The sequence below is a fragment of the Haliea sp. genome (assembly GCF_040222615.1).
In the GTDB taxonomy this organism is placed as follows: Bacteria; Pseudomonadota; Gammaproteobacteria; order Pseudomonadales; family Halieaceae; genus Haliea.
Window position 1 is genome coordinate 1 of the sequence record NZ_JAVKCQ010000223.1, and the last position, 42,436, is coordinate 42,436.

At 63.6% G+C, this 42,436-nt stretch carries 41 protein-coding genes; 30 read left to right on the forward strand and 11 right to left on the reverse strand.

Annotated elements, in window-relative coordinates:
• From RJQ10_RS17675 to RJQ10_RS17705, 7 genes are all read right to left on the reverse strand, one after another.
• Positions 1-570, reverse strand: a 570-nt coding sequence (locus tag RJQ10_RS17675) for a cbb3-type cytochrome c oxidase subunit I (RefSeq protein WP_350148703.1), incomplete at its 3' end; no start/stop codon positions are given.
• Positions 571-622: 52 nt separating this feature from the next.
• Positions 623-1,225: a Yip1 family protein gene (locus RJQ10_RS17680; RefSeq protein ID WP_350148704.1), complete on the reverse strand. Its 603-nt coding sequence runs from the start codon at positions 1,223-1,225 to the stop codon at positions 623-625.
• A 110-nt stretch (positions 1,226-1,335) separates the two neighbouring features.
• Positions 1,336-2,094: a fumarate/nitrate reduction transcriptional regulator Fnr gene (fnr, locus tag RJQ10_RS17685; RefSeq protein ID WP_350148705.1), complete on the reverse strand. Its 759-nt coding sequence runs from the start codon at positions 2,092-2,094 to the stop codon at positions 1,336-1,338.
• Positions 2,095-2,194: 100 nt separating this feature from the next.
• Positions 2,195-3,391, reverse strand: a complete 1,197-nt coding sequence (locus RJQ10_RS17690) for a helix-turn-helix transcriptional regulator (RefSeq protein WP_350148706.1) — start codon at positions 3,389-3,391, stop codon at positions 2,195-2,197.
• Positions 3,391-6,852: a DUF1631 family protein gene (locus RJQ10_RS17695; protein WP_350148707.1), complete on the reverse strand. Its 3,462-nt coding sequence runs from the start codon at positions 6,850-6,852 to the stop codon at positions 3,391-3,393. The genes RJQ10_RS17690 and RJQ10_RS17695 overlap by 1 nt, the downstream gene beginning before the upstream one ends.
• An 81-nt stretch (positions 6,853-6,933) precedes the next feature.
• A complete protein-coding gene (locus RJQ10_RS17700) occupies positions 6,934-8,928 on the reverse strand; it encodes a pyrroloquinoline quinone-dependent dehydrogenase (protein ID WP_350148708.1) in 1,995 nt (664 codons plus the stop codon).
• The gene (locus RJQ10_RS17705; protein ID WP_350148709.1) at positions 8,925-9,707 is read right to left on the reverse strand and encodes an SDR family oxidoreductase; all 783 of its coding nucleotides are present in this window, start codon (positions 9,705-9,707) and stop codon (positions 8,925-8,927) included. The genes RJQ10_RS17700 and RJQ10_RS17705 overlap by 4 nt, the downstream gene beginning before the upstream one ends.
• A 203-nt stretch (positions 9,708-9,910) precedes the next feature.
• Here RJQ10_RS17705 and npdG point away from each other — a divergent pair, with 203 nt between their 5' ends.
• The 5 genes from npdG to ung are packed head-to-tail and all read left to right on the forward strand — an operon-like array spanning position 9,911 to position 16,170.
• Positions 9,911-10,597: an NADPH-dependent F420 reductase gene (npdG, locus tag RJQ10_RS17710; protein ID WP_350148710.1), complete on the forward strand. Its 687-nt coding sequence runs from the start codon at positions 9,911-9,913 to the stop codon at positions 10,595-10,597.
• A complete protein-coding gene (cofE, locus tag RJQ10_RS17715) occupies positions 10,594-11,361 on the forward strand; it encodes a coenzyme F420-0:L-glutamate ligase (RefSeq protein ID WP_350148711.1) in 768 nt (255 codons plus the stop codon). The genes npdG and cofE overlap by 4 nt, the downstream gene beginning before the upstream one ends.
• The gene (gene cofD / locus RJQ10_RS17720; protein ID WP_350148712.1) at positions 11,358-12,320 is read left to right on the forward strand and encodes a 2-phospho-L-lactate transferase; all 963 of its coding nucleotides are present in this window, start codon (positions 11,358-11,360) and stop codon (positions 12,318-12,320) included. The genes cofE and cofD overlap by 4 nt, the downstream gene beginning before the upstream one ends.
• A complete protein-coding gene (cofH, locus tag RJQ10_RS17725) occupies positions 12,311-15,478 on the forward strand; it encodes a 5-amino-6-(D-ribitylamino)uracil--L-tyrosine 4-hydroxyphenyl transferase CofH (protein WP_350148713.1) in 3,168 nt (1,055 codons plus the stop codon). The genes cofD and cofH overlap by 10 nt, the downstream gene beginning before the upstream one ends.
• Before the next feature lie 2 nt (positions 15,479-15,480).
• The gene (gene ung / locus RJQ10_RS17730) at positions 15,481-16,170 is read left to right on the forward strand and encodes a uracil-DNA glycosylase (protein WP_350148714.1); all 690 of its coding nucleotides are present in this window, start codon (positions 15,481-15,483) and stop codon (positions 16,168-16,170) included.
• Between the two features lie 4 nt (positions 16,171-16,174).
• On the opposite strand, the gene ygfZ is transcribed toward ung, so the two are convergent.
• Positions 16,175-17,152, reverse strand: coding sequence for a CAF17-like 4Fe-4S cluster assembly/insertion protein YgfZ (ygfZ, locus tag RJQ10_RS17735; RefSeq protein WP_350148715.1), 978 nt, complete (start codon positions 17,150-17,152; stop codon positions 16,175-16,177).
• 111 nt (positions 17,153-17,263) lie between these two features.
• Here ygfZ and RJQ10_RS17740 point away from each other — a divergent pair, with 111 nt between their 5' ends.
• The 4 genes from RJQ10_RS17740 to RJQ10_RS17755 all read left to right on the forward strand — a co-directional run bounded on the left by RJQ10_RS17740 (position 17,264) and on the right by RJQ10_RS17755 (position 19,726).
• Complete coding sequence (locus RJQ10_RS17740; RefSeq protein WP_350148716.1) at positions 17,264-17,524, forward strand: FAD assembly factor SdhE; 261 nt, start codon at positions 17,264-17,266, stop codon at positions 17,522-17,524.
• Positions 17,481-17,918 carry a protein YgfX gene (locus RJQ10_RS17745; RefSeq protein WP_350148717.1) on the forward strand — a complete coding sequence of 146 codons (438 nt, stop codon included), beginning with the start codon at positions 17,481-17,483 and terminating at the stop codon, positions 17,916-17,918. The genes RJQ10_RS17740 and RJQ10_RS17745 overlap by 44 nt, the downstream gene beginning before the upstream one ends.
• Positions 17,919-17,931: 13 nt before the next feature.
• Positions 17,932-18,372: a YqaA family protein gene (locus tag RJQ10_RS17750; RefSeq protein WP_350148718.1), complete on the forward strand. Its 441-nt coding sequence runs from the start codon at positions 17,932-17,934 to the stop codon at positions 18,370-18,372.
• Between the two features lie 118 nt (positions 18,373-18,490).
• Positions 18,491-19,726 carry a cytochrome P450 gene (locus RJQ10_RS17755; protein WP_350148719.1) on the forward strand — a complete coding sequence of 412 codons (1,236 nt, stop codon included), beginning with the start codon at positions 18,491-18,493 and terminating at the stop codon, positions 19,724-19,726.
• 72 nt (positions 19,727-19,798) lie between these two features.
• On the opposite strand, the gene RJQ10_RS17760 is transcribed toward RJQ10_RS17755, so the two are convergent.
• Together RJQ10_RS17760 and nadB are read right to left on the reverse strand one after the other, a co-directional pair.
• Entirely contained in the window at positions 19,799-20,251 is a 453-nt protein-coding gene (locus RJQ10_RS17760; RefSeq protein WP_350148720.1) for a nitroreductase family deazaflavin-dependent oxidoreductase, read from the reverse strand.
• 69 nt (positions 20,252-20,320) lie between these two features.
• Complete coding sequence (gene nadB, locus RJQ10_RS17765) at positions 20,321-21,901, reverse strand: L-aspartate oxidase (protein ID WP_350148721.1); 1,581 nt, start codon at positions 21,899-21,901, stop codon at positions 20,321-20,323.
• Between the two features lie 261 nt (positions 21,902-22,162).
• Between nadB and rpoE the strand changes: the two genes are divergently transcribed.
• The 17 genes from rpoE (at position 22,163) to RJQ10_RS17850 (ending at position 38,132) form a co-directional block, all read left to right on the forward strand.
• Positions 22,163-22,744: an RNA polymerase sigma factor RpoE gene (gene rpoE / locus RJQ10_RS17770; protein ID WP_350148722.1), complete on the forward strand. Its 582-nt coding sequence runs from the start codon at positions 22,163-22,165 to the stop codon at positions 22,742-22,744.
• A 108-nt stretch (positions 22,745-22,852) separates the two neighbouring features.
• Entirely contained in the window at positions 22,853-23,449 is a 597-nt protein-coding gene (locus RJQ10_RS17775) for a sigma-E factor negative regulatory protein (RefSeq protein ID WP_350148723.1), read from the forward strand.
• A gap of 7 nt (positions 23,450-23,456) precedes the next feature.
• On the forward strand, positions 23,457-24,416 hold the full coding sequence (locus RJQ10_RS17780) for a MucB/RseB C-terminal domain-containing protein (protein ID WP_350148724.1): 960 nt from the start codon (positions 23,457-23,459) through the stop codon (positions 24,414-24,416).
• Positions 24,416-24,901 carry a SoxR reducing system RseC family protein gene (locus RJQ10_RS17785; RefSeq protein WP_350148725.1) on the forward strand — a complete coding sequence of 162 codons (486 nt, stop codon included), beginning with the start codon at positions 24,416-24,418 and terminating at the stop codon, positions 24,899-24,901. Before RJQ10_RS17780 ends, RJQ10_RS17785 begins: the two co-directional genes overlap by 1 nt.
• Positions 24,902-24,937: 36 nt before the next feature.
• The gene (locus tag RJQ10_RS17790) at positions 24,938-26,344 is read left to right on the forward strand and encodes a DegQ family serine endoprotease (RefSeq protein ID WP_350148726.1); all 1,407 of its coding nucleotides are present in this window, start codon (positions 24,938-24,940) and stop codon (positions 26,342-26,344) included.
• A 117-nt stretch (positions 26,345-26,461) separates the two neighbouring features.
• The gene (gene lepA / locus RJQ10_RS17795) at positions 26,462-28,261 is read left to right on the forward strand and encodes a translation elongation factor 4 (RefSeq protein WP_350148727.1); all 1,800 of its coding nucleotides are present in this window, start codon (positions 26,462-26,464) and stop codon (positions 28,259-28,261) included.
• 6 nt (positions 28,262-28,267) lie between these two features.
• Complete coding sequence (gene lepB / locus RJQ10_RS17800) at positions 28,268-29,107, forward strand: signal peptidase I (protein WP_350148728.1); 840 nt, start codon at positions 28,268-28,270, stop codon at positions 29,105-29,107.
• 56 nt (positions 29,108-29,163) lie between these two features.
• Positions 29,164-29,523, forward strand: a complete 360-nt coding sequence (locus tag RJQ10_RS17805; protein WP_350148729.1) for a DUF4845 domain-containing protein — start codon at positions 29,164-29,166, stop codon at positions 29,521-29,523.
• A gap of 6 nt (positions 29,524-29,529) precedes the next feature.
• Positions 29,530-30,207, forward strand: coding sequence for a ribonuclease III (gene rnc / locus RJQ10_RS17810; RefSeq protein ID WP_350148730.1), 678 nt, complete (start codon positions 29,530-29,532; stop codon positions 30,205-30,207).
• On the forward strand, positions 30,197-31,105 hold the full coding sequence (gene era, locus RJQ10_RS17815) for a GTPase Era (RefSeq protein ID WP_350148731.1): 909 nt from the start codon (positions 30,197-30,199) through the stop codon (positions 31,103-31,105). Before rnc ends, era begins: the two co-directional genes overlap by 11 nt.
• 17 nt (positions 31,106-31,122) lie before the next feature.
• Positions 31,123-31,851, forward strand: a complete 729-nt coding sequence (gene recO, locus RJQ10_RS17820; RefSeq protein ID WP_350148732.1) for a DNA repair protein RecO — start codon at positions 31,123-31,125, stop codon at positions 31,849-31,851.
• The gene (acpS, locus tag RJQ10_RS17825; RefSeq protein WP_350148733.1) at positions 31,848-32,219 is read left to right on the forward strand and encodes a holo-ACP synthase; all 372 of its coding nucleotides are present in this window, start codon (positions 31,848-31,850) and stop codon (positions 32,217-32,219) included. Before recO ends, acpS begins: the two co-directional genes overlap by 4 nt.
• A 64-nt stretch (positions 32,220-32,283) precedes the next feature.
• Complete coding sequence (gene cysM / locus RJQ10_RS17830) at positions 32,284-33,180, forward strand: cysteine synthase CysM (protein ID WP_350148734.1); 897 nt, start codon at positions 32,284-32,286, stop codon at positions 33,178-33,180.
• Positions 33,181-33,193: 13 nt separating this feature from the next.
• Positions 33,194-35,425, forward strand: a complete 2,232-nt coding sequence (relA, locus tag RJQ10_RS17835) for a GTP diphosphokinase (protein WP_350148735.1) — start codon at positions 33,194-33,196, stop codon at positions 35,423-35,425.
• A 10-nt stretch (positions 35,426-35,435) separates the two neighbouring features.
• Positions 35,436-36,248 carry a nucleoside triphosphate pyrophosphohydrolase gene (gene mazG / locus RJQ10_RS17840; RefSeq protein ID WP_350148736.1) on the forward strand — a complete coding sequence of 271 codons (813 nt, stop codon included), beginning with the start codon at positions 35,436-35,438 and terminating at the stop codon, positions 36,246-36,248.
• Positions 36,249-36,399: 151 nt separating this feature from the next.
• The gene (gene adk, locus RJQ10_RS17845; RefSeq protein WP_350148737.1) at positions 36,400-37,047 is read left to right on the forward strand and encodes an adenylate kinase; all 648 of its coding nucleotides are present in this window, start codon (positions 36,400-36,402) and stop codon (positions 37,045-37,047) included.
• A gap of 203 nt (positions 37,048-37,250) precedes the next feature.
• Complete coding sequence (locus RJQ10_RS17850) at positions 37,251-38,132, forward strand: hypothetical protein (protein ID WP_350148738.1); 882 nt, start codon at positions 37,251-37,253, stop codon at positions 38,130-38,132.
• Between the two features lie 67 nt (positions 38,133-38,199).
• Here RJQ10_RS17850 and mobA read toward each other — a convergent pair whose 3' ends face one another.
• Complete coding sequence (gene mobA / locus RJQ10_RS17855) at positions 38,200-38,772, reverse strand: molybdenum cofactor guanylyltransferase MobA (RefSeq protein ID WP_350148739.1); 573 nt, start codon at positions 38,770-38,772, stop codon at positions 38,200-38,202.
• A gap of 135 nt (positions 38,773-38,907) precedes the next feature.
• Between mobA and tsaB the strand changes: the two genes are divergently transcribed.
• From tsaB to trpS, 4 genes are all read left to right on the forward strand, one after another.
• Positions 38,908-39,606 (forward strand): tRNA (adenosine(37)-N6)-threonylcarbamoyltransferase complex dimerization subunit type 1 TsaB, encoded by a 699-nt coding sequence (gene tsaB, locus RJQ10_RS17860; protein WP_350148740.1) that lies wholly within the window; start codon positions 38,908-38,910, stop codon positions 39,604-39,606.
• Complete coding sequence (locus RJQ10_RS17865; RefSeq protein ID WP_350148741.1) at positions 39,603-40,406, forward strand: undecaprenyl-diphosphate phosphatase; 804 nt, start codon at positions 39,603-39,605, stop codon at positions 40,404-40,406. The genes tsaB and RJQ10_RS17865 overlap by 4 nt, the downstream gene beginning before the upstream one ends.
• Before the next feature lie 49 nt (positions 40,407-40,455).
• Complete coding sequence (locus RJQ10_RS17870) at positions 40,456-41,763, forward strand: M18 family aminopeptidase (protein WP_350148742.1); 1,308 nt, start codon at positions 40,456-40,458, stop codon at positions 41,761-41,763.
• An 81-nt stretch (positions 41,764-41,844) separates the two neighbouring features.
• The coding region (gene trpS, locus RJQ10_RS17875; protein ID WP_350148743.1) for a tryptophan--tRNA ligase at positions 41,845-42,436 on the forward strand (592 nt) is incomplete at its 3' end.

A 42,436-nucleotide genomic window follows, 5' to 3' on the forward strand; every position in this document is an offset into this window, starting at 1 on the left:
GGAGCCAACTGGTTTTTCGGCGGCTTTATCATCACTGTCGCCGTGCTGCATATCATCAACAGTGCGGCAATACCCGTTGGCTACATAGATGTGGCTGACCTTGCGCTTGACGATGGTGCCGAAAAACACGACGGCGTAGGAAACCCAGACTATGGCAATGAGAATGTCTATCGGCCACTCCAACTCGGCATATTCCTTGGTGGAGTTCATACCCAGCGGCAGGGTCACCGCCGCTGCCACGATCACTGCCTGCCAGCCCCAGAAGGTGAAGGCGGCCAGCTTGTCGGAAATCAGGCGCGCCTGGGTGGTACGCTGCACGACATAGTAGGAGGTCGCAAACAGGGCACTGCCGCCAAAGGCGAAAATGACCGCATTGGTGTGCAGCGGCCGCAGCCGCCCGAAGCTGGTCCACGGCAGGTCGAAATTAAGCACCGGCCAAGCCAGCTGGGCGGCAATCAGCACGCCGACCAGCATGCCTACGATACCCCACACCACCGTCATGATGGCAAATTGGCGCACGACCTTGTAATTGTAGATCGGATGCTCCAGTGCAGCGTTGAGTTCACTCATGGTTTGGTTCCACTGTCATTGAAGGCGGGCCAGAGGCCCGGGCCAGGATGTTTCAGACGTCGGTGAAGGCAGGCCCCGCGCCGAGATCCCAGAGGATAACGGTGGTTACCATCAGGGAAACGAGAATGACCAGCGCCACTCCTACCACCGCGGTTGAGAACAGGAAGCCCCGCTCCTCGGGAATGTTCATCATGATGGGGATCCCGAGGTACAGCAGGTACACCGACCAGCTGACGGCAACCACCCCCAGCAGCATGTCCACCCACAGCAAGGGATAGAAACCGGCGAGACCGAACATGAACAGGGGCGTGACGGTCAGGCCTGCGACCACGATCCCCCGGGCGAAGCTTGTGGAGGCGCCGTAGGTGCCCGCCATCCAGTGGATGAAGTAACCCACTGCCACCACGCAGCCCACCATCGCGAAATAGAACAGGATGCACAGTTGCAGCGCGCTGTCGGCTGTCAGCCTGATGGCGGCGCCGTCCCCGACTGTCCAGCCTACCCGGCTGGTGCCGAAGTACCAGGCCACCGCGGGAAGCAATGCCAGCACACAGGGGTAGAGGACCAGGATGTTGAGCGACCTGGCGGGCAGTTCTGCCACGCTGCGCCACTGCGTGTCGGGTTTAACCAATAGACCTAGAGTGTGCTGGATCATGTTGTCTTACTCTCTCCAAGAAGTCTGGGTGCACGGCACCGGCGCATTCTAACCAGCTCTGCGGCCAGTACCATGATGCAGATCAAGAGAGGCTGGGGTGTTCCCCGCAGTTACGCCGCGATGTTCGCCGCCAGCTGTAGAGCCTCCTGATCCAGGATTTCTATTTCCTTGTTGTCCACGCGCAGCACCCCGCCTTTCTGCAGCCGGCTGAATACCCGGCTGATGGTCTCGACGGTAAGCCCGAGATAGTTTCCGATATCCACCCGGGACATCGGGAGACGGAACTGGCTGGCGCTCAGCTGGCGGCGGGCGTTGCGACGGGAAATACTGAGCAGCAGAGTGGCGACCCGTTCATCGGCCGTGTTCTTGCTCAGCAGCGTGATCAGCAGCTGGTCCTCGGTAATCTCCCGGCTCATAAGCTGGAACAAATGCCTTTGCAGGCCCGGCATGGCGGCGCTGAGCTTTTCCAGTGAGTCGAAGGGAATCGCACACACAGCTGCGGTCTCCAGGGCACGGGCAGAGGAGGCGTGGGCATTTTCGCTAATCCCGTCCATGCCGAGTATTTCCCCGGGGAGGTAGAAGCCGGTGACCTGCTCGCGCCCGTCGGATGTGGTCCGGTAGCCCTTGAGGGCGCCCGAACGCACGGCGTAAATAGACTGGAAAGGAGTTCCCTCATGGTACAGGAGCTCATTTTTCTGCAGGGGCCTGCCGCGCTGGATGATGGTTTCCAGCTGCTCCAGGTCGCTGCTGTTCAGCGCCAGAGGCAGGCAGATGCGGCTGAGCCGGCAGGTCTCGCAGCTGACCTTGTAGTCGTGGTTACAGGAACGGAATGGCCCGGCTTCACTGACGTTCTGCAGGTGCACAGACATGATGTCCTCCTGGACAATATTGCAGAACGGATTATAGAGCATTTACCTTGTGTCCTGCACCCCGCCGCGTTCAACCCCGACCCCGACCCCGACTCCAACCTCAGCCCAGCGAGGCGACGCTCTTCAGCACCAGACGCACCAGCTCGGCCTGACGGGACACCCCGGTCTTGGCAAAGATGGACTTCAGCTGGGCACGGGCAGTATGCGGTGACACATTCTGGGCCTCAGACACTTCGGTCAGGCTCAGCCCCCGGGACAGCAGCAGGGCCAGGTTGGCCTCGGCCGGCGTTAGATCGAAAAGCTGCCCCAGGGTGCCCTGGGAGGCGCTTTCGTTGAGCTCCGGGTCGGAGATGAAGACTGCTACGCAGGGGCTGGACTGGCCCTCGCCCCACTCGGAGACAGGCACCGGCCGCAGCACCAGCCCAAGCTGGGAGTGGCCGCCGGTTCGCGGTACCCGCAGGGCGCGCACCACCGAGGTTTCGCCGCGGTGCTGGGCCTTGATGATGGTGTCCAGTGCCGCCTGCAGTTCCCTGTTCTTGTCGCGGCCCTCGATGACCAATTGCTGTCCGCGCGCGCTGAGGCCATTGCTCTCGTCGAGCAGCGCCCGGGCGATGGTGTTGGTGCTGAGAATCCGCCCCTGTTCATCCAGGACGATGGTCGCCACCGCCAGCTGCTCCACCGCTCCGGCGTACAGGTTGCGTTCAGAAACCGTGCGGCTGAGTGTGGCGTAGAGCTGGATGGAGAGCCGCAGATGCGGTGCGATCCGCGCCAGCAGATTGCGCTCGTCGGCACTGAACCGGGGTTCATTGCGGCGCCGGGAGAAGCGCAGCCTTGCCAGCATGCCACCAGGCTCAACCGTATCGAGGCCGAGAATCCTGAACAGACCCGCAGACTTCAGGTAGTGTTCATAATAGTCCGAGGCGACCAGTTCCTCGTCGCTCAGAATGTCCTCCAGCGCTACCACCCGGTCCGGCGGCAGGTTGACGAAGGGGTCCAGCGAAAAAAACTGCTCGCGGTAGGCGGTTACCTCCCAGTCTGCGGGGTCCGATAGCCCTGTGCTGCCAGCACCTTGCTCAGCGGGGCGCACGCTGTTGAGGATCACCCCCCGGTCGTCCTCCGCGGGGGGGCGCAGCACCAGGGAAACCACGTGACAGTCGATCAACTGGCGCAGTGCCGGCAGGGCCGTTGCCCACGGCTGGCTTTCCAGGGGGCCGCGGTACAGCGCTGCCACCAGGTCGTCGTAGGCTGCGGGAATCGCGGCCAGCGCGGCGGGCGCCAAGCCCCGGTTGTCTGTCATCAGGTTTCCAGGCTCAGGAGGTCCAGTGCGACTTCCGCCAGGGGCTTGGGTCGACCGATGCCCCAGCCCTGCAGATAATCCACGCCAATCTCTTGCAACTTGGCGATGATGGCCTCGTTTTCGACCGACTCGGCGATGGTTTCCTGGCCCAGGAAGTGGGCCAAATCATTGATGGAGTGCACCATCGCGTAGTCGTTGCGGTTTTCGTGAATATTGGTGATGAAGCTGCCATCGATCTTCACGTAGTCGACCGGGAGTTCGCGCAGGTAGTTGTGGCTGGCAAGGCCAGTGCCGAAGTCGTCGATAGAGAACTTGCAGCCAATGTTGCGGAAGGCGCGGACAAAATCCGCGGCCTTGACCAGGTTGGAGATGGTGCCGGTCTCGGTAATTTCAAAACACAGCCGGTTGGTGCCGACACCGAATTCGGAAATCTGCTCGAACAGGTAGTCAAGGAAAGCATCGTCGGTGACGCTGGCGCCGGACAAGTTGATGGACAGGTTGGGAACCACTTTCTGCGCGTCCATCAGTGAACTGATCCAGCGAAAGGCTTCGCGGACAACCCAGCGATCCACCAGTGTCATGAACCCGTAGCGCTCGGCAGAGCCGATGAAGGTCGCTGGAGAGGCCAGCTTGCCGTTCTTGTCGCGTATCGCAAGCAGCAGTTCATAGTGGCGGGTGACGGGCAGGTGCCCGGACACCGCGGTCTTGGCGATCGGTTGCGCCCGCAGGACAAACCGCTCGCTCTCCAGCGCCTCCTCCAGCGCCTCGCGCGACTGGCGCTGTTCGCGCCGGTAGCTTTTCACGGCATCCTCACTGTCGCGATACTGTTCAACCCGATTGCGGCCCAGCTGCTTGGCCTGCTGCATGGCGCTGTGGGCGTTGGCCATGATCTGATCTACGTTGGGGCTATAGTCGCGAATCGGGGCGATACCGATGGAGACAGTGAAAGAGACTTTCTCGCCGTCGATCTCGACGCTGCTGTCGGCGATGTCGGCGCGTATCTTTTCGGCAATGGCCTGCGCCTGATCCAGGTCGCGGTCCACCAGCAGGACTGCAAATTCGTCCGCGTCCAGGCGTGCGGAAGAGGTCTTCTTGCCGTGCAGTTGCGCCAGCAGACGCGAGAATTCCAGTAGCACCTGGTCGCCGCTGATACGATCGTAAACATCGTTGACCAGCTTGAACTGGTCGATATTCAACCACAGCATCGCGTGCTGCGAGCGGTGCTGCTGGGCGTGGCGCAGGGTGCGTGCCAGTTGCTCCAGGAAGGTCTCGCGATTGATCAGGCGGGTCAGGGCGTCGTGATTGCGGGCGAAACTCAGGGTCCGCTGTACGTGCTCCAGAGTGCCGTACATGCTCTGGTCGACTACTGAGAGCTTGTCCGCGGGCGCCGGCGGCTGAGCGCCGCGGCTGAGTTCGCGGGCCAGTTGAACCTTGCCCATTTCAGCGACTTTCTGCCCGCGATCATTGACGAAGAGGAAGCGCGCACCGTCATCGCTGATCCAGGCCAGCTGCATGCGATGCCGCAGGCCCGTCTTGTCATGGTAGTTCAGCCAGTTGCCGGTGTTCAGCTCTTCCACCCGCTTCAACCAGCGCCGCAAGCGCGGGGTCTTGTCGATATCTTTGTGACGGAGGTGATCGGCGGCCCGGCTGTCGGCGGCCCGGTTCCCGATCGGCACCTCCAGAATCGAGGTTTCCCCCGCCAGAATGGACCGCAGTTCATCCAGCACAGCCTGAATGGACACGTTGCCAGGCAGGGCGGCGTTGACCTGCAATTCCAGCAGGTCAATGAAGGGCTCTGCCTCCAGGCTGCGCTCGACCACGAGATCTTCGGCAGTATCTTCCTGTTGTTGCTGCGCCAGCCAGGACGCAAGCAGGTCCAGGGCCCGCAGTTGCTCCTGCCATTCCTGGCTGTCGGGCCCCTGCTTGACATGAGTGAGGATCATCAAGTCGCGCCAACCGTTCTCAATCAGGTCAACGAGAACTTTGGGCGCCACCGGCCCCGGCAGGGTTTCCTGCACAGCGGCCTCGACGGCAGCGCGGGCGCGGTGCAGCCGCTCCTTGCCCTCCTGGGTCTTCACCACCCGTTCCACGTTGCGGGCATGGGCGTGGGCCTGCTGCTGCACCAGCTTTTCGACCCCGATGAGCGCGCGTTCGAAGACTGCAGTATCGGTATCGTAGTCGGTCACGATAGAGTCGACGATGCCTTCTACCCTGGATTCCAGCATTCGGTTGGGGAAATTTGCCGAGCTTGCCAGTCCGGCCAGTTTGTCTACCAGACTGCGAGCGGGGTGGTCCGGGTCGAGGAAGAACTGTGGTTCAAGCAACGAAAGTCGCGCCAGTGGAATCAGCAGATTGTCCAGAGCCGGCTTCAGTTCACTGCTGACATCGAGCTGGGAGCGTATGGTTCGGAACAGGCTGTCAACCATCTCCAGCTGGTTGCGATTCTCGGTACTGAGTCCGCCACCTTGTTTCAGGCCCTTCGAGCCACTGGCCTCGCTCATGAGGAAGTCGGCGATTGACCCGGCAAGCTGGATTTGCTGCAGGGCCTTGGCGCTGTTCTGGAGCTGTCCCAGCGTGCTCGCCAGGGTCTGGGCATCTGCCACCGGTCCGGAGCTGGTTGCCAGATTTCCGCTTTCGGTTTCGCGCTTGAAATTCAGGGCATTGATGACGGAACTGTAGAGTTGCTGTGGCCGCGAGAAGGACGCCGCCCCGGGTGAGCTTGCCGTGTTCCCGTCAGGTCTTGCGATGGGGCTTGCTGCCGGCCGCTCCTTGCCGGGAGTGGAGGGTGCCCGGCGATGTGCTGGTTCCGGCTTTTTCAGCAGGGAGCCGGCGGCGTGAATCTCGGCTTCCAGTTCCGGCCGGATGCCTCCCTGTGCGAGGTGAGCGTTGAGCGCTGCAAAGAAGTTGCCCAGCTGGCGGATAAAATGGGTGACGAAATAGTCGTAGATCCTCGGCGTTAGCCTGTGCGGCACATGGAATTCTTCCAGCAGCAGTTGCAGGGCACGGCTCAGCTGCGCAGTGTGTTCGGGCAGGCGCAATTGCAGGGGGGCGACACCCACCAGCTCGGCAACGCGGATCTGCAGCGCCTCAAGCGGCACCCGGTATAAATCCTCGCCGATGGCTACGATGCGCTCGATGGCGAGGAAGTCCTCGAAGTCGTTCAGATCCACCAGGTCCAGTGTGCCGCCCTCGTCGATCAGGTCCGACCACTGGTTCTCGGAGGCGGGTGGCGTCAGGTTGCCGTGAAACTGGCGCAGGTGATCCAGATAGCCGGCCACCATGCGCTTGTGCTGCAGCTGCAGAATGCTGACGCCTTCCGCCACTGTGCTGCGGCTGGCTTGCCCGGGTTGCCACCCCGGATTCATACTCAACAGGTGATCGCTGAGATCCTCCAGGAACTCGGTGAATCTGTCCTGGAGCTCGCGCTCGCTGAGTGCCCGGTAACTGTCCAGCAGACTCAAGCGGCTTCCTCCGGTGAAAAAATTCAGTATACCGTCATGGGCGGCGGGCACAAACAGGTCCGGGTGCCTTCTCGCCGGGGGTCAGGGCTGTCGCACCATTCCCCCCGCCGCCGGCAGGCTGAAAGCCAGCAGTGCATCGCCGGCCTCGGACCAGCCGTGCCCGCCGGACGCTATCACGATGAACTGGCGTCCCTGCGGCTGCGTGCGGTAGCTGAGCGGGGTCGCGTTGCCGGTAAACGGCAAGTCATACTCCCACAGCAGCTCGCCGCTGGCGCTGGCGAAAGCACGGAAACGGGAGTCCGTGGTGGCGGCAATAAAAACAAGGCCGGAAGCCGTGGTCAGGGGGCCGCCGGCGTTGGGGCTGCCGGCATCGAACCAGAATGGCCAGGGGGCCTGGCCGCGGGTGTTGCCCAGGCTGCGGGTCCATACGGTCTTGCCGGAGCGCAAATCCACGGCGGTGAGGCTGCCCCAGGGACGTGGATTACAAGGCGCCCCCAGGGGTGACATCAGGGGAAATCGGCGCACCCCATAGGGGCTGCCCGCCATCGCGTAATGTTCCAGCGGGTAGCCCGGCGCGGGGTTCAGCGCATCGTATTCTGCGCGCGGGATCAGCTGGACTACCGAAGCCAGGTGCATCTGGTTGACGACAAGCAGGCCCCGCTGTGGATCGATGCTGATTCCGCCCCAGTTGATGCCGCCGGTAGTGCTGGGGTAGAGAACGCTGCCCTCAAGGCTGGGCGGGGTAAACATGCCCTCGTTGCGATACCTGGCCAGCTCCCGCCGACAGGCCAGTTTGTCCAGCCCGACAAACCCGTCCATGTGTTCCGGGCCCAGGCGTGCGGGCTGGTGCAACGGCGGAGGGTGGGTCGGGAAAGGCTGAGTGGGGGACAGGGTCTCACCGGGCACGCCATTGCCGGGTACCGGGCGCTCCTCCACCGGGTACAGGGGCTCGCCGGTCTCCCGGTCGAGCAGGAACACATGGCCCATCTTGGTGGCCTGGGCTAGCCCGGGGCGGCCTGCACCGACGCCGGGAATCCGGAACAGGGTTGGCTGGGAGGCCACGTCGTAGTCCCAGACATCGTGGTGCACGGTCTGGAAATACCAGCGCAGTTCACCGCTGCGGTCGTCCAGGGCAACCACCGAAGAGCCGTAGGTATCGATGCCGTCACGTTCGCCGGCGAACAGATCCGGCGCCGGGTTGCCCGTGGGCACGTAGACCAGGCCCCGGGCGGGGTCGCCGGCGATAGGGGCCCAGACATTGGGGCTGCCCTGGTGATAGCGGGCGTTGCCGAGACTGTCCCGGTGCCGTTCCCGGTATTCCGCGGGAACCGGCTCCCAGGCCCAGACCAGCTTGCCGCTGCGCACATCAAACGCGCGAACCACGCCGGATGGCACATCCTTGCGTTCATTGTCCGGCACCAGGGCACCGATGACGGCGACATCGTTCTGCACCCAGGGTGGCGAGGTCGGGTAGTAGACCAGCGGCTCCCCGCCGGTAATATCTTCGCGCAGGGAGACCCTGCCGTTGTCGCCGAAGTCCCTGCAGGGCTCGCCGGTAGCTGCATCCAGGGCGATCAATTCCGCGTCTCGGGTGCCGTACAGGATCCGTCGCCCGCAGCTGTGCGCGACTTCCTCCGGGTCAGTGGCCTGCCAGAGGGATACTCCCCGACAGACTGCCGGGTACACGCCGCTGCGGCGGTTTTGCACCTCGGGGTCGAACTGCCAGCGCTCGCTACCGGTGTTTGCGTCGAGAGCGAAGACGCGGCCAAAGGGCGTGCAATAGTAGAGGGTATCGCCGTCGACCAGGGGGGTGACCTGGAAAGAGGTCAGGCCCCAGTCGCCGCTGCCGTCGCTGAAATCACCTGAGCGGTGCTCCCAGGCCAGCTCCAGTTGTGTCACGTTGCCCGGGCCTATCTCCGTCAGCGGACTGAACTGGCTGGCGTCGCGGCCGCCGTAGTTTGGCCATCCCGCGACCGGGGCTTCGCCGCGGGGTGTCGCGGGCAGCGTATCCTGGGCGCCGTGACAGCCCGCCGCCAGGACCAGCGCCAGCGTGGCCAGGCTGCGTCGCTGGGTCACGGGCCGGCGCCCGCGTTGGCCGCCTGCAGGAAGGCCGGTTTTTCGCCGCCACCGTGCACCGCGATGCTGCTGCCGCTGATATAGGAGGCGAGCGGGGAGGCGAGAAACAGGCAGGCATCGCCGATGTCCCCCGGCACCGCCATTCGCCCCAGCGGGATGGTCCGGCCTACCGCTGCCAGACCCTCGGCATCACCGTAGTGCAGGTGCGACTGCTCGGTCTCTACCAGGCCCGCAATGATGGCGTTGATACGTACTTTGGGGCCCCACTCCACGGCGAGGGAATGCCCCAGATTGACCAGGCCGGCCTTGGCGGCGCCGTAGGCCGCGGTGCCCGGCGAGGGGCGGATGGTGCTGACGCTGGCGATGTTTATGATGCTGCCACCGTCCTCCTGCTGCTGCATGACCCTGTTGGCCAGCTGGGCGGCGTGCAGGGCCGATGTCAGGTTGAGGGCGATGATGGATTCGTGAAAGCGCGGTGACGCGGTGGCGGCGTCGGCGTGGGGCGCGCCACCGGCGTTGTTGACCAGTACATCCAGGCGCCCGCAGCGTTCAACAATGGCAGAGATCAGGGCTTCCAGCTGCTCGTGGCGGCGCACATCGCAGGCTATGAAAAAGGCCTCCCGGCCGTCCACCGCCGGCAGTGTCTCGGGAGGATTGCGGCCGCAGATGGCCACGTCGGCACCGGCTGCCAGGAAGCGCTCACTGATGCCCTTGCCGACACCCTTGCCGCCCCCGGTTACCAATACCGTACGGCCGCTGAAATCCATGGGATTGTGCATGTCACTGCTCCTTGCTGCTGTCGAGTGGCAACTTGTGATCGGCAGGTGAATTGCCTAAGATGCCCCGGCCCTGTGCATCCTACCCCCTTCCCCGGAATCGGGAAATGCCGCCGGGGCCACGATCATTTTCCGGGCAGAGAGAGGCGGTCACGGTAGACTTAGCTGAACCACCAGTCCCTTCACCAAGCAAGCAGGAAAAAACTATGGCAACTGAATCATTACCGGTCCTCGCCATTCTCGGCGGCACCGGGGATCTGGGAACGGGTCTGGCAAGGCGCTGGGCCCAGGCAGGCTACCGCGTCATCATCGGCTCGCGTACCCAGGACAAGGCCGAAGCCGCCGCCAGTGACCTGCGCGACGTCATGGCCTCGCGCGGCACTTCCGCGGTCAATGTGGAGGCGATGGAAAACCTGGCTGCCGCCGAGGCCGCCGACATCGTGGCCCTCACTGTGCCCTTCAGTCACCAGAAATCCACCCTGGAGCTGGTGGCCCCGGCCCTGCAGGGCAAAATCCTGATCGATGTCACCGTGCCACTGGTGCCGCCGCGCGTGGCGCGGGTGCAGCTGCCGCCGGAAGGCAGTGCGGGACAGATCGCCCAGGATTTGCTCGGTGAGGGCGTAGCCGTGGTGTCTGCATTCCAGAATGTCGCCGCGGCGCACCTGCAGGATACCGGAGCCGTGGACTGCGACGTGCTGGTCTGCGGCGACAAGAAAGATGCCCGGGCGGAGGTCATCAAGCTGGTCGAGGCCGCCGGTCTGCGCGGCTTTCACGCTGGCATGATCGCCAATGCCGCTGCGGCCGAGGCCCTGACCTCGGTGCTGATCACGATCAACAAGCAGTACAGCTGCCACGCCGGTATCCGCATCTCCGGCCTGGACAGCCATGAATGAGTGCACGCCTCGAGCTGATTCCGCTGGAGAATTTTCCCGAGGTTGTGCCGGGCGATGATCTGGCGGGTTTGATTGCCTCCAGCCTGGAGGCCAACGGGCTCGCCTTGTGCGACGGTGACGTACTGGTGCTGGCGCAGAAGATCGTGTCCAAAGCCGAGGGGCGTTACCGTCGTCTGGCGGAGGTGGAGCCTGGTCCCCGGGCGCTGGAGCTGGCCCGGGAAGCCGACAAGGATCCCCGCCTCGTTGAGCTAATCCTGCAGGAGTCACGGGAAGTGCTGCGGGTGCGCCCCGGTGTGATTATCGTTGAACACCGGCGCGGCTACGTGCACGCCAATGCAGGCATTGATCGCTCGAATATACGCAATAATCCCGAAGACCCGCAGGTGCTGCTGCTACCGGAGGATTGTGACGCTTCCGCGGCGGCTCTGCGAGAGGCGCTGGCGACCCGCTGTGGCACGGCGCCGCAAATCATTATCAACGACAGCGCCGGTCGCGCCTGGCGTATAGGGACCGTGGGCATGGCCCTGGGCACTGCAGGGCTGGACCCGCTGTTCAACCAGATTGGCGGTCAGGACCGTTTCGGCAATCGGCTGGAAGTCACCGAGCCGGCGCTGGCCGACGAGCTCGCCGGCGCTGCCTCCCTGGTTATGGGCCAGGCGGCAGAGGGCCTGCCGGTGGTGCTGGCTCGCGGCGCGAGACTGCGACCGTCCACGCGCAACGGGCAGGCCCTGCTCCGGCCCCGCGAGCAGGACATGTTCCGGTGACACTGCCAGCGGGCCCGGTGCTGGCGCTGTCCGGCGGCGTCGGTGGCGCCAAGCTGTGCCTGGGTCTCGATGATCAGCTGTCTGCCGGGCAATTGCACATCGCCTGTAATACTGGTGACGATTTCCAGCACCTGGGACTGACTATCTGCCCCGATATCGATACTGTGCTCTACACCCTCGGGGGCGTCAGCAATCCCCAGCAGGGTTGGGGGCTGGAGGGAGAAACCTGGCAGGTGCTTGCCGCGCTGGAGCAGCTGGGCGCGGATAGCTGGTTTCGACTGGGTGACCGCGACCTCGCTACGCACCTCCGGCGTGCCGGTGAGTTGGCTCGGGGTGCATCCCTGTCCGCGATCACAGCCGACCTGGCCCGGCGTCTGGGAGTGTGCGCTGTGGTATACCCCATGAGCGACGATCCGGTGCGGACCATGGTCCACACCTCGGAGGGTGTCTTGCCGTTCCAGCATTATTTCGTGCGGGAGCAGTGCCGGCCGTTGGTGCAGGGGTTCAGTTTTGCCGGTATCGCCAGCGCTGCCCTGCAACCGGCGCTGGCTACCCTCTGTACTTCGGGGAACCTGGCCGGGGTGATTATTTGTCCTTCCAATCCCTTTGTGAGCATAGACCCCATCCTGCAGCTGGACAGCTTCTGGCAGACCCTGCGAGAGTCGCGGGTGCCGGTCGTGGCGGTGGCGCCCATCGTCGCTGGCCAGGCGCTGAAAGGCCCCGCGGCAAAAATGATGGCGGAGTTGAACCTGCCGGTTACTGCAACCGGGGTGGCGGCGCACTACGCTCGGCGTTACCCGGGCTTGATCGGGACCTTTGTGGTCGACCACAGTGACGCTACACTGGCGCCGGCGATACAGGAGCTGGGCATGGAGGTAGAAGTGACAGCAACCATAATGCGCGAACGCGCCGACAAGCAGACCCTCGCGGCGGCCTGCCTGGAGCTTTTGTGCCGATAACAAATTCGATTGCGGTACATGCACTGCTGCCACTCAAGCATCTGGCCGGCGCCAAGACCCGCCTGGCGGGGCTGCTGGGAAGCGAGCAGCGCCGCACCCTGGCGCTGGCCATGGCGGAGGATGTGACAGCCGTCCTTGCGGCCCACCCGGCGATCAGCAGTATCACGCTGGTGTCGGATGATGACGATGCCGCCCGGCTGGCCACTGCGGCGGGGCTGCGTCTGTGGTCCGAGCAGTCCCTGCTGGCTGCGGGCGCGCCGCTGTCTGCCTCGGGTCCTCTACCGGCATTGAACGGTGTACTGGCCGCAGCCTGTGAGCGGCTGCGCAATGAGGACTCTTCAGGTGAAGCGCTGGTGCTGGTGTTGCATGCCGATCTCCCCCTGCTGGCCGGGGCGGACATCGACGCCGCCCTGGACGCTGCCGCGGCTCACAGCGGGCTGGTCGTCGGTGTGGACAGCGCTGGCGCTGGTACCAATCTGCTGTTGTTTCCCGCCAGCCGACCGCCCCGGTTTGCGTTCGGGCCAGGCAGCAGCCAAGCCCACCTGGCCTGGGCAGAGGAGCAGGGCCTGCCTGTGTGCAGCCTGCGGCGAACGGGTATTGGCCGCGACATTGACACCCCGGCGGATCTTCTGCAGTTGCATCACCAGCTGGCGAGTCTGCCCGCTGGCCAAACTCGCAGCTGGCTGACCGACCTGGCCGAGCCGGCGGACAGCGCCCGTGCCCTGGCGCTGGCAGACTGTGACGACACCCCCGCGCTGGTGGCCCTTGCGGGCCAGTTACGGGACATCGGTCACGGCAATGTGGTCACTTATTCGCGCAAGGTGTTTGTGCCCCTGACGCGACTGTGCCGGGACGTCTGCCACTACTGCACCTTTGCCACTACCCCGAAGAAGGTCGAGTCCCCGTTCATGAGCGTCGAGGAGGTGCTCACCCTGTGCCGCCAGGGCGCGGAACTTGGCTGCCAGGAGGCCCTGCTGACTCTGGGGGAAAAGCCCGAGCTGCGTTACCGGGCCGCCCGCGAGGCACTGGCCGCCATGGGGTTTGCCAGCACCCTGGAGTACGTGGCCCACGTGGCCGGACGCATTCTTGAGGAAACCGGCCTGCTGCCGCACATCAACGCCGGTTGCATGACCGCGGAAGAGATCGCCTTTCTCCGCCCGGTTGGCGCTTCCATGGGCATCATGCTGGAATCCGCCGCCGAGCGCCTGTGCGAAAAGGGTATGCCCCACCACGGGTCACCGGACAAACTGCCCGCCGAGCGCCTGCGTACCCTGGACCTGGCGGGCGAGGCCAGGGTGCCGTTCACTTCCGGTATCCTGATCGGCATCGGTGAAACCCGTCGCGAGCGGATCGAATCCCTGCTGGCCCTGCGGGCGCTGCACCAGGCCCACGGCCACCTGCAGGAAGTGATCGTACAGAATTTTCGCGCCAAGCCCGGGACCCTGATGGCGCAGGCGCCGGAACCGGATCTGGAAGACCTGCTGTGGACCCTGGCGGTGGCGCGGATCATCTTTGGTCCGGCCATGAGTATCCAGGCACCGCCCAACCTCAGCCCCGGCGTGCTGCCCCAGCTGCTGGCCGCTGGCATCAACGACTGGGGCGGCGTTTCCCCGCTTACACCAGACCACGTCAACCCGGAGGCCCCCTGGCCGCACCTTGACCAGCTGGCGCGGGAAACCGCCGCCGCGGGCAAATTCCTGGAGCAGCGCCTGACGGTTTACCCGGCCTATACCGGCGCGGCGGAGACCTGGCTGGATCCGGCCTTGCGTTCCGCGGTACTGCGGCACCAGGACGCCGCGGGCTTTGCCCGTCGCGACAGTTGGGTGCCGGGTGAGGAGGCGCCGGTGCCGCCCGTGGAAGCGGCACTGCTTGGTGAAGCCGCCAATGCTTTTGCGGTTGGCGCAGACCTGCGCGCGATTGTCGAGCGTTGCGAGAGCGGTGATACCCTTGAGGAGGTCGAGGTGGTGCGTTTGTTCGCCGCCCGCGGCCCCGAGTTCCGCTTTGTGGTGGACGCCGCGGACCGGCTGCGCCGCCAGCGCTGTGGCGACACCGTCAGCTACGTGATCAACCGCAACATCAATTACACCAACGTCTGTTACTTCAAGTGCCAGTTCTGCGCTTTTTCCAAGGGCAAGCACAGCGAGGACCTGCGCGGCCGGCCCTACGATATCAGCGCCACCGAGATCGCCCGCCGCTGCCGCGAGGCCTGGCAGCGCGGGGCCACGGAAGTCTGCATGCAGGGCGGCATCCACCCGGATTACACCGGCCAGACCTACCTGGATATTCTCGCCACGGTGCGCTCCGCCACGCCGGACATGCATATCCACGCGTTCTCGCCGCTGGAGGTGTGGCAGGGAGCCGCTACCCTGGGGGTGTCGCTGGAAGACTTCCTGCGCCAGCTGCGGGCAGCGGGCCTGGATACATTGCCGGGCACCGCCGCGGAAATCCTCGATGACGAGGTCCGTGCCACCCTGTGTCCGGACAAGCTCAACAGCGCCGAGTGGTTACAGGTGATGGAAACCGCGCATCGGGTGGGGTTCCGCACGACGGCGACGATCATGTACGGCCATATCGAACAGCCCCGGCACTGGGCACGGCATCTGCTGGCAGTACGGGAGCTGCAGGCCCGCACCGGTGGTTTCACCGAGCTGGTGCCGTTGCCCTTCGTGCACATGGAAGCACCGATGTTCCTGCGCGGGCGCGCTCGTCGCGGCCCCACCTTCCGCGAGGCGGTGTTGATGCACGCGGTGTCGCGGCTGGTACTGCACGGCCAGATCGACAATATCCAGACCAGCTGGGTGAAAATGGGCGCTGCCGGTGTCGATGTCTGCCTGGGCGCCGGTGCCAACGATCTCGGCGGCACCCTGATGAACGAGAGCATCACCCGCGCCGCCGGTGCCGCACACGGCCAGGAGTGGGCGCCGGCGGTGATGGAGCAGCGCATTCGCGCTCTGGGGCGTGAGCCGCGGCTGCGTACCACACTCTATGGCGATGCTCCGGCAGAGCGGCGTGCGGTGGCGAGCCTCGCCCTTGAGCTGCTGCCGGTGGAGAACGCCGACGCGGGCAAGCGTGCTCGCGACAAGCGCCTGCTGCTGGCCACGGACGTGCCGCGGCCGTTGACCGCGGAGCAGGTGGTTCTCATGGCCGCCTGCAACTGATCGTGGCAACCGCGACGGTACAGCTGGAAGCCAGCTGGCTGGCGTCGCTGGGGGAGGAGTTCGGGCAGCCCTACATGCTCCAGCTCAAGGAGTTCCTGCGGCGGGAAAAGCGCGGCGGGGTCAATGTGTTTCCCCCGGGCCCGGAGATTTTCAGCGCTTTTGCCCACACGCCGCTGCCCAAGGTGAAGGTGGTTATCCTCGGCCAGGATCCTTACCACGGTCCCGGCCAGGCCCACGGCCTCTGCTTCTCGGTCCGTCCGGGTGTCCCCATCCCGCCGTCCCTGCAGAATATCTACAAGGAAATCCAGCGGGACCTGGGTATCGCGCCTCCCGGCCACGGTAACCTGGCGACCTGGGCCGACCAGGGCGTACTGCTGCTGAACAGCGTGCTGACGGTAGCCGCCAATCGAGCCGCGTCGCATCGGGGCAAGGGCTGGGAAACCTTCACCGACAGGGTGGTCGAGCTGGTCAATCGCGAGCGGGAAAACGTGGTGTTCATGCTCTGGGGCAGCTATGCCCAGCGCAAGGGGGCGGTGATAGACCCTGGACGCCACTGTGTACTGAAAGCGCCCCATCCCTCACCCCTGAGCGCCCACCGCGGCTTTATCGGCTGCGGGCACTTCAGCGCGGCGAATGCCTATCTGCAGGCGCACGGCCAGGCACCGATCGACTGGGCGCTGCCACCGGCCTAGGACGCTAGCCGAAGGGCACGGGGTAGGGCAGCTGCTGGGTATGGACTGGCTCGGTGCTGTCTGGGGCCAGGTATAAACCTTCTTCCGCGGCGGTCAGAGTGGTGGTGACCAGGGCCAGTGTGATGCCGTCCCCGGTCGCTGCGGCATTCACCACCTGGGCCGCCGGTTGTTCCTTTCCCTGCAGATACAGTGGCTCCCCGGCGCTGGCTGCCGCGCCCGCGGGCAGCTGCACCAGCACCAGGCGGCGCTTGGCCTTGCCCTTGTAGTGCATGCGCGCAATGACCTCCTGGCCCGGATAGCAGCCCTTGCGGAAGTTGATGTGGCCGCTCAGGTCATAGTTGAGCTGTTGCGGCAGCAGTTCGCCGGTCGTTGCTGCAGTGATGCGGGCGATCCCGCGGCGCAGGGTCGCTACTTCCCAGCCTACCTCGCTGGCGTTGGCGGGAAGCGCAGCCTCCAGCTGTTGCAGCAGATCCGGCTGCTCGGCGCGATTGATCCATACCTCGAAGCTTTCACCGCTGCCATCCAGTTGCAGCAGGATGGCGCCGGTCCCGCCGCTCCAGGCGAGATCCGCCGCGGGCACATCGGCGAACAGCTGTCGCAGCGAGGCGGCGACGCCGGGGCCCTGGCAGCCGAGCAGGCGCCATTCGTCGCTGGCCGCACTCAGCGTGACTTTGGAGAACAGGGCGAAACGGCCCAGCGCGGCGAGCGTGCCGTCCAGAATGTCCCGGCGCAGGCGCAGCAGCATTCGCTCCGGGCCCAGCGCCAGGGCGATAAAGTCTGCCAGTACCCGACCCTGTGGATTACAGAACGTACCATAGCTCGCCCTGCCCGGCTCCAGGTGCTTCAGGTCGCAGCTCGCCTGATTGTGCAGGAAGGTGACGGCGTCCCTGCCCGTGACCTCCAGCAGAGCTTCTGCCTGCAGCCAGGTAAGTGTAGGGCCGTTGGCGGTTGAGCTGCGGGTATCGGTGCTGCTTGCTGACACGGTGACGAATGCTCCTCCAGTGGTATTGCGCTGCGCGGCCATTTCGCACTGTGGCCGCCGGAACCGCTATAATAGCTGCTTTTGATGTTCCCGTACCGAATCGGAGCTGCCATGCTGGACACTGAAGAACACAATCGCATGCGCTGGGCCAGCCGCCGCGGCATGCTGGAGCTGGATCTGGTTCTGGAGCCGTTCGTCAACCAGCGGTTTCCGCAGCTGGACGCGGCGGATCGTGAACGCTACCGGCAGTTGATGCTCTCCGAAGACCAGGAGCTGTTCGGCTGGTTCCTGCGCCGGGAGGTCCCCGAGGACCCGGAGCTGGCCGCCATTGTCCGCGTTATCCTCGCCTTCACTCGTCCTGACCTGGACTGATCACCATCCGCGCCCCGCCTGGTGCCTGGCGTGCCTGATACTCCTGATCGCGCTGGCCGAACTGGCCTGGCGTGGTCACGGCCTGTGGGTGCTGCCTGGATTGGTGTTCTGGGTTCCGCTCGCCTGCTGGGGCATGCCTCCCCCACCGTCACCCCAATACCTGTTGCTGGGCCCCCATGGCTGCCTCTTGCGGCAGGGGGCTGCAGCCGATTCCGTCGTCAGCATGGACCTGCTGCCCGGCACGGTGCTGTTGCCTTGGGTGGTGGTGCTGCACTGGCGACCGGTTGCGGGCGGCGGTCGACGCTATCTCTGGCTGTGGTCGGCGGACCTCGGAGAGGACAGCTTCCGGGACCTGCGTCGCTGGTGGCTGGTGGTTGGTCGCAAGCTCGCTTAGCGGATACCGATTCTTGAACCTTGCAGCTTTGGCGGCGCTGTTCTTCTCTGCTTTGGGCGCGGCGACCCTGCTGCCTTTGCAGTCCGAGGCCGTTCTGGCTGGCCTGCTGGCGCAGGGCGAGCAACACCTTGTCCTGCTGCTGGCGGTGGCCACCGCGGGTAACGTCCTGGGTGCGGTCGTCAACTGGTGGCTGGGGCGCTCTATCGAGCACTTCCGCGACCGGCGCTGGTTTCCCGTCAGCGGCGCGGCGCTGGAGCGGGCACAGGCGGGGTACCACCGCTACGGCCGCTGGTCCCTGCTGCTGTCCTGGGCGCCGGTCATCGGCGATCCGTTAACCCTGGTAGCAGGGATCATGAAAGAGCCGTTCTGGAGTTTTCTGGTCCTCGTGACCCTTGCCAAGGGTGGACGGTACCTGGTGTTGACAGCTGTTGTCCTGGGTCTGGCATGGTGGTGAGCCCATGGTATCGATCCTCTTCAGCAGGCCCGCTACAGCTCGCTTCTGCCGTCGGCTGCGCTACGCTTATGGCGAGCTGCCACGCGGTTGACCAGGTACCCGGAGAGAACAGCGACCAATGACCCCGATTTTAACCCATGCAGAACACCTCTTCAGCGCGGAAGCAATGGAGAACCCTTTTTCACTGTTCGCGACCCTGCGTTCCCTGGGGCCCGTATGTCAGTTGGGGGACACCCGTGCGTTTTTTGTCGGAACCCATGCGGCAGTCGAGGAGGTGGTCGTGCGGCAGGACGATTTTTCTGCCAATCTGGAGCGGATGCTGGTGCGTGGCGAGGACGGCGCGCCGCAGATATTCGAGCTGGCCGATGCCGGCCATGCCAGTAATGTGCTGGCCACAGCGGATGAGCCCGATCACGCCGTGCACCGCCGCCTGCTGCTGAAGCCTCTGAAGGCCGCGGCAATTGCTGATCTGCAGCCCGCCATGCGCGCGCTCGCCGCGGAACGGGTGGCGACGCTGGCGGCGGCTGGCGGGGGGGATTTTTGTGCCGCTCTCGCCGAACCTTTACCCGCCTGGGTTGTGGGGAGGCTGCTCGGGCTGGGGGACGATGCGCTGGAAGTGGTTCAGCGCTGGGCGATGATGGGTGGGGACTTCCTCGCCGGCACGCTCGATGCCGCGAGCCTGTCAGCGGTACTGGTGGAAACTGGTCGCCAGCACGCCTACCTGGCAGCGCACCTGGAGGCACACCTGAATGCGGCAGCGGGGACTACCGGGGATTCACTGACCTCGGTGCTGGCCGGCGCTGTCGATGACGGACTGATTTCCCGACAGCAGGCAATCGGTATGCTGGTGATCCTGTTCGGCGCCGCCGGTGAGTCTACTGCCGGGCTACTGGGTTCTGCCGTCCGCCTGCTGGCCGGCGATCTGGATTTACAACAGCGCCTGCGCATGGATCCGAACCTGATCCCCAGATTCGTGGAGGAGGTGGTACGGCTGGAACCCCCCTTCAAGTTCCACTACCGGGTGGTGCGCCGGGCCACGCGGCTCTGTGGTGCCAACCTGCGTCCCGGTGACTTGCTGCTGGTGAGCTGGGCTGCCGCCAACCGGGACCCGGACCAGTGGCGCGATCCCGACAGCCTGCATCTGGACAGAGCGGCCAGTGCACGTCATCTCGGGTTCGGGTACGGGATCCATTTCTGTATAGGCGCGCCACTTGCCAGGATGGAGTTGGGGGCGGTGCTTGCCGAGTTGTTGGCGCGTAGCCGAGGATTCACCCTCGACCCTGCCCGGCCCCCAGCGCACGTGCCGAGTCTGTTTGTGCGTCGTTTGCAGCACCTGTACCTGAGGATGGACTGACGGCTCCGCAGTGAGGATCAGCGTCCGCAGTCGCTGCCCTGCTGGCTTCTGCGCTGCGTTCCCCGCGTCTGTTCAGACTCTTTCCAGCACCACCACCGGGATCTGGCGCTCAGTCTTCGCCTGATAGTCGGTGTAGGGCGCGTAGTAGTCCACCATCAGCTCCCACAAGCGCTGGCGCTCTTCGCCTCCGGCGTCCCGCGCGCGGGCCCGAAAGCTGTCACGGGCGACCTGTACTTCCACCTCCGGGTTGGCCTCCAGGTTCAGGTACCAGGCCGGATGGGCGGGAGCGCCGCCCTTGGAGGCGATGACGCAGTAGCCTCCGTCGCCGGTCGGGCGGTAGATCAGGGGCAAAGTCAGGGACTTGCCCGATTTGCGTCCCGTCGTGGTCAGGAGCAGGGTGGTGAGCATGCCATCGCCGCCCCCCAGGGAGGCATCCCAGTAGTGGCCGGCATCAGGGTCGCGCCGGTAGAGTTCGATGTGTTCCCTGATCCAGTCAGGCAGTGAGGCGGGAATCTGTTCGCTCATGGTGATTGCTCCGGTCAATGGCCATGTTTCAGCATAGCGCGCCAGGCCATAGAAACAAGCAGTGATGTGCTAACTGCGCTCCGGTACCAGTACCGTATCCGCGGCCTCGGGCAGCAGGTTGGGGTAGTCCAGGGTGAAGTGCAGGCCGCGGCTCTCCCGGCGTGCCTGGGCGCAGCGGATCATCAGTTCCGCCACCATGGCCAGGTTGCGCAACTCCAGCAGATCGTTGCTGACCTTGTAATTGCTGTAGTACTCGCTGATTTCCGCCTGCAGCAGCGCAATCCGGTGTTCCGCCCGGGCGAGGCGCTTGTTGGTGCGGACAATGCCGACGTAGTCCCACATGAAGCGGCGCAACTCGTCCCAGTTGTGGGCAATCACCACGTCTTCGTCGGAGTCGGTAACCTGGCTCTCGTCCCAGGCCGCGGCCGGGTGTGGCGCGGGGGCAGTGGCAATGGTGGCGGCGATGGCGGCCGCGGCGGACTGGGCGTAGACAATACACTCCAGCAGCGAGTTGCTGGCCATGCGGTTGGCGCCGTGCAGGCCGGTGCAGGACGTCTCGCCAATCACGTAGAGAGCCTCCACGTCGCTGCGCCCGGCGGTGTCCACCACGACGCCGCCGCAGGTGTAGTGCGCGGCCGGTACTACCGGGATAGGCTCCCGGGCGATGTCGATCCCCAGCTCGCGGCAGCGGGCGCTGATGGTGGGGAAGTGCTCCTCGAGGAACTCTCGCGGTTTGTGGGAAATGTCCAGGTAGACGCAGTCTGCGCCCAGGCGTTTCATCTCGTGGTCAATGGCGCGGGCGACAATATCCCGCGGTGCCAGCTCGCCGCGGGGATCGAATCGGTCCATGAAGCGCCTGCCATCGGGCAACAGCAGCTTGCCGCCCTCGCCGCGGATGGCCTCGGTGATGAGGAAGGACTTTGCCTTGGGATGGTACAGGCAGGTGGGATGAAACTGGTTGAATTCCAGGTTGGCCACCCGGCATCCGGCCCGCCAGGCCATGGCGATGCCGTCGCCGCTGGCACCGTCGGGGTTGCTGGTATAGAGGTAGGCCTTGCTGGCGCCGCCGGTGGCGAGCACCACGGCCTTGGCCTGGAACAGCTCCACCCGGTCGCTGCGGCGGTCGAAGATATAGGCCCCCTCGCAGCGCCCCTCGTGCATGACCAGGTCCACCGCTACCCGATGCGGGAATACCTCGATATTGTCCGCCTCGAGTGCCCGTGCGGTCAGCACCTCGGAAATTGCCTGGCCGGTGCGGTCCGCTGCGTGGATGATGCGGCGGTGGCTATGGCCCCCCTCCATGGCGAGATGGAACTCCCGGGACTCGTTGGGCAGCAGGTCGAAGTCCACTCCCTGTTCCACCAGCCACTCGACACAGGCACGGCTGTTGCTGACGGTAAAGCGCACCGCTTCCTCGTTGCAGAGCCCGGCGCCAGCCACCAGCGTATCGGCAACGTGTGAATCCACGGTATCCTGCGAGTCCAGCACCGCGGCCATGCCCCCCTGTGCCCAGAACGTGGAGCCTTCGTTGAGATCCCCCTTGGACAGTAGCGCAATGCGCAGGTGGCCGGGCAGTCGCAGAGCTGTACTGAGCCCCGCGGCACCGCTGCCGATGATGAGAACGTCATGCTGGAAGGAGTGGCTGGACATGGGATTGGTGCTTGCTGCCTCTGGGTGGTGAAATATATTATGTGTCTCAATAACTTACGTAGCGTAGAGTGCGGCAGGTCACCGGCACGGCGAGTATAAACGAGGTGCCCCGGATTAAGGAAATACAGGATTGCGGAACTTTTGTGGTAACAGGCCCTCATATTGGCTGCGCGGCAGGCGTGTAGGGAGCGGTGTGGCCAGCGGTTATTGCCGGGGCGCCAGGCGGGCAAATCTGTCATGGATCGGGGAAGGAGTCAGGACATGACAGCGGCACCAACGGACCAGCAACTCGTCGCGAGGGTGCAAAAGGGCGATTCCCGAGCCTTTGACATGCTGGTGTTGAAGTACCAGCACAAGATACTGGGTTTGATCAGTCGCTATGTGCACGATTCCGACGAAGTGCAGGATGTCGCCCAGGAGGCCTTTATCAAGGCCTACCGGGCTCTGCCGCGATTTCGCGGGGAGAGCGCGTTCTACACCTGGCTGTACCGGATTGCGATCAACACGGCCAAGAATCACCTGGTCGCGCGCTCCCGGCGCCCGCCCGGCTCGGATGTGGAGGTCAGTGATGCCGAGTACTTCGAGGGCGGCGGTGCACTGCGGGAAATTGAAACCCCCGAGACAGCCCTGTTTGGTGCCGAGCTGAAGCAGGTGGTAGAGCAGGCGATCAGGGAATTACCAGATGATTTGCGTACTGCGGTAACTTTGCGTGAATTTGATGGTCTGAGTTACGAGGACATCGCCGAGATCATGGACTGTCCTGTCGGCACTGTCCGGTCGCGCATTTTTCGCGCCCGGGAGGCCATCGACAAGAAAGTGCGGGAGCAGATCGACGGTGTATAGCGTAAGCACATTCAGCGGCATCAACTTGAACAGAGTGGAACCGGCCATGGCAAAATTTCGCAGCAGCAATCATTCGATGTTCGGGGCGCACAATGGAGGTTTGACACCATGACAGAGCAACTGCGGGAGTCACTCTCTGCCCTCATGGATGATGAGGCCAATGAACTGGAACTGCAGCGCCTGCTGGGGCAGCTTGGGAAGGATGACGAGCTGCGCCAGACCTGGATTCGGTACAACCTGGCGCGCTCGGTCATCTCCGGGCAGCCTGTGGGCCGTCTCAACATGGATATCTCGCAGCGGGTCAGCGCGGCGGTCGCTGCGGATGTCGAACCGGCTCTCGGGTTGTGGCAGCGCCTGAGGCGTCCCGTCGCCAGTTTCGCCGTAGCGGCCTCGGTGACTGCCGTGGTAGTGTTCGGTGGCCAGCAACTCTATCAGGCAGGCGACCCCGATGCCGGTGGCGCAGCCCCCGTGGCGGCCTCCGGCGTTTCCGCGGTCGGTTTCGTCAACAGCCTCGGCGCCGTGCCCCTGCGCGCCAGTTACGGCAACCAGGCGGTGCCCCAGCTTGAACCCGCGGCGCGCACTGCCTACCGTGAACTCGCTCGCCAGCGCATGTACCTGTATATGCAGGAACACGCCGAACACGCGGCGCTCAACTCTCCCCAGGGCCTCATTCCTTTCGCTCGCGTACCCAATATCGAGGAGTGAGTCCACGGTGGTGTTCACTGCGCGATCGCTGTTCCAGGCCCTGGTCGTCAATACCACCATAGTCGCTTGCCTGTTCGGCGCACCGCTGGCGTTTGCCTCGAGCTGCTCCGAAGCGGATGTCGAGGCGCTGGGTTGGCTCGCCAAGATGTCGCGGAGTTACCGCGAGGTTGCCTATCAGGGCGTGGTGACTTTCCAGCGCGGCGATGACCTGCAGGTGATGCAGATCGCGCGCTCAATGGAGGGTGGCCAGAGTCATGAGCTGCTCACCCGCCTTACCGGGCAGGGAGCCAGTGTTGTCCGCCTTGGTCATCCTCTCAACTGTACTCACCCCGGCCAGCAGCTGCTGCTCGGCGAGCTGCAGCAGGTACCGGACTGTGGTCTTGCGAAGTACTACCGGTTTCAGGTCGGCGAGGGCGACCGTATCGCCGGGCGTCAGGGGGTGAGGGTCCAGATCCAGCCCCGGGATGTCTATCGCTTCGGCTATATTCTGGAGCTGGACCGGGAAACCGGCCTGTTGTTGCGAATCAGCACTCTGGGGCGGGGCGACAAGATACTTGAGCGATTCCAGTTTGCCGATCTGCACCTGGGTGAGCCTCTGTCGCCGCAGCGTGATGTGCAGACTGTCCATCCCGCCCGTCACCCGCACCCGGATATCCCCGCCGGCGGGCCGGCGCTCAGTGCCTCCTGGCAGGTGAGCTGGTTGCCCGGCGGTTTTACCCCTACCGATGCTGCGGCCGCGGCCAGCGCCCGTCGCACCTATACCGATGGTCTGGCTGTGTTTTCCGTTTTTCTCGAACAGCTGTCGCGGGAACTCCAGCCCGGCGAGGGAGTGGCCCGCGAGGGCAGCACGACCTCCTACACGCGCGGCATGCGCCTTGCCGGGCAGCCTGTGCTGGTGACGGTGGTGGGTGAGGTGCCGGTGAATACGGCCCGGATGGTGGCCGACTCGGTCAGGATGGTGCACTGATGCCAACCGAGACGGGACGCATAGTCGCCATCGACACGGATAGCCTGTGGGTCGAGACCATCCGCAAGAGCACCTGTGGCGCCTGCTCGGCGCAAAAGGGCTGCGGCCACGGCTTGCTCAACCGGATCCGCGATGGCCAGCGGGGCCTGGTGCGGGTCCTGCCCGGAGCCTATGCCCTGGCGGACTGCAGGATTGACGACGAGGTCAGTATCAGTCTGCCCGACGAGGTGGTACTGCGCGGTTCGCTGATCGTTTATATGCTGCCTCTGGTGACGATGCTCGCCGGAGCGGTGGCTGGCAGCCACTGGCTGTCGTGGTCGCAGGATCTGGCGGCGATAGCGGGTGCCGCTGCCGGGTTCGCGGTCGGCGTCGCACTGGTGCGCTGGCACGCCTGGCGACATCGTGACGATGTCAGTTTGCAGCCGGTTCTGGCTGCCCCGCCCGGGGAGCAGGCGCGAAGCCTGTCTTTGCTGACGGCGCCCTGAACTCACTTTTTTCCAACCCTGAAATGGATTGATTGCATGATTTCAAGCAGAACCTTGCCGACACTGTTGTTTTTCTGCCTCACCCTGATGGCACCCGGACTGGTGGCGCAGGCACTCCCGGAGTTTCGCGAGATCGTCAAGTCGAAGTCGCCAGCGGTGGTCAAGATCATTGTCCAGTATCCGCTGGGCGGGGCTGCCCGCAATCCCCATAATACGGAGGAGATCCCCGAATACCTGCGGCGCTTTTTCGAATTCCGTGGTGAACAGCCCCAGCAGTCACAGCGGCAGCGCATGTCCATGGGCTCCGGGTTCATCATTTCCGGCGACGGCTATATAGTGACCAACAATCACGTGGTCGACGGTGCTGAAAGTGTGCTGGTGCGGATGAGCGACCGCCGGGAGTTCGAGGCCGAAGTGGTCGGTACCGATCCGCGTTCGGACCTGGCCCTGCTCCGGGTCGACGCCAGCGGGCTCCCGTCCCTGCGGCTGGAAAGCGATGACGATCTGGAGGTGGGGGAGTGGGTCCTTGCCATCGGCTCTCCCTTCGGTCTCGACTACTCCGTAACCGCGGGTATTGTCAGCGCCATGGGGCGCAGCCTGCCGACCGAGCAGGGGGAGAATTATGTGCCCTTTGTGCAGACCGACGTCGCCATCAATCCCGGCAACTCGGGAGGCCCCCTGTTCAACCTCGAGGGTGAGGTGGTGGGAGTGAACTCCCAGATATTCACCCGCAGCGGCGGCTCCATCGGGCTGTCCTTTGCAATTCCCGCCAGCGTGGTGCGCAATGTGGTTGCCCAGCTTAAAGACAGCGGCCGGGTCACCCGCGGCTGGCTGGGGGTCACTATCCAGGACGTCGACAAGACGCTGGCGGAGTCTTTTGGCCTCGATCGGCCCCAGGGCGCACTGATTGCGCAGCTTGCCGAGGATGGACCGGCCGCGAAGGCGGGCCTGGAAGCTGGCGATGTGATCCTGCAGTTCGACGGCAAGGACATCCCCACCTCTGCTGAGCTGCCCCATGTGGTCGGCCTGACAGCGCCTGACACGACCGTGCAGGTGGAGATCATGCGTGAGCGCAAACGCAAGACCCTGCGGGTTAAAGTGGGTGGCCTGGAAGCCGATGACAGCTATGCCCTCAGCAGTGACCGGGCCGATGAGGATCGCGGCGGGCGCTTGGGGCTGGTGGTAGAGGAGGCCGGCGCCGATGTCCTGGAGCGCTTTGGCCTCTCCGGTGGCGTACTTGTGCGGCAGGTGTCCCCGGGCTCGGTGGCCGCGGAATCCGGCGTACTGCCGGGCGACATTATCACCATGCTGGGCTCCAGCCCGGTCAAGGATGTGTCGGCGTTTGAGCGCGCGGTAGCGCGCCTGTCTGCCGGCGATTCTGTTCCCCTGCGCCTGATCCGCCGCGGCTCGCCACTGTTTATCGGGCTCAAGCTGCGCGACTGACCCTCGCTCGCCGCCCCTGCCGTCCGCCCAGCGCGGCGGCATGGCGGCAGGGAGTCCATTGGGGTACAATCGCGCGTCTTTTCGCCAGCGCCCATGACCCCAACCGAGCCCAATTGAGTGAGTGACTTAAGCCACATCCGCAATTTTTCCATTATCGCGCACATTGATCACGGCAAATCGACCCTCGCGGACCGTTTTATCCAGCACTGCGGGGGCTTGAGTGAGCGCGAGATGGCCGAGCAGGTGCTCGACTCGATGGATATCGAGCGTGAGCGGGGCATCACCATCAAGGCACAGAGCGTCACCCTCAACTACAGTGCGCGCAACGGCAAGGTCTACCAGCTCAACTTCATCGATACGCCGGGTCACGTCGACTTCTCCTACGAAGTGTCGCGATCCCTGTCTGCGTGCGAGGGTGCCCTGCTGGTAGTGGATGCCGGCCAGGGCGTGGAAGCCCAATCGGTCGCCAACTGCTACACGGCCATCGAGCAGGGGCTGGAAGTCCTCCCTATCCTCAACAAGATGGACCTGCCGCAGGCAGACCCCGACAAGGTCAAGCGGGAAATCGAGGAGATCATTGGCATTGATGCGACTGAGGCGTGTCTGGTCAGCGCCAAGTCGGGCATGGGGATTGAGGATGCGCTGGAGTACCTGGTGGAGAATATTCCGCCCCCTGAAGGCGACATCAACGCACCTCTGCAGGCCCTGATCATAGACTCCTGGTTTGACAACTACCTGGGCGTGGTATCGCTGGTGCGGGTCAAGCAGGGGGTGCTGCGCAAGCGCGAGAAATTCATCACCAAGTCCACGGGGCGGGTGCACCAGATCGACAGCGTCGGGATCTTTACTCCCAAGCGGCTCGAGACCGGTGAGCTGAAGGCCGGTGAGGTGGGTTTCGTGGTGGCCGGCATCAAGGACATCCACGGTGCGCCAGTAGGCGACACGCTGGTCAATGCCCAGCACCCTGAGGTGCCCTCGCTACCGGGGTTCAAGCAGGTCAAGCCCCAGGTCTACGCGGGCATCTTCACGATCTCGACCGATGACTATGAGGATTTCCGCGACGCGCTGTCCAAGCTGACGCTCAACGATGCCTCCCTGTTCTACGAGCCCGAGACTTCGGATGCTCTTGGTTTTGGCTTCCGTTGCGGCTTTCTCGGCATGCTCCACATGGAGATCATCCAGGAGCGGCTGGAGCGGGAGTACAATCTCGACCTGATTACCACTGCGCCCACGGTAATCTACGAGGTGGTGAAGAAGAACGGTGATATCGTCTATGTCGACAATCCCTCCAAACTGCCCGATCCGGGTGAAATCGACGAGATGCGCGAGCCCATTGCGCGCTGCAACATCCTTGTTCCCCAGGACTATCTGGGCAATGTCATAACCCTCTGCGTCGAAAAGCGCGGCATGCAGAAGGATATGCTGTTTCTGGGCAGCCAGGTCTCCGTGATCTACGATATTCCATTGGCGGAGGTCGTGCTCGACTTCTTCGACCGGTTGAAGTCGGTCAGCCGCGGTTATGCGTCCCTGGATTACAGTTTCGACCGTTTTGAGCCTGCCAGCCTGTCACGCCTGGATGTGATGATTAATGGCGAGCGGGTGGACGCGCTGGCAGTCATCGTGCATCGCGAACACATCATGCACCGGGGGCGGGTGCTGACCGAAAAAATGAAAGACTTGATCCCGCGGCAGATGTTTGATGTCGCAATCCAGGCAGCAGTAGGTGGCAAGGTTGTGGCTCGCCAGACAGTGAAGGCGCTGCGCAAGAATGTGACGGCAAAGTGCTATGGCGGCGATGCCAGCCGCAAGAAAAAGCTGCTGGAAAAACAGAAAGCAGGCAAGAAACGCATGAAGCAGGTCGGCAATGTGGAAATTCCCCAGTCGGCTTTCCTCGCAGTGCTCAAGGTGGATGGATAAGCCCCTATGACAATTGATTTTCCTCTTATTCTGGTAGTGCTGGTATTCGGCAGCGGCGGTATCTGGCTGGTCGATGCCCTGTTCATGGCGCCGCGTCGGCGCAGTGCCCGGGAAGCCCTGCAGCTCGAATACCCCGGGTGGTCCCGCGATGGCAGCAAGGATGCGGCGGCCTACCAGGCGAAGGTGCGCGCCACGGCCGCTGAGCCCACCTTGGTGGAGTATTCGCGGTCGTTCTTCCCGGTGCTGTTTGTCGTCTTCGTGTTGCGCTCTTTCCTGGTCGAGCCATTCCAGATCCCGTCTTCTTCCATGGTTCCAACGCTGGAAGTCGGCGACTATATTCTGGTCAACAAATTTACCTATGGCATCCGCTTGCCGGTGGTACGGACCAAGGTTTTGGACATAAACGAACCCCGGCGCGGCGACGTCATGGTGTTCTTTCCCCCGCATATGAACGACACCTATTACATCAAGCGCGTAGTCGGATTGCCGGGGGATACAGTCAGTTACCGGGATAAGCGCCTGTTCGTGAACGGGGAACCCGTGCCCACCGAACCACTAGCCGTGGTGCCCCAGGGGCAGGCGCGGATGGAGATTGCCACGGAAACCCTGGGCGACCAGCCGCACCTCATGCAGGACGACCGGATGCGTCCGGGGCGCGATTTCACTCTGGTCGTGGAACAGGGCCACTACTTCATGATGGGCGACAACCGGGATAACAGCAGTGACAGCAGGGTATGGGGTCAGGTGCCGGAAAGGGATATAGTAGGCAAGGCGTTCGCTATCTGGATGCACTGGGATTCGCTGTTCAGCATTCCCAGTTTCAGTCGCGCCGGCGCCATAAAATGAGCAGAATCCAAGCTTTGGGGGTGCGCAGTATGAAATTGCGGCAACAGCAGTCAGGCATGTCTCTTCCGGGGATGCTCACCATCGCCATCATGGTAGGGTTCTTTGTCATGTGCGGCCTCAAGATGGGCCCGAGCTACTTCGAGTATCTCACCGTCCGCGATGTGGTTGACCGGGTCGCCGCCGAATATGATCCCGCTACCGACAGCATCGCGGACGTCCGGCGAAGCCTGTCCAATCTCTTCAACACCAACCAGATATACGGGCTCAAGCCCAGTGATATCGAGGTCTTCCGCAAGGATGGCAAAACCTATATCGACGCCAACTACGAGGCGCGGGTGAAACTGTTCGGCAAAATCGATGCGGTAATAAGGTTCGATGACCTGGAGCGGGAAGCTGGCGTTCGCCGCTCGTCCTGATGCTGCATGGATAAGCTTCGTCGCCTGCAGCGGGTGCTGGGGTATGAATTCAATGACCCCGCCCTGTTGCAGCTGGCACTGACGCATCGCAGTGCGTCCGGTAGCAACAACGAACGCCTTGAGTTTCTCGGTGACTCCATTGTCAACCATGTGATCGCCGAGGCGCTGTACCAGAAGTTTCCCCGGGCCCGGGAGGGCGATCTCAGTCGTATGCGCGCGGCCCTGGTCAGGGGCGATACTCTGGCGGAGCTGGGTCGCGAACTGGGCCTGGGCGAGTTTGTCCGGCTCGGCCAGGGCGAGCGCAAGAGCGGGGGGCACCGCAGGGGCTCCATTCTAGCGGATGCCCTGGAGGCCGTTGCCGGCGCGATCCTCCTGGACAGCGGAACCGCTCGTTGTCGCGACTGCCTGTTGCGCTGGTTTCACGACCGGCTGGAGGGGCTGGAGATGGCGGCCGCGGGCAAGGATGCCAAGACGCGTTTGCAGGAGTACTTGCAGGGCCGCGGGCGTCCCCTGCCGCTCTACGAGTTACTCGCGGTTGAAGGCGAGGACCACCAACAACTGTTCCGTATCGAGTGCCGCCTGGCGCAGCCCGAGTGGACCTTCGAAGGTGCTGGTCGCAGCCGACAGAAGGCGGAACAGGCTGCCGCCGAAGCGGCACTGGAGGCAATTGCCAATGGCCAATGAGCCGGAAACACCGCAGCGCTGCGGTTACGTTGCCATCGTCGGTCGACCCAATGTCGGCAAATCGACCCTGCTCAACCATTTGCTGGGCCAGAAGATCAGTATCACTTCCCGTAAACCCCAGACTACCCGTCACCAGGTGCTGGGTATCAAGACCGAGGCTGGTTGCCAGATTATCTTCGTTGATACCCCTGGATTGCACCGCGCCGAACCACGCGCCATCAACCGTTTCATGAACCGGGCCGCCAGCAGCGCAATCCGCGATGTCGATGTCATCGTCATGGTCGTGGATCGCACCGCCTGGACGGATGAGGATGAAATGGTGCTGCAGCGGGTGGCCCAGGCCGGCGTGCCCACCCTGCTGGTGGTGAACAAGGTCGACCTGCTGGAGGACAAGAGCGTTCTGCTGCCGCAGTTGCAGCAGCTGGCCGAGCGGGCACCCTTTGCCAGCATCATCCCGCTCTCTGCCCTGCGCGGCCAGAACCTGGATGCTCTGGAGAAGGAAATCCGCCAGCGCCTGCCCGAGGCCGGCCACTTCTTCCCCGAAGACCAGATCACCGACCGCAGTCAGCGCTTCCTGGCGGCGGAGATTGTGCGCGAGAAAATCATGCGCCAGCTCGGTGACGAGTTGCCTTACGCTGTGACGGTGGAAATCGAGGATTTCAGCCAGGAAGAGGCCATACTCAACATATCCGCGCTGATCCTGGTCGAGCGCGATGGCCAGAAGCGTATCCTGATCGGGGAGAAGGGCAGCCGCCTGCGCTCAATTGGTACCGATGCCCGCCGCGATATGGAGCGGTTGTTTGAGAGCAAGGTCATGCTGCGGCTCTGGGTCAAGGTGAAGTCCGGTTGGTCTGATGACGAGCGTGCGCTGCGCAGTCTCGGTTACGATGATCGCTGAGCGCCCGCGAGCTGCCCATGCGCGTCAACCTCCAGCCCGCCTACCTGCTCCACGGTCGCCCCTACCGGGACACCAGCTTGCTGCTGGAAGTGTTCACCGCTGAACACGGGCGCTTGAGCCTGGTGGGCAAGGGCGCCCGCCGGCGCAGTCGCGGCGGTACCCAGGCGTCCCTGCTGCAGCCCTTTCGACCGCTGCTGGTCAGTTTCGCCGGACGCGCGGAGATGAAGCAGCTGGTGGCTGTGGAAGCGGCCGGCAGTGCGCCTCTGCTGCAGGCGGAGCGTTTGTTCACCGGGCTTTATCTTAACGAACTTCTGGTGCGGCTGCTGCAGCGCCAGGATCCCCAGCCACAACTGTTTGCCCTCTATGGCGAGACCCTGTTGCAATTGGCAGCCGGTAATGCCGGCGACGCCTGCCTGCGCAGGTTCGAATTCAGCCTGCTGGAAGCTCTGGGCTACCACTTTGATCCTGCAGTGGACGGCTACAGCGGGGAGCCCGTGGTGGCCGAAGGCTGGTATCAATACCAGCTGGAGTTCGGGCTGGTCGCCTGCGCTCGTCATGCGGGCTCCCCCGCGGTCCTGTTTTCGGGGCGCGACCTGTTGGCTATCGCCGAAGGCCGCTACGATGGCGAACAGGCGGTGGCAGCAAAACGCCTGCTCCGCCAGGCCCTCGCCGGTCATCTGGGTGAGCGACCGCTGCACAGCCGCGAACTGTTTCGTCAGTTCCGGGGCCGGAGCCAGCAACAGTGATCGCCCTGGGTACGGATATTCTGGAGGTGGCCCGGGTCGAAGCGGTAGTGAGGCGACTGGGGGACAGGTTCGTGCGTCGCATCCTGACCCTGGCGGAGCAGGGGGAGTACGCTGCCAGCCAGCAGTCGGTGCGCCTGCTGGCGAAGCGATTCGCCGCCAAGGAGGCGGTGGCCAAGGCCCTGGGTACCGGAATCGGACGCGGCGTCAGCTGGCAGGATATCGAGGTGCGGCACGATGCCCACGGCGCGCCCCTGGTGCACCTGTCCGGTGGCGCGGCAGAGGTCGCACAACGCCGCGGAGGTTCCGCTGTCCTGCTGTCGCTGGCTGACGAGCAGGCCTATGTGGTTGCCTTTGCCGCCCTGAAATGACCGGAGGCATGCCCGTGCCGGTGAAAATCGCTATACTGCCCCGCCCGGCGGGATGTGGAGAGCTATGTTTGAATATCCAACCATCGAAGCCTGCATCGGCAATACCCCACTGGTGCGCCTGCAGCGCCTGCCAGGAGCGACCCCCAATACACTGTTGGCCAAGCTCGAGGGCACCAATCCCGCGGGTTCGGTAAAGGACCGGCCAGCACTGAGCATGATCGCGGAGGCCGAGCTCCGCGGTGACATCAGTCCCGGGGATACCCTGATCGAGGCCACCAGCGGCAACACCGGCATCGCCCTGGCCATGGTCGCCGCCATGCGCGGCTATCGCCTGATCCTCATCATGCCCTCGCACATGAGCGCGGAACGCAAGCAGGCGATGTCCGCCTACGGTGCGGAGCTGGTCGAGGTGACCCAGGCCGAGGGCATGGAGGGCGCACGCGATCTGGCCCTGCAGATGCAGGCCGAGGGCAAGGGCCGGGTGCTGGACCAGTTTGGCAATCCGGACAACCCGCTGGCCCACTTTCGCGGTACAGGTCCGGAGATCTGGCGGCAGACCCGCGGCACGATCACCCATTTCGTCGCCTCCATGGGTACCACCGGCACCATCATGGGTGTATCGGCTTTCCTCAAGCAGCAGAATCCCGAGATCCAGATTGTCGGCCTGCAGCCGCTGGAGGGCTCCAGTATCCCGGGTATCCGGCGCTGGCCGCCCGCCTACCTGCCGGCGATTTTTGACGCCGCCCGGGTCGACCGGGTAATCGATATTTCCCAGGCCGAGTCGGAGCACCATATGCGCCTGATGGCACGGGAGGAGGGCATTTTCTGTGGCGTGTCCTCAGGCGGCGCAATCGCCGCTGCGCTGAAGCTGTCGGCAGAAGTCAGCAATGCAGTGATCGTCGCCATCATCTGTGATCGCGGCGATCGCTACTTGTCCACGGGTGTGTTCGCCAACCCCTGAGCGGAGCCGGATCATGGTCCGAGTACGGGAACAATCGCATCTCACGGATTCCGGGGAGATCGACCTTGAGCGCTGGCTGGAACAGCTGCCGGTCCTGCACCATCCGCATGAACTCGAGTTGCTCCTCAGGGCCTGCGCGCTGGCCCGGGAAGCCTGCAGCGGGACCGGTCGGGACGTGCCCGACTGGGCGCACGAATCCAATTGTTTTGCCACCGGGCTTGATATGGCCCAGATCCTCTCTGAGTTGCACGTGGGTACCGAGTGCCTGGTGGCGGGCATTCTCTATCGCGCGGTACGCGAGGAAAGGGTGAGCCTGGAAGCAGTGGGGGCGCAGTTTGGAGCGGGAGTCCAGAACCTGATCAGCGGCGTGCTGCGCATGGCGGCGATCAGCGATCTCAAGACCCAGGTTGACTCGCCGGTGCTGGGCCAGGCCCACGGCCAGCAGGATAATATCCGCAAGATGCTGGTCGCGCTGGTGGACGATGTGCGGGTGGCACTGATCAAGCTGGCGGAACGCACCTGCGCCATTCGCGCGGTCAAGAACGATGAGGAGCGGCGCTGGCCCATCGCTCGCGAGGTGTTCGATGTCTATGCCCCGCTGGCCCACAGGCTCGGTATCGGGCACCTGAAATGGGAGCTGGAGGATCTTTCCTTCCGCTATATCTACAGCGATGCCTATCGCAAGATCGCCCGGCTGCTCGACGGCAAGCGGCTGGAACGGGATCGCTTTATCGCTCGTGTCACCGAGGAGCTGACCCGGGTCCTGGAGCAGGCCGGGCTGCAGTTCAATATCAGCGGTCGGGCGAAACACATCTACAGCATCTGGCGCAAGATGCAGCGCAAGGGTATCGGTTTCTCCCAGGTGTACGATATCCGCGCGGTGCGGATTCTGGTGCCGGAGGTGAAAGACTGCTATGCGACCCTGGGGCTGGTGCACGGTCTTTGGCGCAATATCCCCAATGAGTTCGATGATTACATCGCCAACCCCAAGGAGAACGGCTACCGTTCTCTGCACACGGCGGTGATCGGGCCGGAAGGCAAGATTCTGGAAGTCCAGATTCGCACCAGCCAGATGCATGAGGAGGCGGAGCTTGGAGTCTGCGCGCACTGGCGCTACAAGGGGTCGGATTCCGGCGGCGGCATGGCCAGCAGCTATGAAGAGAAGATTGCCTGGCTGCGGCAGGTACTGGACTGGCATGAAGAGACCGGCGATAGCGGGGACGTTGCCGAGCAGTTCAGCTTTGATCTGGCCCAGGATCGGGTCTACGTTTTTACCCCCAACGGCGATGTCGTGAACCTCGCTCAGGGGGCCACGCCACTCGACTTTGCCTACCACGTGCACACGGAGGTGGGCCACCGCTGCCGCGGTGCCAAGGTCAACGGCGTGATTGTTCCCCTGACCTACACCCTGAAGACCGGCGAGCGAGTGGAAATCCTGACCAGCAAGCAGGGCAATCCCAAGCGCGACTGGCTGCAGTCAGGTCTCGGATACCTGCATACGTCGCGGGCCCGGGCCAAGGTGCAGCATTGGTTCAAGGCCCAGGCGCGCGAGGACAATATCGACGCCGGCCGCCACCTCCTGGAGAGGGAGTTCCGTCGCCTGGCCCTGACCAGCGTCGACTACAGGCGTGTTGCCGACAAGGTCAATATGGCAACGGTGGAGGACATGTACGCGGCAGTTGGCGCCGGCGACCTGAGCTCCGCCACCGTACTCAACGCCGCCCAGTCACTGGTGGAGAAACGCCCCGAGCCGCAGCTGCAGGTGGCGAAACCCGGCAGTGGCCCGGTTTCCCGCAGCCAGATCAAGGTCCAGGGCGTCGGCAATCTGCTCACCCATATGGCGGGCTGCTGCAAGCCCTTGCCCGGCGACGCCATCGTTGGCTTTATCACCCAGATCCGCGGTGTCAGTATTCATCGCAGCGACTGCGCGCGGCTGCTGAAACTGCAGGAGACCGCACCGGAGAGAGTGATCGAGGTGGCCTGGGGCGAATCGCCGCGGGAAAACTACGAGGTGGATGTTGCCATCGAAGCCTATGACCGACAGGGCCTGCTGCGCGATATTACCGGTCTGTTCGCCAATGCGCGTATCAACGTGCTTTCCATCAATACCCAGACCAACAAGAAGCGACACACGGCGACCATGCGCCTCACCGTGGAGGTGCCTGACCTGGGTGCGCTGTCAAAACTGCTGGAACGCATTGATCGCTTGAGTAACGTTATCTCCGTTGCCCGGGTGTCGGAATAGGAATGTTGAGGTGAACCAGGGACATTACACCGTGAACGACCTGCTGCGTGTCATGCAGCGTCTCCGTGATCCCGAAGGCGGTTGTCCCTGGGATCTGAAGCAGAATTTCCGCAGCATTGTGCCTTCGACTCTGGAAGAGTGTTATGAACTGGCGGAAGCCATCGAACACGGGGACTATCCGCATGTTGCCGAGGAGCTTGGCGATGTCCTGTTCCAGGTTGTCTTTTATGCCCGGTTGGGTGAGGAACAGGGCGTGTTTTCCTTTCCGGAAATTGTTCATACCCTGGTCGACAAGCTGTTACGGCGACACCCACACGTGTTCGCAAACGGGAAGATTGAGGGCATTGTCGACGTCTCGGTGGATGTGGTCGAGGTAAAGCGATCCTGGGAGGCTATCAAGCGTGAGGAGCGTGCGGCACGCGCCCAAGGCGGTGTATTGGATGATGTCCCGGTGGCATTGCCGGCACTGCCGCGGGCGCAAAAACTGCAAAAACGCGCAGCCCTGGTTGGTTTCGACTGGGCCGATGCCACGGCGGTGCTGGCGAAACTGGATGAAGAACGGGGCGAACTGGAGGAGGCGATGAAGTCCGGTACGCAATCCGCTGTCGCAGATGAAATGGGTGACTTGCTGTTTACCTGTGTCAACCTTGCCAGGCAACTGGGTCTGGATGCGGAGGCCACCTTGCGCCAGGCATCAGCGAAGTTTGAGCAACGGTTTCGCGCCATGGAAGTATCTGCCGCCGGTGCCGGCAAGGCAGACCTCGCGTCGTTGACCGCGGCCGAACTCGACGCACTCTGGCGCAGCGCAAAAGCGTCCCGATGAGCCTCGACTGGCACATTCCCGCCCCTCGGGCCGGGGCTTGTGCAATGTCCTGCCCCTGTGTATGGTTACCTCCCTCCGATTATCCGGCAGCGCAAATCACCTGCAATTACCATTGCGACGGCCGCCCTATATACATTGAGGATTCACCTGAATGCGATTGATACTTCTTGGCGCTCCCGGCGCTGGCAAAGGCACACAGGCCAAGTTCATCACGGAAAAACTCGGCATTCCCCAGATCTCCACCGGCGATATGCTGAGGGCGGCTGTGAAGGCTGAGACCGAACTCGGCCTGGCTGCAAAGCAGGTGATGGATGCCGGCGGACTTGTTTCCGATGACATTATTATTGGTCTGGTCAAGGAACGTATCAAGCAGCCCGATTGCGCAGGGGGTTTCCTGTTCGACGGTTTCCCGCGCACGATTCCACAGGCGGAGGCGATGGTCGCCGCAGGCGTGGACATCGATCACGTGGTTGAAATTGCTGTCGATGACGAGGAAATTGTCGCGCGCTTGAGTGGTCGTCGCGTACATCCAGGTTCCGGTCGCGTCTATCATATCCAGCATAATCCGCCGAAGCAGGAAGGTCGCGACGATGAAACGGGCGAGGCGCTGGTGCAGAGAGACGATGACAAGGAAGACACCGTACGCAAGCGTCTTGATGTTTATCAACAGCAAACACGTCCGCTGGTGAATTTTTATCAGTCGATGTCCGGCGATGGCGCGCCCGCCTGTCATCGAGTGGAGGGCGTTGGTAGTGTCGAAGATATTCGCCGGAAAGTTTTTGCCGTACTGGGCGTATAGGCTGTAAATAAAGCTGTTTTTAGCAATCCCGGGCGAACGGATTCGCCCGGCCTCCGGAAAAATTTCCCCGTCGGTCTTGGCAAAACTTTTTTTCTGCGCTTTTCCTTACTCTCCGCATTACAAAAACTCTGTTGTAAGCTCTTGAGAATGTTGTTATTTTCTTTTCCGTGGTTTGAAAATATAACGTTTGGAGAGTGAAAATTATGGCAACAGCCAAAGGCAAGGCGACAAGAAAAACGGCCGCACGCAAAGCGCCGGCAAAAAAGGCGCCGCGCAAGCAGGCGACTTCCGCTGCGGCCAGAAAGGCGTCGGTAGTTTCAACTGCGGAGAAAAAGTCCCGTGAAGCCCTGGCGAAACTGCAAGCTACAGTTGCGGCGGAAAAGAAAGCCTTGGCCGACGCACGCGCGCGGGTAAAAGCAGCGCGGGCGAAAGCGGATGAGCGAGCGAAGAAGGCAGCTGCCAATGCCGTTGCGCGCTCCAACGCTCGTTTGGAAACCGCGCAAGGCAAGCTGCGGGAAACGCGTCAACGAGTGAAAGAAATCGTCGAGGATGCGAAGCTCGTTGCCAAACAGCTCGCTGCGCAGGAACGGATCCTGGAGAAGAAGGCAGAATTGGCTGCCAAAGCGGAAATCGACAAGGCCAGGGCCCTGGCCAAACACGCGAAGAAATGGACCAAGCAGCGCGCCAAGGCTGATGCTGCAAAAATCACGGCGCTGGAAAAGAAAGTGTTGGCCCAGCTGCGTGCGGCGGAGAAAAAGGCCGAGGCCGCCGCCAAGAGCGCTTTCAAGAAAGCCAGGGCGGGACGCAAGTCACTCACCAATGCCGCGGATTCCCTGGCGGATTCCGTAACTCCGGCGGCGGCTGCGCCCAAGCGTAAAACCAAAGCCAGGACAGCAGGCAAGGCCGCAACCAGGAAAGCCGCGCCGAAAAAAGCAAAGGCTGCTGCCAAGAAAGCCGCACCGAAGAAAGCCGCACCGAAGAAAGCCAAGGCAGCACCCAGGAAAGCCAAGGCTGCGGCCGGCAAGGCCAGGGCCAAAGCGGCGCCGAAAAAGACCCGGGCAAAGGCCGCGCCAGCCAGCGCCTGAGGTCACTCGCCAGTTCCGAAACCCGTGCCAGGTGACTGGTGCGGGTTTTTTTATGCTGTTGGTCCTGTCATACCAGGCCCTGGGAAGTGTTGTAATTCTCGAAGGCATTGCCAGCATGCGCAAATTCCACCGCGGTACAATTCAGCCCAGCATGCCAGCCGCGCACTGAACGCCCACCCCCTTCCAGATACTTTGGCAGGCTCGCCAGGCAGCGCCGGCGCAGCAGTGTGTGCAGGTAGTGCTGTCGCCCGTCCGAGGTGGCGTAGACGAGGTCGCAGTGGCTTGGCTGCGCGAGCAGCGCCTGGTACAAGCGTGGAGCGAGGTCCGCTGGCAGATGGGGCGTATCGCAGGGCACCACCAGCAGAAACTCTTGCGAGTGGTCCGGCGGCAGTGCCTCCAGCCCGGCCAGCGGCCCCTGATATCCCTGCAGGCGGTCGCTGAACACTGCATCGGCATAGTTGGCATAGGCTTCAAGGTGGCGGTTGCAACTGATCTGCAGGTGGCAGGTCTGGGGGCGCAAGCGTTCACTGACCCAGGCGATCAGCGGTCTGCCCTGCAGTAGGAGCAGGCCTTTGTCCCTGCCGCCCGTGCGGCTCCCGGCGCCACCTGCGAGAATTAGCCCGCTGAGCTGCGTCCCCATTTGTATACGCCCCCCCCGTTTTTTGTCCCTGGTTGCGGTTCTTGCCGGCGCCCGGCTGTGGGATAATCCCTGCCTTGGCACCGGCGTTGCCCCTGCGTTCGGTAAATGCCGCAGACATTCCTGATTTCGGATTCTATGACAAGCATCCTGGCAGTTGATACATCAACCGAAGCCTGTTCCGTCGCGCTATACCGGGACGGCGAGGTGACTGCGCGTCACGAAATTGCCCCCCGGCGTCACAACCAGCTCCTGCTGGGAATGTTGCGCGAGCTGATGCCGGCAGGACCAGGGGGTCTGGACGCCGTTGCCTATGGCTGTGGGCCGGGGTCGTTCACCGGCCTGCGCATCGCGGCCAGCGCGGTACAGGGGCTTTGTTTTGCCGCCGGCCTGCCGGCCCTGCCGGTGTCCACCCTGGCCTGCCAGGTGTATGCCGCGGTGCGGCTCGGGCATGCGGTTGAGGGCGATTTGGTGCTCAGCACGCTGGACGCACATATTGGTGAGCTGTACTGGGCGCTGTACAGGATTGCCGACGGGCAGGTCGAGGAACTCGTAGGCGCCCAGGTGGACAAGCCCGCAGCGCTGGCTGTGGCGGGCAGTGATGCCCTTGTCGCGCTGGGCGGCGGGCTGCATTACCGGGATGCGATGCCTGCGTCTGTCAGCGCGCGTTTCCGTTCTGCTTGCCCCGAACTGCTGCCCAGCGCTCTGGACCTGCTGCCGGCAGCCTGTCGCGCATGGCAGGCAGGGGTCAGGCAGAGTGCGGAGCAGGTTTGCCCCGTGTATGTCCGCGACGAGATCAGCTGGAAAAAGCTGGCGGAGCAGGGGCCACGGTCATGAGTGAATGGTTGCAGGCGATAGTACTGGCCCTGGTGCAGGGCATCACCGAGTTTCTACCGATATCGAGCTCGGCACACCTGGTTCTGCCGGCCCTGCTGTTCGGTTGGGAGGACCAGGGCCTGGCCTTTGACGTCGCGGTGCATGTGGGTACCCTGCTGGCGGTCGTGCTGTACTACCGCCGTGAGCTGCTGCAGATGACAGTGAGCTGTTTCGGCCTGCTGCGGGGGCAGCCGGTCAACGACGATGTTCGCCTGGTCGGGTACCTGGCTCTGGCAACTGTGCCGGTCTGTGTGGTCGGATTCCTGGCGGACGCGTTCATCGAGAGTCGACTTCGTACCTTGCCGGTGATTGCCACCACGACGCTGGTTTTCGGTCTGCTGCTGGGGCTGGCGGATTGGCGGGCGCGCCGAAGCGCCGGCGGGAGGCCGCTGGTCGCTGTGGTGGCCCTGGTGATCGGCCTGGCACAGGCCCTGGCGCCCGTGCCGGGTGTGTCCCGCTCCGGCATTACCATTACCGCGGGTCTGCTGCTCGGACTGGACCGGGCCACGGCGGCCCGCTTCGCCTTCCTGCTGTCGATTCCCGTCATTGCCGGTGCCGGCTTGCTGAAAGGACTGCAGCTGGCGCAGCAAAGCGCGCCCGTGGACTGGCTGTTGCTGGCCGTGTCGGCGCTGGTGGCGGCAGTGACGGCCTATGCCTGTATCAGCCTGTTCCTGCGCCTGCTTGAGCGCCTGGGCCTGATGCCCTTTGTGTATTACCGTATTGCGCTCGCTGGCCTGCTCTATGCGCTCTGGCTGGTCTGATGTTCGCGTTGCCGCCCGTTGTTTCTCTGGATTCGAGGTTGTTTAGCCCATGACACCGCAACAGTTCAACAGTGATCTTCTGGCGTTTCTCACCGAAGCGACCACCCCCTTTCACGCCGTGGCGGCGCTGGTCGCCAGACTGGAGGCCGCTGGGTTCGCCCGGCTGCCGGCGGCGGGGGATTGGAACCTGCAGCCCGGGCAGCGCTGCTACCTGACTCGCAACGACAGCTCGCTGTTGGCGTTCACCGTGGGTACCGAGTCCGCAGCGGAGACCGGAATGCGCATGGTTGGCGCCCACACCGACAGCCCCTGCCTGATGGTCAAGCCTGCGCCAGAAAAGCAGCGCTCGGGCTACTTTCAGCTCGGGGTGGAAGTGTATGGCGGCGTGCTCCTGAATCCCTGGTTCGACCGCGACCTGTCCCTTGCGGGGCGGGTAAGCTACGCCGACCGGGACGGCCGGCTGCACACCGGGCTGGTGGATTTCCGCCGTCCGCTGGCGGTTATTCCCAGTCTCGCCATTCACCTGGATCGTGAGGCGAACCAGTCCCGCAGTATCAACCCCCAGACCGATATTCTGCCGGTGCTGGCCTTGCAGGCCGATGCCGCGGTGCCCGATTTCCGCGACCTCCTGCGCCAGCGCCTGCTGGAAGAGCACCCGCACTGCGGCGCCGACAGGGTGCTGGACTACGAACTCAGCTTTTACGACACTCAGCCCCCGGCTCTGGTGGGGCTGCGGGAAGAATTCGTTGCTTCCGCCCGTCTCGACAATCTGCTGAGCTGCTTTACCGGCTTGCAGGCGCTGTTGCAGGGCGACGGCCGGCAGAGCTGCCTGCTGGTCTGCAACGATCACGAGGAAGTGGGCAGCCTGTCCAGCTCCGGAGCCCAGGGCCCAATGCTGCTGTCGACCCTGCGCCGTATTGCCGGTACCGAGGAACGTCTCGGCCAGTTGGTGCAGAACTCGATGATGATTTCCGCGGACAATGCCCATGGCATCCACCCCAACTACGCGGACAAGCACGACGACAATCACGGGCCGAGGCTCAACGCCGGCCCGGTAATCAAGATCAACGCCAACCAGCGCTATGCGACCAACGCGGAAACCTCGGGTCTCTACCGCCTGCTGGCGGCGCAGGAGCAGGTGCCAGTGCAGAGCTTTGTGGTGCGCACCGACATGGCCTGCGGCAGCACGATTGGCCCAATTACGGCCGGCGGCACGGGCATCCGCACCCTGGATATCGGCGTGCCGACCTTCGCCATGCATTCCATTCGCGAGCTGGCTGGCAGCGAGGACGCCTGCAACCTGGCGCGGGTACTGCGCCGTTTCTACAACCATCCCGGCTCGCTGACACCAGGCTGAGTCTTGGCGGATTCGGGCTGGAAATAGCCAGCGGCGCGCTGAAGCGCTAGAATCGCGGGCTTTTATCAGATCGGGACACCCATGAGCAAACAACGCGTTCTCACCGGCATCACCACTACCGGCACGCCCCACCTGGGCAATTTTGTCGGCGCGATACGTCCTGCGATAGCAGCGTCCAACGCCGCCGACACCGAGTCATTCCTGTTTATGGCGGACTACCATGCCCTGATCAAGTGCCAGGATCCGGCCCTCGTCCGCCAGTCCAGCAAGGAAATTGCCGCGACCTGGCTGGCGCTGGGGCTGGACACCGAGCGCGCGGTGTTCTACCGCCAGTCCGATATCCCGGAAATCACCGAGTTGACCTGGATCCTCTGCTGCAATGCCGCCAAGGGTCTGATGAATCGCGCTCACGCCTACAAGGCTGCAGTGCAGGCCAACGAGGAGGCGGGTGAGGACCCGGACTTCGGCGTCACCATGGGCCTGTTCAGCTATCCGATGCTGATGGCGGCTGACATCCTCATGTTTGGTGCGCACAAGGTCCCGGTCGGTCGCGACCAGATCCAGCATTTGGAAATGGCCCGGGACATCGCCCAGCGCTTCAACCACAATTTCGCGCCGTTATTCACCCTGCCGGAGGCCGAGGTGGAGGATCACGTGGCGGTGTTGCAGGGGC

Bases quoted from the DNA above. Each gene is read 5' to 3' on its own strand.
- RJQ10_RS17680 (WP_350148704.1), bottom strand. From the start codon at position 1,225: ATGATCCAGCACACTCTAGGTCTATTGGTTAAACCCGACACGCAGTGG.
- fnr (WP_350148705.1), bottom strand. From the start codon at position 2,094: ATGTCTGTGCACCTGCAGAACGTCAGTGAAGCCGGGCCATTCCGTTCC.
- RJQ10_RS17690 (WP_350148706.1), bottom strand. From the start codon at position 3,391: ATGACAGACAACCGGGGCTTGGCGCCCGCCGCGCTGGCCGCGATTCCC.
- RJQ10_RS17705 (WP_350148709.1), bottom strand. From the start codon at position 9,707: ATGCACAATCCCATGGATTTCAGCGGCCGTACGGTATTGGTAACCGGG.
- npdG (WP_350148710.1), top strand. From the start codon at position 9,911: ATGGCAACTGAATCATTACCGGTCCTCGCCATTCTCGGCGGCACCGGG.
- cofE (WP_350148711.1), top strand. From the start codon at position 10,594: ATGAGTGCACGCCTCGAGCTGATTCCGCTGGAGAATTTTCCCGAGGTT.
- RJQ10_RS17740 (WP_350148716.1), top strand. From the start codon at position 17,264: ATGCTGGACACTGAAGAACACAATCGCATGCGCTGGGCCAGCCGCCGC.
- RJQ10_RS17755 (WP_350148719.1), top strand. From the start codon at position 18,491: ATGACCCCGATTTTAACCCATGCAGAACACCTCTTCAGCGCGGAAGCA.
- RJQ10_RS17760 (WP_350148720.1), bottom strand. From the start codon at position 20,251: ATGAGCGAACAGATTCCCGCCTCACTGCCTGACTGGATCAGGGAACAC.
- nadB (WP_350148721.1), bottom strand. From the start codon at position 21,901: ATGTCCAGCCACTCCTTCCAGCATGACGTTCTCATCATCGGCAGCGGT.
- rpoE (WP_350148722.1), top strand. From the start codon at position 22,163: ATGACAGCGGCACCAACGGACCAGCAACTCGTCGCGAGGGTGCAAAAG.
- RJQ10_RS17775 (WP_350148723.1), top strand. From the start codon at position 22,853: ATGACAGAGCAACTGCGGGAGTCACTCTCTGCCCTCATGGATGATGAG.
- RJQ10_RS17785 (WP_350148725.1), top strand. From the start codon at position 24,416: ATGCCAACCGAGACGGGACGCATAGTCGCCATCGACACGGATAGCCTG.
- RJQ10_RS17790 (WP_350148726.1), top strand. From the start codon at position 24,938: ATGATTTCAAGCAGAACCTTGCCGACACTGTTGTTTTTCTGCCTCACC.
- lepB (WP_350148728.1), top strand. From the start codon at position 28,268: ATGACAATTGATTTTCCTCTTATTCTGGTAGTGCTGGTATTCGGCAGC.
- RJQ10_RS17805 (WP_350148729.1), top strand. From the start codon at position 29,164: ATGTCTCTTCCGGGGATGCTCACCATCGCCATCATGGTAGGGTTCTTT.
- rnc (WP_350148730.1), top strand. From the start codon at position 29,530: ATGGATAAGCTTCGTCGCCTGCAGCGGGTGCTGGGGTATGAATTCAAT.
- era (WP_350148731.1), top strand. From the start codon at position 30,197: ATGGCCAATGAGCCGGAAACACCGCAGCGCTGCGGTTACGTTGCCATC.
- recO (WP_350148732.1), top strand. From the start codon at position 31,123: ATGCGCGTCAACCTCCAGCCCGCCTACCTGCTCCACGGTCGCCCCTAC.
- cysM (WP_350148734.1), top strand. From the start codon at position 32,284: ATGTTTGAATATCCAACCATCGAAGCCTGCATCGGCAATACCCCACTG.
- relA (WP_350148735.1), top strand. From the start codon at position 33,194: ATGGTCCGAGTACGGGAACAATCGCATCTCACGGATTCCGGGGAGATC.
- adk (WP_350148737.1), top strand. From the start codon at position 36,400: ATGCGATTGATACTTCTTGGCGCTCCCGGCGCTGGCAAAGGCACACAG.
- RJQ10_RS17850 (WP_350148738.1), top strand. From the start codon at position 37,251: ATGGCAACAGCCAAAGGCAAGGCGACAAGAAAAACGGCCGCACGCAAA.
- mobA (WP_350148739.1), bottom strand. From the start codon at position 38,772: ATGGGGACGCAGCTCAGCGGGCTAATTCTCGCAGGTGGCGCCGGGAGC.
- tsaB (WP_350148740.1), top strand. From the start codon at position 38,908: ATGACAAGCATCCTGGCAGTTGATACATCAACCGAAGCCTGTTCCGTC.
- RJQ10_RS17865 (WP_350148741.1), top strand. From the start codon at position 39,603: ATGAGTGAATGGTTGCAGGCGATAGTACTGGCCCTGGTGCAGGGCATC.
- RJQ10_RS17870 (WP_350148742.1), top strand. From the start codon at position 40,456: ATGACACCGCAACAGTTCAACAGTGATCTTCTGGCGTTTCTCACCGAA.